This is a genomic window from Nocardiopsis prasina DSM 43845, assembly GCF_000341265.1.
In the GTDB taxonomy this organism is placed as follows: domain Bacteria; phylum Actinomycetota; class Actinomycetes; order Streptosporangiales; family Streptosporangiaceae; genus Nocardiopsis; species Nocardiopsis prasina.
Window position 1 is genome coordinate 1 of sequence record NZ_ANAE01000206.1, and the last position, 55,423, is coordinate 55,423.

The following is a 55,423-nucleotide window of genomic DNA, read 5'->3' on the forward strand; positions in this document are numbered from 1 at the left end:
GTGCGCACGGTCATCGTGCCCGGCAGGTAGCGCTGGCCGAGGGGGAGTCCGCCGTGGGCGGGCGAGATCGCGAAGACACCCGCCTGACGGCCGCCCAGGACCTCGGCGAACAGGGCGTTGGAGTCCGGCTCGGGGTGGCAGAACCAGAGCAGGCGCGCGTCCGGGCCCAGCAGCGCCACGGAGGCCTGGTTGGAGAGCATCGACATGCGCTCGATGGGGGTGGGGCGCTCCCCGAAGACCCAGGAGCGGCGTTCGGTGGCCAGGAGGGTGAGCAGGGCCGCGGCGGTGGGGGTGTCCGGGACGCTGTGCGCGGCCACCGTGTGCTCCTCGCCGACCCGCACGCCCGCGTCGGCCCCGGCGTTCAGGTTCGCGAACACCGGCTCCTCGCCCTCGCCGCCGCCGATGTAGAGGATCGCGGTCGCCTCGACCTGCTCGCGCAGGAGTTCGAGGGCGGCGGACTTGTCGGCGGGCGGGGCGTCGGGTCCGGTGCCGGGGTGCCCGGGGTCGATCGTGAGGTCGGTGTCGAACTCGGTGCCGTAGGCGCCCACGAGGCGGACCTCCGAGGGCAGCCTGGAGAGGGTGGCCAGGTCACGCAGGGGCCGGGCGGAGATGACCGCGCACACGGTGCCGGGCAGGTCCGCGAGGTCGCGCAGGGCGCGGACGGCTTCGGGGAGGGGGCCCCGGTGGTCGGAGGCGACCGGGGCGAGCGCGCCGTCGTAGTCGCAGGCCACGAGCAGGCGCGAGGTGCGGGCCAGTGCGGAGACGCGCTGGCGGACGTCGAGGGGCATGGTCTCCAGGGTCGTGTCCGTTGGTCCCTGCGGGACCGCCGGAGTCGCCTTGACCACCTGGGTGAGCGTCACGTTGCCTCCTCCACTGGTCCATTACCGACCTGGGAAATAGGTGAGATGTAGGACTCCGCGCGCATGTGTCTGGATCACATGGATCTCGTAGGGAAAACGTAGACCCAGGGACGTATGGCGCGGGATGAACTTCGCGGGCCTTTGAGTAGACCTAAAGAACATTTGGCATTCAAGCGGATAAACCGGGCATCCGTGCTGTTCTGTAAAAGGTCCGGTTCCTCAGAAGTCAACGCGAGACTACCCGCGCCGCGCACGTGCGCGTGCACGAGAAGCAAGTGATGCAGATCACTCATACGGATCGGGTCCAAACGTGCCAGACCCCGCCCGCGGGCCGAGGAAGGGAGTCCACGGCCTGTGGACGGGGTGAGCGGAACCGGGGAGGTGTGGGGGTGCGCGCCGAAGCGCCGGGTCAGGAGCTCGACGACTCCCATTCCGGCTTGCGCAGGTGGTGCACCCACGCGGGCGGGAGGTTGGCGAACACCTTCTCCGAGCCGATCCCGTAACGGTCCAGCCAGTCCTGCACCACCCAACTGGTCCGCGCCTGGCGCAGGTAGTCCTCGCGGCGGGCGATCACCGCCTTGACCTCCTTCGTGTACAGGTAGCCGTAGAAGGAGAGCGTTCCGCCCGGGCGGAGCACGGTGAAGTAGTAGTCGAGGATGCCGCGCACGGTGTCGGCGGTGAAGTTGGCGAACGGCAGACCGGAGACGATCACGTCGTAGGTGCGGTCGGTGCCCATCTCGTCCACCAGACAGGCGTGCACCTCCGCGCTGTCCGCGATCGGCGACATCTGCGGGTCGGTCTTCAACAGGTGCTCGACGTAGGACGCGAACTCCGGATTGGCCTCCACGAGGTCCACGGTGTCACCCGGGCGCATCGCGTCGGCGATCCCGCGGCTGATGGCGCCGGTCCCGGCGCCCGCCTCCAGGATGCGCAGCGGTTCGTCGGGGTCGGGTCGGTGGCGGATGTGCTCGGCCATGGCGTGCGCCAGGGCACTGCTGCTGGGCACGATGGAACCCGTCGCATGGAAGGTGCGCAGCGCCTGGCTGAAGAAGAGTCTGGTGTCACGCAGACGTTCCTCCAGCCTGAGGGCGGCCAGGGGTCCGGTGGGGCTCTGGGTCTCGGACATGACTGAACGCTAACGCGTCGGTGTGTCCCTGGGGAGACCGCGCGACCCTTTGTCCCGGAAACACCGCGTGGCCATGAACACCGCCGAGACGGGAACCCCCGGCGCCGGGCCCGCGACCGGAGGGGCGCTCCCGCCTCCGGACGGCCACGGCGCCACGCCCTACGCTGAGGGGCATGAGCGACGCCGACGCCACCCCCGAGACCCCCGCCCACACCCGGACCGCGCTGGTCACCGGGGCCTCCGGCGGGATCGGGGAGGAGTACGCCCGGCGCCTCGCCCAGCGCGGGTACGCCCTCGTCGTGGTCGCGCGCCGCCACGACCTCCTGGCCGCACTCGCCGACGACGTCCGTGAGCGGTACGGGACCGCGGTCGAGGTCCTGCGCGCGGACCTCGGCACCTCCGAGGGCGTCGCCGCCGTCGCCGCGCGGCTGGCCGAGGACGGCACCGGCGCGCTCGCGCCCGTGGACCTGCTCGTCAACAACGCCGGGCGCGGCGACGGGGGCACCTTCGCCGAACAGGACCCCGCCGAGATCGACGCGATGATCGACCTCAACGTCCGCGCCGTCCTCAAGCTGACCCGCGCCGTCCTGCCGGTGCAGATCGCCCGCCGCGCGAACGGGTACCAGGAGGGGCTGGGCGTGGTCAACGTCGCCTCGATGGCCGGGGAGATCCCCGTCAACCCGGGGGGCTCCGTGTACGGCGCGGGCAAGAAGTTCGTGACCCTGTGGAGCGAGAGCGTCGCCGCCGAGGTGCGCGGACGCGGCGTCCACGTCACCGTGGTCCTGCCCGGGTTCGTGCGCACCGACATGACTCGCGGCGTCCAGGAACAGGGGATGCCCGCCTTCGCGTTCGTGCCCAAGGAGCACATCGTCCGCGACTCCCTCGTCGCCTGGTCCGCCGGGCGTTCGGCGGTCGTCTCCGGGCCCCAGTACAGAGCCGCCGACGGCCTCCTGCGCCTCCTGCCCCGCCCGCTGATCCGCGCCGTCGCCCGCCGCATGGCCTGACCTGGCCCTCTCACATACTGGGACATTCGGTCCCCGGTTGGTCACCGGGCGTCTGTTGCGCCTACCCTGGTAGCGCACTGTCGGTCGAGGAAAGAGACCATGAAGACCTTCGAAGAGCTGTTCGCCGAGCTGTCCGAGAAGGCACGCTCCCGCCCCGAGGGGTCCGGGACCGTCGCCCAACTCGACGCCGGCGTCCATGCCATCGGCAAGAAGGTCGTCGAGGAGGCCGCTGAGGTCTGGATGGCCGCCGAGTACGAGTCGGACGAAGACGCCGCCGAAGAGATCTCGCAGCTCCTCTACCACCTCCAGGTCCTGATGCTGGCCCGTGGCCTGCGGCTCGAGGACGTCTACAAGCATCTGTAGGCCGGTACCGCGCGCCCCTCGCCGGGCGCGTGCGCGGACCGGCCCACCGACGTCCCCGAACCACGCCAGAGCTGACAAGGAACCCCAAATGCCCGACATGCTCCGCATCGCCGTGCCCAACAAGGGCCAGCTGTCCGAACCCGCCGTCCAGATGCTGCGCGAGGCCGGGTACCGGCAGCGCAAGAGCAGCCGCGACCTCGTGCTGGTCGACCCGGACAACAACACCGAGTTCTTCTTCCTCCGCCCCAAGGACATCGCCGTCTACGTCGGCGAGGGCATCCTCCAGGCCGGGATCACCGGCCGCGACATGCTCCTGGACTCCGGCGCCCCGGTGGACGAGGTCCTCGCACTGGGCTTCGGCGGCTCCACCTTCCGCTTCGCCGCGCCCGGCGGCGCCGGAATGGACGTCACCGACCTCAACGGCAAGCGCGTCGCCACGTCCTTCGACGAGTTGCTCCGCGCCTACCTGGAGGAGCGCGGCATCGACGCGCGCGTCATCCACCTCGACGGCGCCGTGGAGAGCTCGGTGCAGCTCGGCGTGGCCGACGCCGTGGCCGACGTCGTCTCCACCGGCACCACACTGCGCAACGCGGGGATGGAGACCTTCGGCGACCCGATCCTGATCTCGGAGGCCGTGGTCATCCGGCCCACGGACGCCCCCGAGGACCGGCAGATCGACCAGCTGCTGCGCCGACTGCGCGGCGTCCTCGTGGCCCGCGACTACGTGATGATGGACTACGACGTGCACGCCGAGAATCTGGAGGCGGCTGTCGCCCTCACTCCCGGCATGGAGGGGCCCACGGTCTCCCCGCTGCACCGTGAGGGCTGGGTCGCGGTCCGCTCGATGGTGCCCCGCAAGGAGGCCCAGCGGATCATGGACGACCTCTGGCAGCTCGGCGCCCGCGCCATCCTGGTCACCGACATCTACGCCTGCCGCCTCTGACCGGGACCCCGGTCAGGTGGGGGCGACGGTGAGGACGGTCTCGTCGCCGTCGGCGGCGCCTGTGACGGTGACGTGCAGGACCCGTCTCCCGCCGTCCCAGCGCGACGTCCAGCCGTCGTCCCCGGCGGGGGTGTCCACGGTGAGGTCGAACTCCTCCCCGAAGACGTCCTCGGGCAGGTACAGCTCGGTCGCCCCGGACGCTCCGTTCTCCGCGTAGCGCACCGACAGCGCGCCGCTGGCGTCGTCGGGCCCCAGCTCCAGGGGCTGGCCCGCCACGGCGCGCGGGTAGGCCCGGTTCATCACGTGGGCGAGCGGGCCGGGGGTGAGTTCGTCGCCCTCGGCCCGCGCGTCCCAGGGGCCCCAGGTGCCCATGGCGTCGTACTCGGCCTGGACGTCGTCCTCGGTGATCCACGGCAGCCGGTCGGGGTCGCCCTTGGCGGAGCCGGAGGTGTTGAGGCCGTGGAGGAAGAGCGCCCTGCCCTGGTCGTCGGTGAGGTACCGGGTGGGCCCCGGTTCGTGCCGGGTGAGCGCGGCGACGAGGCCGGTCACCAGAACGAGCACTGTCAGTGCGGCCGTGACGAGCCCGCGCTTGCCGGTGCGCTGCAATCTCGCTCCTGGGGTGAGAGCTGGATCACTATCATGCAGAAGGTGAATGTTGTTCGCAATGCCCCCACTGCCCTCGTACCCTCCGTCGCCGGGATCGCGACCCTCCTCCCCTGCCTGCTCTTCGGGAGCGCCGCGTTCCTCACCTGGCTGGGGTCACGCGCCGCCTGGCTGACCCTGCCCACGGCACTCGGCGTCCCCTTCGCCTTCCCCAGGCTCAGCCTCACCACCGTCGTCGGGCAGCCCGACTGGCACCTGGCGACCGAGATCGTCGCCGCCGCGGTACTGGCCGCCGTCACCGGCTGGTGGGTCCGACGGGCACACCGGGTGCGCCCCGAGGCGAACGCCTGGCGGGTCCTGCTGTCCGCCTGGGCCGGTGTGCTCCTGGGGTTGGCGCTGGCCAACGCCCTGCGCGCGGTCGCCGCCGTGCTCGCCGTGGGCGCCGGACCGGTGGCTCTGTTCGCCTACGCCCTCGCCGGGGCCCTGACGGGCCTGCTCTGGGCGGTCTGCCTGGGTTGGGTCTGTGCGGTTCCGGCGGCCCTGGCTCACCGGCTCACCGTGCGAACCAGGGCCGCCTCGACGTAGATCCCTCAGTCACCGTCGCGCGGGGCGCGACGAGCCTGGAGGGCGGCCCAGATCAGGGGGACCTGGAGCGGGACGCGGCCCCAGGCGACCGCCCTGTTGTCGGCCACCGACGGCAGCCGTCCCGACCCGGAGTCCAGCGCCATCTGGACGTTGGCGGGCCACACTGCCAGCAGCAGCGCGGCGCTGGCCGGTCCGGCCCACCTCCGGCGGGTCAGCAGGCCCACGCCGCAGGCCAGTTCGGCCGCGCCGCTCCCGTAGACGAACGCGCGGTGCGCGGGCAGTCGGCGCGGCATGATCGACTCGAACGGCCTCGGGGCCGCGAAGTGCAGCACCCCCGAACCCACGAACATCGCTCCCAGCGCGAGCGGGGCCGCTCCGCGCAGCCTGTCCAGGCGTTTTCCCATGGTCATGCACTCCTCTCGTGACGCGCCGGAACCCAACCTACTGACGGGTCAACGAGTGGTACTTCACCGGCCCGCCACGCGGGGAACATGATCGGGGGCACAATGTGGTGCATGAACCAGCCAACGCGAGACCCCGAAGTCGAGGGTGAATCCGTCACCCTCGCCAGAGTGACGGGTGAGACCGGCGGTGACCTGGTGCTTCGCCAGGTGGGTGCCCACTACGAGATCTATTCCAACGGCCTGTTCCTCATGGACACCCGCGACGGCACCTCCGAGCGCGAGATGGTGCGCCTGAGCCTGGCCGCGCTCCCCCCGGGGCGCTCACACGCCCGCGTGCTGGTCGGCGGGCTCGGCGTGGGATTCTCCGCCCGCGAGGCGCTCGACAACCCCCGGGTGTCCCGCGTGGACGTCGTGGAGCTCGAACCCCAGGTGATCGCCTGGCACGAGGACGAACTCGGTGAGGCCGCCGAGTACGTCCACCGCGACCCCCGCTGCCGGGTGCACAACGCCGACATCGTCGCCTGGATCGCGCAGGCCTCGGCCGCCGACCAGCCCGGCCGCTTCGACGTCATCTGCCTGGACACCGACAACGGCCCGGACTGGACCGTGGTCGAGAACAACAACCGTCTGTACGAGGCGGCCGGGCTCGAACAGCTGACCCGGCTGCTCACCCCCGGCGGGGTGCTCTCCTTCTGGAGCGCCAACAGCGTGGACAGCTTCGAGGCCCTGCTGCGGACCCGCTTCGGCACGGTGGAGGTCGCGGAGGTGGTGGTGGCCCGGGGGGTCCCGGACGTGGTCTACCTGGCCTCGAACCCCCTCTGACCTCAGCCCTGGTTGCGGGACATGTAGCGGGCGAACTCCTCCAGGGAGATCCGCTCGTCGCCGTCGCCGTCCATCGCGCGCACGACCTCGGCGGCCTGCTCGTCGGTGGTCTGGTCGCCGAGGTTGCGCATCAGCGAGGCCAGCTCCTGGGCGGAGATGAGGCCGTCGTTGTCGGTGTCCACGAGGGTGAAGGTGGCGGCGTACTCGGTGGTGTCGGCCATCGGGGGCTCTCCGGATCTGCTGGGGAACGAACTCGCGCCAGGCTACCGAGGCACGCCCCGCGGAGCCACCGGGAGGCCCCGGCCGCCGGACGGGTCGGCCGTCCCACGCCTTCCGGGCGACGGTGGCGACGTGTTCCGGGCGACGCTGCGGACGTGCGGGTTCGGGGTCGGTCGGGTGTCGGAGACGGCTCGAAGAGAGCCCGGGGCGCGCGGAGCCGGGCCGTGACCGCGCACCGCGGCCGGAACACGCGAGAGGGGCCGTGCCCCGCCCGGTGGGGACGGTGGCGGCGGCCCCTCGGGGGAGACGTGCCCTGACAGCGGGTCAGTGGGGGTCAGTGCGTGTTCGTGGAGGCCTTCGAGCCGACCCAGCGGGCGACCACCGTGAAGGCCAGCACCAGGACGAACAGGCACAGCGCGGCGCCCCAAGCGCGGTCGATACCGGACTCGAAGGGCTGCGTGGCGCCCCGGTACAGCTGCATCGGGACCGCGCCCTGCGGGCTGCCCTGGAAGCTCGTCACGATCAGACCCGTACCGAAGGCCGTCAGCAGCAGCGGCGCGGTCTCACCGATCCCGCGCGCGATCGCCAGCATCGAACCCGTGGTCAGACCGGGCGCGGCGGCGGGCAGCACCGTGTGCACGATGGTCTGCCACTTGCGCGCCCCCAGGCCGTAGCTGGCGTTGCGCATCTCGTTCGGAACCAGCCGCAGCATCTCCTCGGAGGACCGCGTCACGATCGGCAGCATCATCACCGCGATGGCCACCGCGCCGACGAAGGTACCGAACCCCATGCCGCCCCAGCCGATCACCAGCAGGCCGTACACGAACAGACCCACGAAGATCGACGGGATACCGGTCATCACGTCGGTGAAGAAGCGGATCGCGGAGGTGAGGCGGTTGGGCCCGTACTCCACGATGTACACGGCTGTGGCGATACCGAACGGGATCGACATCAGGACCGCCAGGGCCATGATGTACAGCGTTCCGAAGAACCCGGCCGCGTAGCCGCCGCCGTCGCGCCGGGGCGGCGGCTCGGTCTGGGTGATGAAGTCCAGGTTGACCACGCCGATGCCGCGACGGGTCACCTCGAAGACGATGAGAACCAGCGGGATCATCGCGATGACCATCGCTGCGGTCAGCACCACGGTGGCGCTGCGGTCCTTCAGGCGCCGGAACGACGAACCGGGGGGCCGCTGGCTCAGGGGCGCGTGCCTGCTGGGGGGAGTCTCGGTCATGGTGCTCATACGGCGGCGTCTCCCGTCATGCGTCCCAGACGCCAGACGATGACGCGGGCGAGGATGTTGACGATCATCGTGACCAGGAAGAGGGCCACACCGATGGCCATCAGCGCGGTCCTGGACTCGGGGGTGGCCTCACCGAAGGTCGCGGCGATGTGCGAGGCCATGCTGCTGCCGGTCCCGAACAGGCTGGCGCCCCAGGACTGGGAGCCGCCGATCAGCATCAGGACCGCGATGGTCTCGCCCAGCGCGCGGCCCAGGCCGAGCATGGCGGCCGCGACGATCCCGGAGAAGCTGGCGGGCAGGACCACGTTGCGCAGGACCTCCCAGCGGGTGGAGCCCAGCGCGTAGGCGGCCATCCGCTGTTCGACCGGGTGCACCGCGATGACCTCGCGGATGATGGCGGTCATGATCGGCAGGATCATGATGGCCAGCACGATCCCGGCGGACAGGTAGCCGACCCCGCGGATCGGGCCCTCGAAGAGGAAGAACCAGCCGAGGACGCCCTCCAGGAACTCGAAGAACGGCCGCAGCACGTTCGGCAGGAACCAGTGCAGGCCCCACAGGCCGAAGATGACGCTGGGGACCGCCGCGAGCAGCTCCACCGTGTAGGAGAGCGGCTTCGCGATCCGTCGGGGCGCCAGGTGGGTGAGGTAGAAGGAGACCATGATCGCCAGCGGCAGCGCGATGACGATGGCGATGGTCGCGGTCACCAGGGTGCCGTAGATGAACGGCCAGGCGCCGTAGGTGCCGGTGATCTCGGTGCGGGAGTTGCCCGACTGCCACTGCTCGCCGGTGAGGAAGCCGAAGAAGCCCTCCTTGGCGAAGACGGGCCAGGCCTCGGTGGTGGTGCGCAGGACCATCAGGGCCAGGATGACCAGGACGACGGTGCCGCAGGATGCCACCGCCCACTTGAAGAGGGGGTCGGCCATCCTCCCCTTGCTCGACCTCAGCGTCGTGCCCCGCCGGGGTTCCTCCGGGGCCGGGGCGGCCTCTGGGGCCTCAGTGGACATGGAGCTTCTCCTCTTGATGGCTTTCGTGGGAGTGGGAGACGCGGTGACGCCCCGGTCGGGGCAGGGAGCGGGGCCGGGGCGCTCCGGCCCCGGCCCCGGTGAGGGTTAGCCCTCGGAGTCGTCCTCGGTGCCGGCGTCGGTGTCAGCGTCGGCGTCCGCGTCGTCACCGCCGTCGTTCTCGGAGTTGGTGCGCTCGATCTCGGCGAGCACGCGCTCCTTCAGCTCCTCGCCCAGGGGGGCGTAGCCCAGCTCGGCGACGATCTCGTTGGCGCCCTCGTCGGTCAGGGCCCAGGTCCAGAAGTCGATGATCGCGTCGGCCTCGGCCTGCTCGTAGCCGCAGGTGTAGGTGAAGATCCAGTTGGTACCGGCGATCGGGTAGCCCTCGCCGCCGATGTTGTCGATGCTGAAGCGGAAGTCCTCGGGGATCTCCGCCTCCTCGGAGGCGGCCGTGGTGGACTCCAGGGTCGGCGCGATGGGCTCGCCGTCCGCGTTGATCACCTGGGCGGAGGCCAGACCGGCCTCCTGCGCGAAGGCCTGGTTCACGTAGCCCACGCCGCCCGGGTTCTGGCTGATGCCCTGGGCGACACCGTCGTTGCCCTGGCCGCCGACCAGGCCGGGGGCCCAGTCGATCTCGCCGCCGGAGCCGTACTCGTCGGCCCACGACTCCACCTCGGTGGAGAGGTAGTGGGTGAAGACCTCGGTGGTGCCGGAGCTGTCGGAACGGTGGACCGGGATGATCTCGTCGTCCGGCAGGTCCACGTCCGGGTTGAGGTCGGCGATGGCCGGGTCCGTGTACGAGGTGATGTCACCGGAGTAGATGCCGGCGATGGTCTCGGCGTCCAGGACCAGACCGTCGAGGTCGGGGTTGTCGAAGGCGATGACGACCGATCCGAACACGACCGGGAACTGGATGGCCTCGCAGCCGCGGCCGTCGGCGGCGGTGGCCAGGTCCTCGTCGGTCAGGTACCGCTCGGAGGAACCGAAGTTGACCGTCTGCTCAAGGAACTGCTCGATACCGGCGCCGGAGCCCACGCTCTGGTAGTTGATGCTGACGCCGGGCTGCACGTCCTGACTGTAGGTGTGCATCCAGTCCTGGAAGAGCGGGTCGGGGAAGCTGGCCCCGGCACCGGTCAGCGAGGCGCTGAGCTCGGCACCGTCCGCGGAGCCGTTGTCCGCGCCGTCGGAGCCGCTGCCGCACGCCGTGGCGAGCAGGGGGATGGCCGCCAGGACGGCGAGCTTGGAACGCCCGTTGCGCATGTCGTGGTTCTCCTCGTTGAATGACCGCTGTCGGGGCTGACGTAAAACGACACTAGGCGCGTAGAAAGTCGCGGTGTCATCGAAATAGAGGCGGTTGGGTAGAAGAACAGTGAATGGCAGGTGAATGGGGGTCACTTTTCGATAACGGCCACTGTGTGCGAGGGTGTGTATCCGGGTGGGGGTGTGCGGTCGCGCCCCAGGAGAGTGCGCTCTGACCTGCTGTGATGATCACGTGTCCGAGCGTGCTGTCGGGGTGTGCGGTTCAGCGTGATGACGACTTCGCATTTCCGGGCCGTCACCCTTCCGTGGGAATCAGAAAAAGGTGACGCGTACATGAACGACGGGCCGGTCCGGTGTCGGCCGGACGGCCCTCGAAAATGTGCGCGCGGTTTCCCTTGTCCGCCTACCCGCCGTTCGCCGTGTCCAGCCGGTAGCCGATGCCACGGACCGTGTGGATGAACCGGGGCTGGGCCTCGGAGTCACCCAGCTTGTGCCGCAGGCGCCGTATGTGCACGGCGATCGTGTTGTTCACCGGCGGGAGCGGCTTGCGCCAGACCTCGGTCCACAGCTCCTCCCGGCTCACCACCCGGCCACTGTGCCGGAGCAGGAAGTCCATGATCCCGAACTCCCGCAGGGCCAGGTTGACCGGCTGCCCGTCCACGAACAGCCGGTGCCCCAGGGCGTCCAGCTCCAGGTCGCCCGAGCGCAGCGCCACCGGCCCGCCCGGGTTCGGCGGCGGGGCGATCTCGTTCCCGGGAAGCGAACCGCGCAGCAGCGCCGCGAGCTCCGGGATGCGGTAGGGGCGGTTCACGCAGGCGGTGGCCCCCGCGGAGAGGGCCCGCATCGCCCTCTGCGAGTCGCCCGCGCCCACCCCGATCAGGATCGGGATGTCCATGGCCCGGCGCGTCACCCGCACCAGCGTCTCCAGGTCCACCTCGGGCGGAGCAGCGTTGGTCAGCAGGGTGTCCGGCCGCACCATCCCCACCCGGAGCAGGGCCTCGGCGCCGTCCACGCACACCGTGATGTCCACGTCGTGTCCGCTCAGCGAGAGCACCAGCTGGTGCGACTGCTCGGACTCGGGCTCCACCAGCAGGACCCTCAGCGGACCCTCCGTGCGCTGCGTTCTCCCCTCGTCGTCCGGCGCGCCGGTGGGCGGGGGGACCGGGGCGGAGGAGGCGAGCGCGGGCATGGGCGGGTCCACTTCGTCGAGAACGGCGGGGGCGGGTGGAGCTCGACCTGGTCGGGTTACCCGAAGCGGCCCGAGATGTAGTCCTCGGTGCGCTGGTCGGAGGGCTTGCTGAAGATCGTCGCGGTCTCGTCGTACTCCACGAGGCTGCCGTAGCGGTCGCCCTCGCCGTCCACGCTCGCGGTGAAGAAGGCCGTGCGGTCCGAGACGCGCGCCGCCTGCTGCATGTTGTGGGTGACGATGACGATCGTGTACTCGGCCGCCAGCTCGTACATGAGGTCCTCGATCTTGAGCGTGGCGATCGGGTCGAGCGCCGAACAGGGCTCGTCCATGAGGATGACCTCGGGGTTCACCGCGATGGTGCGGGCGATGCACAGGCGCTGCTGCTGGCCGCCGGAGAGGGCGAAGGCGCTCTCCTTCAGCTTGTCCTTGACCTCGTCCCACAGGGCGGCCTTGGTCAGGGTCTCCTCGACCAGGTCGTCCATGTTGCCGCGCGTCCCGTTGATCCGGGGGCCGTAGGCGACGTTGTCGTAGATGGACTTGGGGAACGGGTTGGGCTTTTGGAAGACCATCCCGATCCGGCGGCGGACCTCGATCGGGTCCACGTCGGAGGCGTACAGGTCCTCGCCGTGATAGGTCACCCGGCCCTCGATCCGCGCGCCCGGGATGAGGTCGTTCATCCGGTTGAGCGTGCGCAGGACCGTGCTCTTGCCGCAGCCGGACGGGCCGATCATCGCGGTGATCTGGCGCGGGCCCACCTGCATGTTCACGTCACGCACGGCCTTGTTGGACCCGTAGTGGATCGACAGGTCGCTGATGTCGAAGACGGGGTCGCCCAGGCCGGGAACCTCGCGGTTGTACCGGACGGTGTCGGGGGCGATGCCGCGGCCGGGCTCGGTGCCTCGCGGGGTCGCGGTGTTGCTGACAGACATGGGGCCACTTCCGGGTCGGACGGAGCTCGGTGTGCACGAGGGGATGAAACCCGCGGAGTGCGGTCGACTCCCATGCAAATATGTCCGCGTGAAGCCCGGGTGAACGAACCCCGTGGCCAAGATGAACGTGGGCGGTGGAGTGGGAAGCCCCCGGTGACCTTCCGGTGTCCTCCCCGGTCAGGGTGGTGGCGGTCAGCGATGAGCGGGCGTCCTCCGCCGTGCGGCACACGACCGCCCCGACGGTTCCGTGCCGGTCGTGGCACGGTCGTCGGGGCGGTCGGTGAACGGGGGCGTCGGGGCGCCCTACTCCTTGGCGTCCGCGCCCTGCTCGGAGATCTTCTGCTTGACCTCGTCCATGTCCAGTTCCCGGGCCTGGGTGATCAGGCTCTCCAGGGCCTCGGAGGGGAGGGCACCCGGCTCGTTGTAGATCACCGTCTGGTCGCGCACGATCATCAGGGTCGGAATGGACTGGATCTTGAACTCGAAGGCGAGCTCTCGCTGGGCCTCGGTGTCGACCTTGGCGTGCACGATGTCCGTGTGCTTCTCCGAGGACTTGTCGAACACGGGGGCGAACTGGCGGCAGGGACCGCACCAGTCAGCCCAGAAGTCGATCAGGACGAAGCTGTTGTCCTTCAGCGTTTCCGCGAAGTTGTCTTTGGTGAGTTCGACGGTGGACACGTGGTCTCCTGCTCTTCGTTCGTTGTTGGTGTCGACCGGTGGCCAACTGCCATCCTCTTGGGTGCTACAGCGGTAGTGCCCACTCGTTTGTTCCACATGCCTCGGAGGTGGTCCACGCACGTCTGCTGGACCGGTGGTTTCCGACACAACACGTGTTGCATACCTGTTTGGGAGGAAAGAGCGAACACGGTTACTGTCGGCCTGCGGGGCACGGGTTCATTGTCGTGACCGGAGCTTCCGTTGTGGGCCGAACGCCGAAAACCGGGGGGACCGATGAGCTCCGAGGCGCCGGAGGACGAGCAGGGCGTGGACTACCGCTTCACCCTCGCCAACGAACGTACCTTCCTTGCGTGGATCCGGACCGCCCTGGCACTGCTCGCGGGCGCGGTCGCCGTCCTCCACCTGCTCCCGCTGGGCTGGGACGAGACGCCGCGCACCCTGGTGGGGCTGCTGCTGGCCGTGCTCGCCGGTGTCGTCACCGTGTACGCGCCGTTGCGCTGGTACAGCGTGCAGCGCGTGATGCGCCTGGGCCAGCCCCTCCCGATGAGTCTGCTGCCGCTGATCACCACGTTCGCGGTGGGCGTGGTGTGCCTCATGGTGCTGTTGGGGAACCTGCTGTGAATCCGGGGGAGGTGCGCCGCGACCCGGGCCTCCAGCCCGAACGCACACTGCTCTCCTGGCAGCGCGTGCTCATCCTGCTCACCGTGGTGGGCCTGGTCTACCTGCGGGGGCCGCTCGACCCCGGCTCCACCGTCGTGCCCGAGGTGTCGCCCGCGCTCCGGGCGGGGGTCATGGCCTTCACCCTGCTGCTGGGCGCCGGACTCGGGCTGCACCTGTGGCTGCGGTGGCGCCACACCCGGCACGGACTCCGTGAGCCGGGCACGGGGCGGCCACCGCTGAGCGTGGCCCGGCCCTGGGCGATGGTCCTGCTCAGCACTGGCGTGCTCGCCCTGACCCTGTTCGTGGTGGCGACGGTGCTGCTGCCGTGAGGCGGGGGCCGGGCCTCGTGACGTTCCCGTGCCACGGCCGGAGCCGTCGCCACCACGGGGGCGGACGACGGGCGGGAGGGTGGTCCGGGGCGGCGGGCACCCCGGGGGACGTCCTCCTCGTGGCTGTCGCGACCGTCATGGGACGGCCGCTGTGGCAGGTCGTCCCCAGGGCCTGTTCTTCTGGATGCTTTCGCTCGTGTCGGCGGAGCCGACATCGATGCGAGCGGCCGCCCAGGCAATCTCTCGCCAGACGATGAGCGAGGTCAGCCTGGGGTTGGCTGTCCGAGTGGTGACGGCGCAGCGAGAGGCCGCCTGGTGGTCGCGAGCGAGGAATGATCCAAAGAACAGGGGCCTAGGCGGGTGCCGGGACCGAGCGGGCCGAGCGGCGGTGCTCGACGATCGACCCGATGATGGCGTTGAGGTCGAGTGTCGGCTCGTAGCCGATCAGGCGCCCGGCCAGCGAGGTGTCCGGGTAGCGGCGCTGCATGTCCTCGTACCCCTCACCGTAGGCCTCCTCGTAGTCCATGAAGGTGAGCGAGCTGCCCGAACCCGTCAGCTCAAGGATCCTGTCCGCCAGGCCCCTGATCGACACCTCCTCGTGCCCGCCCAGGTTGACCGCCTGGTTGTACGCCTCGGGGGTGTCCATCAGCCGGGTCATCGCGGGCACCACGTCGAACACCGAACCGAAGCAGCGGCGCTGGGTGCCCGTGCCGTAGACGGTGATGGGCTCGTCGGACAGGGCCTGGTCGACGAACCGGGGCACCACCATCCCGTATCTTCCGGTCTGCCGGGGCCCCACCACGTTGAAGAAGCGGGTGATGACGCAGGGCACACCGGACTCCACGCCGTGGACGTAGGCGACCAGCTCGTCCAGCCCCTTCGCGGCGGCGTAGGACCAGCGGCTCTTGGTGGCCGATCCGTAGATCCGGTCGTCACCCTCCTTGAGGCCGTCCGCGTCGTTCTTGCCATAGACCTCGCTGGTCGAGGCGACCATGTACGGGACACGGTGCCGCACCGCGGCCTCCACGACGTTCTCCGTGCCGTGCAGGTTGATCCGCAGCGAACGGAGCGGGTTGTCGACGATGTTGTAGACCCCCACGGCGGCGGCGAGGTGGAACACGGTGTCCGCCTCCGCGACGAGTCGGTCCACCAGTTCCCGGTCCAGGATGTCCCCCTGGACGAACCGGAACGCGGGAGAACCCTTCAACTGGGACAGGTTGGACAGTGAACCTGTCGAGAGGTCGTCCAGGACGGTGACCTCGTGTCCCCGCGCGACCAGGTGGTCGCACAGGTGGGAGCCGATGAACCCGGCTCCACCGGTGATGACGGCCTTCATGGTTTTCCCTCCACTACGGGTGATGTAGGTGATCCGTACTTCACGGGGGGTGGGTTTCGTGTGACAGGTGAGGGAGCAGATGGAGGAGTCGGCGAGTCGCCGCTCCGGTCAGGCCAGGTGGCGCAGGACGTGGTAGCCCTCGCCGAGGGCCACCCCGGCCTGCATGCCCCTGAGGACGGCGAGGCTGCGCAGGGTGAGTTCCGAACGGGTGTGGGGGTGTTCGTGACTCTGGGAGCCGTACAGCTCCATGGCCTGGAGCTTGGCCTCCAGGTCCGCCTCACTGAGCTCGACGATGAGGTTGGGGGAGTCCACGGGTTCGAACCGCCACTGGTCGGCGGCCTCCTCGTAGGACAGCACCATGCGGGGGTGGTGGCGCAGACCGTTGTTCGAGGGCCGCAGCGCGGTGTGCACGGCCTCAGCCACGGCCTGGTGGTCCTGGTTGTAGCTCGTGTGGTGCGGCACGAGCACCACGGTGGGCCGCAGGGCCGCGACGGAGAGCGGGCTGTCCCGCTCGATCAGCCGCGTCAGGTCCACCCGGGGGACCGAGTCCAGCCTCAGGTGGTGCTCGTCGCCCGGGAGCGCCATGTGCCAGTCGTCCCAGCGGAAGTGCTCCGAGACCTTCTTGATCTCCGTGTGGCGCTCCTCGGCCGTGGAGAAGCCCTTCGCGGACTGGTCGGCGGTGTCGCCGACCGTCAGGAACTGGACGAAGACCTCCGCGCCCGCGCGCTTGGCCTTGTGCATCAGGCCGCCGCAGCCGAGGGTCTCGTCGTCGGGGTGGGGGGAGTAGACCAGGAGGCGCTCCTGTGACCAGTCCGTCGTCATGCCTGTTTCCCGTTCTTTGCCGAAGTGGGGCGATCGGTCGTCACCCGGGCCGCGGAGGTCGCCGTGCCCGTTGGCTCGGGCGTCCGGTGCCCGCTCGCTGATCGGTGTCAGCCGCGCGCTCTCGCCTGACGGAGCACGCGCGGCGCGTCCGGTCCGGCGTTGAGCAGGAGGTCGATCGCCGACAGGCGGGGCACGAAGTCGTCGGCGGGTCCACGCGTGTGCTGGCGGTACACCGGGTGGCGGAAGTCCTGCCACTCGATGGCCACCCCGTAGCGGTTCAGCGCCTCGGGGTCGAGGTAGTCCCTCGCGCCGTCGCCCGAGAGCATCGTGTCCGCTCCCGCCTTGGCACAGATCTGGGCCAACAGCTCACTCTTGTGCCCGGGGAAGTCCCCGAGCTCGCTCGCGCGCAGGACGGGTGTGTCGACACCGAACGCGCGTGTCAGCAGGCGGGTGGTGGCGATGGCCAGGTCCGCGAGGCCCTCCCACTCCGTTTCGTACAGTTGGGCGATTTCTTCCCGGTAAACGTCCCAGTAAGGTGCTTTGCGGTAACAGTGTTCAGAGAGTGCCCTGAAGTGCTTGTTGCGCCATTTCTGCGTGTTGTCAATCTTCTTGTCCAGGATGCGTTCATCGCGACTCGCCTGGGTGACGGGCACGGTGAGAAGGACCGGATCGCCCGGTCCGGCGACGTAGTTTCGGTTCTGCCAACCCCGACGTTCGAACTGAACCGTGTCAAGCATGATGAATCGGTCAGAACGGTCGATCTTGTCGATCAGTCCCAGCCAGGGCCAATAGTGCGGCTGATGGACGGCCACGCGCAGGCGCGCGGTGTCATCGCTGTTCGGGGCGGGGCTCCCGAGGTCAGGACCCGGGCCGCCGTGCGCGGGATCTGGCGCGGGGGATCGTGGCTCGCCGATCACGCCGGGCGTTCTCCTTAACTCGTCGGTCGGCCGCGAGGGGATTTATCGGGACCCCATGGGGCCTCGTATAAACCGGGGGTGGTGGCCCTCCGGCGCCTCGCCGCAAATATCTTCTAATGGGTACCACCTCACGCAAGCCCGTGTATACGATTTGCGTGGCCTACATAGGACGCGAACCCGGGTGAACCCACCAGTCGTGTAGGACGTCAACCTATCGCCGACTTTGCGGGTTAATGTCGGTCCGAAACCGATAACATTCGGAGGGTCGCAGGGCTGTGCGTATCGCGCGTTTCATCGGTGGGCTGCTGACCGGGCTGATCGCCCTGGTGCTGGCCGTCGCACTCTTCGTCTACTGGTTCGACTTCGCGTCGACCATGGCCGCCGCCGCGGGGATCGGCGCCCTCGGGTACGTCTTCCTGTGGATGGCCTTCGGCCTCAACCTGCTGCTGTGGACCGTGGTCGGCCTGATCAGACTGGCCGAGGGCGGGGCGCGTGCCGCCCTGCGCCGACGCCCCGAGGACCGGAGGCGGAGCGTCACCGGGGGCCGCGAACGGCAGCGGCTGCTCGTGGGGGCGGGCGCGGCCGGGGGTGCCGCGCCGATGGCCGAAGGGGGAACGGGGTCCGCCGAGACGGGCGCCGTCGACACCGTGACCCCGGGAGGGGCGCTGGTGGCGGAGGCCCCCGAGGACATCACCCTCGCCGTCATCATCCCGGCCCACAACGAGGAGCCGGTGATCGACGCCGCGATCTCCTCAGCCCTCGGCCTGTTCGACCGCTGGGACGTCTACGTCGTCTCGGACTCGTCCAGGGACGCGACGGCCGACATCGCGGCCAGGACCGGTGTGAACGTCCTCGAACTCCTCACCAACCGGGGCAAGGCGGGGGCCATCGAGGCGGTCATCGAGGAATTCTCACTGACCGAAAACTACGACGGTGTCCTGATTCTGGACGCCGACACGGAACTCGACGCAGGGTACGTGGAGGGCGCCAAACGTCAACTCCAGGACCCCGGTGTGGCCGCCGTCGCGGGCTTCGTCGTCTCGGAGTGGAAGCCCGGGGAGCGCGGCCTGGTCGGGCGGATCATCTCGGCCTACCGGGACCGCCTCTACTTCATGCTCCAGTACTTCATGCGCTTCGGGCAGACCTGGAAGCGGGCCAACGTCGCCTTCATCGTGCCGGGGTTCGCGAGCGTGTACCGCAGCCGCGCCCTGAGGGAGATCACCGTCAACCCCCCGGGGCTGGTGATCGAGGACTTCAACATGACCTTCGAGGTGCACCACAAGCGCCTCGGCCGGATCTCGATGCGGCCGGACACCAAGGCCTACAGCCAGGACCCGTTCACGTTCGGGGACTACCGCAAGCAGGTGGGCCGCTGGACCCTCGGCTTCTGGCAGACGGTGCGCAGGCACAAGGTGTGGCCGAGTCTGTTCTGGGCGGCCCTGGCCCTGTACATCGTGGAGGTCGTGCTGGTCTCGGTGCTGTTCCTGGTGACCGTGGCGATCGCCCTGTTCGTGCTGCTGGGCACGTTCGGCGGCGAGGTGCTGGCGGGGGTGCCGTTCCTGTCCGACGGGTTCACGGCGGTGACGGCGTTCCTGCCGCTGACGGCCCTGGCCATCGGCCTGCTCGTCCCTGACTACGTGCTCACCTGCGTCATGACCATGGTCCGGCGGCGGCCCTCGTACCTCTTCTACGGCCTGTTCTTCTTCCCGATCCGGATCGTGGACTCCTACCTGGCCCTGCGGATGATCCCCAAGGCCTGGACCGCCGAGTCCGACGGACGGTGGAGCAGCCCCACCCGGGTCTCCCAAAGGGATCCCAGGTAGCCGTCGCGACCTGCGGGTATGTGAGATTCTCCGAGCATGTCCACCCCAGGGGCCCACCGTCCCGGACACCGCTTAGCCTCGATGGAGGGGCCCCGACCCTCCTCGGGGCGCAGTCGTTGAATGGGTGAAGTCGCAGTGGACAAGAGGCGTGTGTCGTTCGCGTTGTACCGGGTGCTCGCGTACATCACGGGAGTCTTCCTGTTGGGTCTGACCTTCCTGGCCATGCCGGCGAAGTACCTGGTGGGCGAGGACTCCATGTTCCACCTGGTCGGCGCTCCCCGGGGCTGGGAGCACTGGTTCGGCCCCGAGTCGCCGCTGATGCTCTACATCGTCATGCCGCACGGCTACATCTACATGGCGTACGTGCTGGTCGTCCTGTGGGTGGCCCTCGACCGCCGCTGGGGCGCGGGCCGCACCCTGGGCGTCGTGCTCGCGGGCACCGTCCCGGTCCTCGGCTTCGTGGTCGAGCACCGGGTGGTCAGGTCCGAGCAGGCCGGGGACCTGGCCGCCGGAAGGGAGACCGGGCAGGCTCAGGAGCCCGCGACCACGGGCTGATCCCCGGTCTTCCGGGTGCGTCCCTCCGCCAGTTCGCGGCGCATGAGGATGATCCAGAAGACCACGGCGGAGACGCCGAACATGGCCCACTGCACGGCGTAGCTGAGGCTGCGCCAGTTGACCGTGAACTCCGTGGGCGGTTCGGGCGGAGGCACCGGGGTGAGCCCGTCGACGGCGGGCTCGCTCTCGGGCAGGGTGACGTAGGCCGCGTAGAGGCGCTGGTCCCACTCTCCGACCAGCACGGACGGGGCGATCCGCTCGACCGTCCCCACCTCGGGTGAGCCCATGGGGACGACCCCCTCCGCCGCGTCCTGCGGAGGCTGGAGCCAACCGGTGACGGTGACGTCCCCCTCGGGAACGGGCGGCAGCCCGGTGCCGTCCTCCGTCCAGCCACGGCTGACGGTCATGGCCACCCCTTCCTCGGTGACGAGGGGAAGGACCAGCACGTAGCCCTCGACCCCGTCCAGGCGCCGGGGCACGAGGAGCTGGGACTCCGCGTCGAAGTGTCCGGATACCTCGACCGCCGTGTTGGTCGTGAGGTTCGGGTGCAGGAACTCGCCGGGTTCACCCAGGTCGGAGACGGGGATGGCGTCGGCCAGGTCCTCGACCGGGTTGGTGATGACGTCGCGGTCGGGTTCGAAGGCGCGGGTGCCCTGCCAGTAGGTGCCCGCGACGCACACGACGACCACGAGGACGGCCAGCAGGTGCAGGCCGACCCAGCGCGGGCTGAAGAGCGGAGATCTCACCCGACCAGGCTATGTCCGCCCTCCGAGCGGCCGCTCATGACCCCGTGTTGACGATGCCCACACCCCGCTTGGTCGGGCCACGCCCCAGGAATGACGATCACTTTAAGTAGTTTCTCGTGACACAGGGTTGTTATTCGTGGGTGTGGTGGGTAGTGTCTCTAACAACGCGGAACGACAAGATCGCTTCCACGTGGCAGACCTTTAAGGCCGCGACTCCAGGGGGGAGGAGTCGCAGGCCGCTTCCCAGAGCGAGGGTTGCCTCCGTACTTTGAGGGGGGATGCGGAGGCGACCCTCGCCACCTCGTAGACGGGGACGTTTCCACTGTTCAGTGGGAACGTCCCCGTTCTCGTTCGCCGGAGATCAGGGTTTGAGCTCCGAACCGACGAGTTCGACATCGGCCCTGCTGAAGCGATCGAGTCGGCCCGGCAGCAACCCCATGCGCTCGGCGGTCACTTCGAACATCCCCCTGGATCAGGCCGTGCTCCACGGCCCGGGGTACCTGCCAGGACTCCAGCCCCAGCCAGCGGGCGAGCTGGACGGGGCCGAAGTCCATGACCCTGCCCGGCTTGGAACGACCGGCCGTCGCGGGAGCGGAGACGGTCGCCGAGGCGTCCGAAGCGGCCAGGTCCGCGAGAATACTGGCCACTCTGTCCGGAAGGGTCTTCGCGAGGGACTCGGACCATCTGGTGTCGTTGATGTCGGGCGGAGGGACGAGACCGCGATTGCGCGCCCGACGCAGTTGGTCGTGGGTCATGCCCAGCCACTGGGCGAGTTGGATCGGGCCGAAGTTCCGGGTACCGCTCACCGTGGAGCGCCTCCGTTCCGTGGGGGGTGGACCCTTCGACGATAGCCACGAGGGGTGACTGTCCACAGGGGTGGGCGCTCCGGGCTCCGGGGAGTCCCGGTGGGGAGCGAAGGAGGGCGGATCCCCACCGATCGGTGACCCGCCCCTCCGCTCGTCAGGCCTGCTTCCCCCGGCGGGCCCCGGGCGTGGGCTCACTCCGCTTGCGTTCCCCCGAGGCCTCCGTGCGGCTCCGGTGCCGTGCCGCGTACACCCGCAACGCCAGGTTGACCGCGTCGTCCCGGGTGCGGGCGCCGGAGAAACGCATGGCCTCCCGGAGTGCCTCGTCGTCGATGTCGATCCAGGTCGGGCTCACTCCGCGCTCCTCGCCGCTCGGGGATGGGGTCAGCCCATCGTCCCGCACGCGGAGCGTGACACGTGCACTACCGGACGTGTCGTGTTGCTCGTCAGCCCATGGTCTTCTGTCCGTCCAGGGACTCCCGGATGACGTCGGCGTGGCCGCAGTGCTGCGCGGTCTCACGGATGAGGTGGATCAGCACGTCACGGGCGGTCCAGGAGGCGTCCTCGGGGAACCACGGCGCGGGCGGGAGCTTCTGGCTGACCTCCAGGTGGGGAAGGGATCGGAAGTAGGTGTCGGTCTCCTCGGAGCCCCTTTCGTAGGCGGCGAGGGTGCCCTCCAGGGTCTCCTCGCCGATCAGGCGGAAGCTGTTCTCGTGGAACTCCTGTGTCTCCTGGGACTCGTAGTCGACCCCCTGCGGGCCCTCCTTGACGAAGGTCCGCCACCCGTTCTCCACCGAGGTCAGGTGTTTCACGATCCCCGCGAGGGTGAGCTCGCTCGCGGTGGTGCGCCGGGTGGCCTGCTCCTCGGCCAGCCCCTGGAGGGTGGTGAGCAGGAAGGCCCGCTGCTGGGCCAGGAAGGCCAGCAGCGCCTCCCGCTCGACCTCGACCTGGTTCTTCTTCTCGATGACCTCGACCATGGGAACTCCTCCGCGTCCGTCTCGTCGCCTCGACCCTAGGAAGCATGGCGGTCAGCTACTGGCCTCCATTGGCTGGCCATGACCGGGTTTTCTGGTCTCATTGAAAGCACTGTGGATAACCTGGCGGTCTGGCGACCCGGAGGTTCCATGGCCCTGATTCCGCTCCAGTACCGGCTCGACGGCCCCAGGCACGCGCCCGTCGTGCTGCTCGTGCCGCCGTTCGGAACGAAGATGTCGGTCTGGGAACCCCAGATGCCCGAGCTGACCCGAAGCCGCCAGGTGCTGCGGATCAACCACAGAGGTCACGGGTTCTCCCCGGCGCCCGAGGGGCCCTACACGGTGGAGGACCTGGCGCTGGACGTCCTCGGGATCCTGGAGGACCGGGGGTTCACGCGGGTCTCGGCGGTCGGCGGCGGCATGGGTGGTTCCCTGCTGCTGTGGATCGCCGCCAACTCACCGCGCACCCTGGAGCGGCTCGCCCTGCTGGCCGGAACCTCCCGCACACCGCCCACACACCGCTGGGACCGCGTCGCCGCCCAGGTGCGTGAGAGCGGGATGGACTCGGTCACCGCCGAGGTGGTCCTGCCCTGGTTCACCCCCGACCTCACCGAGGACCGCCCGGAGGTGGCGGGCCGGTTCACGGAGGACTTCGGCACCGTCGACCCGGGCGCCTACGCGTCGATCTGCGACGCCCTCGCCGGGATGGACCAGCGCAACCTGGTCTCCGGTGTGCGCGTGCCGACCCTGGTCGCCTCCGCCGCGCACGACCCCCTGCTGCCTCCCGGACACGGGCGCCGCCTGGCCGACGGCATCTCCGACGCGCGGTTCGAGGTGGTCTCCGGCGCCGCGCACCTGCTGGGGGTGGAACGCGCCGACCGGGTCAACGAACTGCTCATGGAGCACGTCGCGGCCTGAGTCAGGCCCCTTCGGGCAACGGGATCAGGGGGCTGTTGACCTCCAGGAGGTAGCCGTCCGGGTCGCGGAAGTGCGCGGCGCGGATGCCCCACGCCGTCCAGTCGCGGGGCTCCATCACCTGGCGGGCGCCGTCCGCGACCAGCCCCGCGGCGGTCTCGTCCACGTCGTCCACCTCGAAGATCACCGCGAGTCGGTCCTGGTGGGGCAGGGCCGGATCCGCGGTGTCGGTCTCCAGCGCCTCGGCCATCACCTCGCGTTGGTTGAGGGCCAGCCGCGTGCCCGACCGCACGTCGAACTCGGCGTAGCGGCTCTGTTCGTCGCCCCACAGGACGGGGAGTTTGAGGGTGTCGGCGTAGAAGCGGAAGCAGGCCTCGTAGTCGTTCACGAGGAGCCTGATGAAGCTACAGCGCATGGGGGCCTCCTGCCGTGCGGGTTGGGTAGTCGGCACCATTCTCAGGTTCGAGCATGCCGTATGCCTGAGTATCCGTACCCGGATGACACATGGCCGGATGCGGTCACCCCGTTTTCGTCCCCGGCGTTGACCTGCGTCGCCACGGGCCGAACCCACCCCTGTCTCCTCCTCGCGGACCTGTCGCCCGGTGATACTTACTGTGCTCTCTTATGTGGTACATGTACTATCAAAAATCTAAGGAAGGCAACGAAAAGGAGGAGCTCCATGACAAGCCACATGGCGCCGGGGCTGGCCAGGGCCGAGGCCCTGGCCTCCGGAGGCCAGGGCGAAGCCGTGGTACGGGTCAGCGGGCTGCGCATGGACTACGGCGACAGCCGGGTCCTGCGCGGGGTCGACCTCACGGCCCGGCGCGGCGAGATCCTCGTGCTCCTCGGGCCGAACGGGGCGGGTAAGACCACCACCGTCGAGATCCTGGAGGGCTTCCGCCGCCGCTCCGCAGGGGAGGTCGACGTCCTCGGATCGGACCCCGACCACGGCGACGAGGAGTGGCGTGCGCGGATCGGCGTGGTCCTCCAGTCCTGGCGCGACCACGGTTCCTGGAGGGTGCGCGACCTCCTCCACCACTTCGGCCGGTACTACGCCCCCCACTCCTCGGCCCAACGGGTCCGCCCCCACGACACCGACGCCCTCCTGGAGCTCGTCGGCCTCAGCGAACACGCCGCCAAGCGTGTTCGGACCCTCTCGGGAGGGCAGCGCCGCCGCCTCGACGTCGCCATCGGCATCGTCGGCCGCCCCGAACTCCTCTTCCTCGACGAACCCACCGCCGGTTTCGACCCCCGGGCCCGCCGCGACTTCCACGACCTCGTGTTCCGGCTAGCCGACGAGGAGGACACCACCATCGTGCTCACCACCCATGACCTCGACGAGGCCGCCAAGATCGCGGACCGCATCCTGCTCCTCGCCGGGGGCCGGATCGTCGCGGACGGCAGTCCCGACCAGCTGGCCTCCCTCGTCGAACAGGACAGTGAGGTCACCTGGACGGTCGACGGACAGCGCCACCTGCACAGCACCGACAGCCCCGCCAGGCACATAGCGGAGCTGTACGCCGTCCACGGGGACGGGATCACAGAACTGAGAGTGACCCGACCGTCCCTGGAGGACGTCTACCTGGCCATGGTCCAACGGCACGAGGACGGGGAAGCCGAGCTCGCCGCCGAGTTTTCGAAGGAGACCCGATGAACGCCCGGTTCAACGCGGTCCGCGCCGGTGTCTCCCGGGGTTGGATCGAGTTCAGGCAGTCCTTCCGCAGCGGCCAGGAGATGTTCAGCTACCTGTACGTGCCGGTCCTGTTCGTGGGCATGGCCGTCGTCTTCGACTCCTTGGGGGTGGAGGGCGGGGACGCCGCACCGATCGGAGCGGTGGTACTCAGCGGAGCCGTCGCCTTCACCCTGGTCATGCTCGGTGTCACCGCCGTCCTCCAGGTCCTGGCCACCGAACGCGAGGACGGCACACTGCTGCGGGCCAAGGCGGTCCCCCACGGCCTGGTGGGATACACGGTCGCCAAGGTCGTGCACATGACGGCGATGTCGGTCACGGCCATCGCCCTCATGGTCGTTCCGGGGGTCCTGTTCGTCGAGGGCTTCGGGTTCCAGGGCAGGGCCGACGCGGTCACCCTGCTCTGGGTGTGCGTGCTGGGCATGTTCGCGCTGGCGCCGGTCGGGGCGATCCTCGGGTCGCTCATCGACAACCCGCGTCTTGGGGCCTCCCTCGCGATCCTCCCCTCGATCGCCGTCGTCATGGTCTCCGGAGTGATGTTCCCCTTCGGGATCCTGCCTGACTGGGTCCAGGCCGTCGGCCTGCTGCTGCCCGTGTACTGGCTCGGCCTGGGGGTGCGTTCCGCGGTGCTTCCGGATTCCCACGCCGCCTACGAACTCGCCGGTTCCTGGCAGCTGCCCCAGGTTGCCGGGGTTCTGGCAGTCTGGGCGCTGGTCGGGTTCGCGGTGGCGCTGTGGTTGCTGCCGCGGATGGCCCGGCGTACGTCGGGGTCGCGGGTCCAGGCGGCCCGAGAGGAAGCGATGAAGCGTGCCCACTGAGAAGACCAACGGACGCTCCGCCAGGGCGGCAGGCTCCGAGACGATCCACAACCGGATCGCGATGCTGCGAGCCGAGCGCGGCGTCTCCCGTCGGGAGCTGGCCGAGGCCCTCGGGGTCCACTACCAGACCGTCGGCTACCTGGAGCGGGGCGAGTACAGCCCCAGCCTCCACCTGGCACTGCGCATCGCGCGGTACTTCGAGGTCCCGGTCGAGGTCGTCTTCTCCACCGAACCCTTCCCCCGCATCGGACAGTGACGGGCTGACGGACCGGGGCCGTGCCCCGTCGGCCTACAGGAACGGGTCCGGGCCCGCCCAGCCGTAGGTGTCGCGCTGGCGGGCCTCGGCGAGTTCGTCCTCGCTGAGGACCCGGGGCTGGCCGAGCTGGCGGGCGCGCAGGTAGGTGGCGCAGAGCCAGTCGAGAAGCCGGAGGTTGTCCAGGGCGTGCTCCAGGCCGCGCCCCAGGGCCACCCCGCCGTGATTGGCGAGCAGAGCGGCGTCGCGGCCCTTGAGGGCCTTGACCGTCTGGTCGGCGATGTCGCCGGTGCCGTAGGGCGTGTACGGGGTCACGCTCACGGCGCCGCCCAGTCCGGCGGCGCGGTGGTGGATCGGGGGCAGCTCGGGGAGCACCGAGGACACCGCGGCGGTGTCGGTGGTGAACGCGTTGACCACCGCGAGGGCCTCGCGCCCCTGCTCGGCGGCGTGGCGGTGCACGGCCATGTGGAGTGTGGTCTCGGCGGCGGGGTCGCGCCGCCCCTCCAGCATCCGGTCGTCCAGGGACATCACCGGGCAGTCGATCGGCTGGAGCTGGTCCAGGGGCACACCGTGGGGGGTGACGACCACCAGGTCGCCGCTGCGGACGCTGACGGTCCCGGCCTCGCCGGGGGCCGCCCCCGGATGCTGGGCGATGGCGCGTGCGGTCAGGCAGACGTCGCGGCGTTCCTGTTCAAGCAGCATGAAATCCTCGGTTGGTGCGCGGGCGGCGGTCCCTCGGGGGAGCCGGAGCAGCCGACTTAGGTACACCTAATGTACGTCACGTCGTCCGATTTGTATGCCCCCCGTCAGGCGACCAGACCGTGCCGGTAGGCGTACACCACCGCCTGGACGCGGTCGCGCAGGTCGAGTTTGGTCAGGATGCGCGAGACGAAGGTCTTCACGGTCTCCTGGCTGATGAACAGGCTCGTGGCGATCTCGCCGTTGGAGAGCCCGTTGGCGATCAGCCCCAGCACCTCCCGTTCACGGGGGGTGAGGGGGAGGTCCGCCTCGGGGGCGTGGGTCGGTCGGATGCGGGCCGCGAACCGGCCCACCAGCTGGCGGGTGACCTCGGGGGCCAGCAGGGCCGCGCCGGAGGCGACGGTACGGATGCCGTTCAGCAGCTGGTCCGGGGGAGCGTCCTTGAGCAGGAATCCGCTGGCACCCGCACGCAGCGCCTCGTAGACGTACTCGTCGAGGTTGAACGTGGTGACCACCAGGACCTTCACGGGGTGCTCCACCCCCGAGCCGGCCAGCAGCCGGGTGGCCTCGATCCCGTCGAGTTCGGGCATCCGAACGTCCATCACCACGACGTCGGGGCGCAGCCGTCCGGCGAGCTCGACGGCGGTCCGGCCGTCACCGCACTCACCGACGACCTCCATGTCCGGTTGGACGCCGATGATGGTCACCAGCCCGGTACGGATCAGCATCTGGTCGTCGCAGACCAGCACCCTGGTGCTCATCGCCGCGCGGGGATGCGGGCGTGCACGGTGAAACCCTCACCGTGCGGTCCGGCGGTGAAGTCACCGCCCATGACCTCGACCCGTTCGCGCAGGCCGACCAGGCCCCGCCCGCTGCTGCCTGGAGAGACACCCTCGGGGCCGGGGCGCTCGGTGTTGACGTTCACTGTGATCTCCTCGGGGCGGTGGCGCACGCGCACCGTGGTGGGGCTGCCGTGCGCGTACTTGAGTGCGTTGGTCAGCGCCTCCCGCACGACGCGCTGCGCGACGAGGTCGGCGCCGTCGCGGGTCCCGGACGGAGTTCCCTCCTCGCTGAACCGCACCGGCTGTCCGGCCCGACGGGTCCGCTCCACCACGTCGAGCATCCCCTCGCCGTTCGTGGGGGCGGGGTTGGCGGGGTCGAGCACGTCGAGGAGCTGACGCAGGTCGCTGATGGCCTGGCGGCCGGTGTCGGAGACCGTGCCCAGGGTCTGGTCGAGGCGTTCGGGCGCGGCGGTCAGGTAGCGCGCGGCCTCGGTCTGCACGACCATCGCGGTCACGTGGTGGGTGACGACGTCGTGGAGTTCCCGGGCGATGCGGGCGCGTTCGGCGGCCAGAGTGTCCGCGGCCAGCCGGCGGCGACGTTCGGCCTCGGCCACGCGGGTGGAGCGCAGCCACGATCCGATCCCCCAGGCCAGACCGTGTGCGAAGTAGAAGAGCACCCACTCGGCCGGTGTCTCGCCCTCGCCCACACGGGTGAGCGCCAGGGCCAGGGCCACGAACGCCACCGTGCCGACCAGCAGGGTGGTGCGCCGGTACCGGTCGAGGTGGACGCCCGCGCTCATGAGCGCGATGGGCATCGCGGTCCCGGCGATCAGGTGGTACCCGTTCAGCTGGTCGAGGGCGAAGCCCGCCGCCACCAGGGCCAGGGTCAGCGCGGGCCACCGCCGCCGACCGGCCAGGGGCAGGCACTGGAGGGCGAGCGCGAGCACGCCCAGGGCGTCGAGGGGACGGTCCGGTACCCCGCCGACCTGGGTGCCGTATCCGTGCAGCGCAGGAACACAGGAGACGGACAGGAGGATCAGGGCCAGGGGCAGGTCTCGGACGGTGACGTCGAGCCGCCGCCACAGAAGGGGAGGACGTCGGAGCCAGGTCACGGACGAATTGTAGGGGCGGAGAGCTACGGCCACGCTCCCTTTGTCCCCCATGCGAGCTACGTGCAGGTGTCCACTCAACGGTGACGACTCCGGGCTCCGGTTTCCGTAGCGTTCCGTACGTACCGACTTCCCCTTCCGGCCGCCCCGCGCGGCCGGCCCCGCCGCCTGGAGGCACCCCATGTTCCGCACCATCCGGACGACCGCCCTGACCGCCCTGTGCTGCGCCGCGGCGGTTCCCGGGCTGGTCGGGTGCGGCGTGCTCTCCGAGGTGGGCACCGACCTGGGGTCGGCCGCCGAGGAGGTGCAGTCGGACCTGGAGGACGCCGCCAACGAGGTGCTGACCGAGGGGCAGCTGTTCACCGGGACCAAGACGCTCGACGTCGACGGTGCCTCCGTCCACGTCTCCTGCTCCGGGACGCCCGCGGACGGTCGACCGGTCATCGTGCTGATGGCGGGGATGGGCGACGGCCTGGACACCCTGGCCGGGGTGCAGGAGACCCTGGCCGAGGACGAACGGGTCTGCTCCTACGACCGCCTCGGTGAGGGCGAGAGCGACCAGCCGGAGGGCCTACAGAGCATCGACGACGTCGGGGCGACGCTGACCGCCGTCCTGGAGGACGTCGCCGGTGACGGTCCCGTGGTCCTGGCCGGTCACTCGCTGGGCGGATTGATCGCCGCCCGCTACGCCCCGGACCACCAGGACAGGGTCAGCGGGCTGGTGCTGTTGGACGCCACGTCTCCGACGATGATCGACGACATCACCGGAGTGATCCCCGAGTCGGCCACCGGGGAGGGCGCCGAGGTGCGGGCGCAGAACCTGGCCATCTTCCAGGGCGAGAACCCGGAGGGGATCCTGATCGACAGCGACCCGGAGGTCCGACCGGCCGGTGACATCCCGGTGGAGGTCATCCAGCACGGGGTCCGCTACCTCGCCGAGATCGCGGAGTACGGCGACGACCTGGAGCAGGTGTGGACCGAGGGCCAGGAGCAGTGGCTGGCGCTCTCCGACCGCAGCCAGCTCAGCACCGCAGAGGAGAGCGGCCACTACATCCACGTGGACCAGCCCGACGTCGCCGTCGAGGCCATTCGCCGCGTCACCGACGAGGCCGCCGCCTGACCCTTTCGGCGGGGGTCGTGCCGAAAGACGGAACCGTCGGAGTTCCGCACAAACACACGTCAAAGAGTCGTCCCGGTCTTGCCCAGGGTGGTGTGTCCACTCACCCGAGGGGAGGGCCGGGGCGTAGGTCTGTCCAGACGGGCTGGTGATATGAGCCACGGCCGAGACGTACCCTGACGCGCTGTTCCGGCTGGCCAGCGAGGGTTATGGGAACGTTGTGGCGTATGTGACCTACGAGACGAGGCTGTTTGTGACTAGCGATCCTGGGCAGAGAGGGTCCGTGAACCAGACCCACGTAACCCTGCCGACCGTGCCGTACCTGTCCGAACCGGGAGCGGCGACCGCCACCAGCCTGTACGTCGACGGTGAGTGGCGGGCCGCGCAGAACGGACGAGTTCGGGAGATCCTGGACCCGGCCGACGCCTCGGTCCTGACCATCGTCAGCGAGGGCGGCAGGGCCGACACCGAGGCCGCCATCGCCGCCGCGCGCCGCGCCTTCGACCATGGCGAGTGGCGCCGCACCTCCGCCGACGAGCGCGGCCGCGTCCTCGAAAGGATCGCCGACCTGCTCCAGCGCGACCGCGAGGAGATCGCGGTCATGGAGTCGCTGGACACCGGCAAGACCATCGAGGAGGGCGGGATCGACGTCGACGACGTCACCAACGTCTTCCGCTACTACGCCGGGCTGGCCGACAAGGACGCGGGCCGCCTCGTGTCCGCGCCCGAGGGCGTGCACAGCAAGGTCGTCTACGAGCCCGTCGGCGTCTGCGGCATGATCACCCCCTGGAACTACCCGCTGCTCCAGCTGGCCTGGAAGATGGCCCCGGCCATCGCGGCGGGCAACACCATGGTGATCAAGCCGAGTGAGATCACCCCGGTGACCACCGCCAAGCTCGTCGAGCTCACCACCGAGGCGGGCGTCCCCGCCGGAGTGGTCAACCTCGTCCTGGGCAGCGGCCCCGACGCGGGCGCGCCCCTGTCCGAGCACCCCGACGTCGACCTCGTCTCCTTCACCGGCGGGCTGGTCACCGGGCGCCGGATCATGGCGTCGGCCGCCGAGACGGTCAAGAAGGTCGCCCTGGAACTGGGCGGCAAGAACCCCAACATCATCTTCCCCGACGTCGACCTGGACACGGCCGTGGACTACGCGCTCAGCGCCGCGTTCTTCCACTCCGGCCAGGTGTGCTCGGCGGGTGCGCGCCTCATCGTGCACAACGACATCCACGACGCCTTCACCACCGAACTCGCCCGCCGGGCCGAGGCCATCCGCATCGGCCGGGGCCAGGAGGAGGGCGTGCGCTGCGGTCCCCTGGTCTCCGCCGAGCACCGCGCCAAGGTCGAGAAGGCCGTCGCGCGCGGCGTCGAGGAGGGCGCCCGGATCATCGCGGGCGGCAGGCGCCCCGACGAGGCCGACCTCCAGGACGGCTACTTCTACCGGCCCACCGTGTTCGTGGACTGCGACCGCTCCATGGACATCGTGCAGACCGAGGTGTTCGGCCCGGTCGTGACCGTCGAGCGCTTCGAGACCGAGGCCCAGGCCGTCGAGCTGGGCAACGACACCGACTACGGGCTCTCCGGCGGCGTGTGGACCGACGACACCGCCCGGGGCGAACGCGTGGCCGCGGGCCTGCGCCACGGCACGGTGTGGATCAACGACTACGGCCCCTACTTCCCCGGCGCCGAGTGGGGCGGCTTCGGCCGCAGCGGTGTCGGCCGCGAGCTCGGCCTGGCCGGTCTGGACGAGTACCGCGAGGCCAAGCACGTCTACCGGAACCTGTCTCCCGAGCCGCAGCGGTGGTTCGGCTAGCGCCTCTCTCCGGGTTCCGGGCGTAGGGGGCGCCCGGGACCCGCAGGCCACCCGTCGGCGCGGGTCCGTCCTCCGCGTCGGCGGGTGCCCTCCCTCACCTCGTGTGCCACGAAGGCCGTGGCACCCCGACGCACATGCCAGCCGAGAACACACAGGTCGGCTCCCCCCGGCATCCCCCAGAGCCACACGAACGAGAGGATTCGGCCCGTGTCCACGAACGAAACCACCTACGACTACGTCATCGTCGGCGGCGGTACGGCGGGGTCGGTGATCGCCAACCGGCTCACCGAGGACCCCGGCACCACCGTCTGCGTCATCGAGGGCGGGCCGGACGACCGGGACCTGGAGCACGTGCTCCGGCTCCGCGACTGGCTGAGCGTCCTCGACAGCGACCTCGACTACGGGTACACCACCACCGAGCAGCCCAACGGCAACTCGCACATCCTGCACTCGCGCGCCCGGGTGCTGGGCGGCTGCTCCTCGCACAACACGCTCATCAGCTTCCGGCCGTTCGCCGAGGACCTGGACGACTGGGTGGCCGCGGGCGCCGAGGGCTGGGACAACGCCACCGTGCAGTCCTACGCCGACCGCATCAAATGCAACATCATCCCCATCGCGGAGAAGGACCGGAACGCGATGGTCAAGGACTGGGTGTCCTCGGCCTCCGAGGCGGCGAACGTCCCGGTCATCGAGGACTTCAACGCCCTGACCTCCCACGGCGGCGGCTTCTCCGAGGGCGCCGGCTTCCTGTCCATCGCCTACGACCCCTACACCGGCTACCGCTCCTCGGCCTCGGTGGCGTACCTGCACCCCGTCATGGACGTGCGGAGCAACCTCACCGTGCTGCTGGAGACCTGGGTCGGCCGGGTCCTGTTCGACGGGGACCGCGCCACCGGCGTCAGCGCCACCACGAAGGACGGCGAACGGATCACGGTCAACGCCCGCCAGGAGGTCATCGTCGCGGCGGGCGCCGTGGACAGCCCCCGCCTGCTGATGCTGTCCGGCGTCGGCAACGCCGAGGAACTGGGCGCCGTCGGCATCGAGAGCCACCACCACCTGCCGGGTGTGGGCGAGAACCTCCAGGACCACCCCGAGTCGATCATCATGTGGGAGACCAGCCAGCGGGTCCCCGAGAACACCGTGATGGACTCCGACGCGGCCCTGTTCGTGCGGCGCGAGGACGGTGACGACCCCCGCCCGGACCTGATGTTCCACATCTACCAGATCCCCTTCGACGACAACACGAAGCGGCTGGGCTACGACTCGCCCAGGGACGGCTGGGCGGTCTGCATGACCCCGAACATCCCGCGCTCGCGCTCGCGCGGAAAGCTCTACCTCACCAGCAGCGACCCGGCAGCCAAGCCCGCCCTGGACTTCCGGTACTTCACCGACCCCGACGGCTACGACGAGAGGACCATCGTGGACGGGCTCAGGATCGCTCGCGACGTCGCCGCCACCGAGCCGTTCCGCTCCTGGATCAGGCGCGAGGTCGCGCCCGGTCCGCAGGTCCGGACCGACGAGGAGCTGTCCGAGTACGGCCGCCGCGCCGCGCACACCGTGTACCACCCGGCGGGCACGTGCAGGATGGGCGCCGCCGACGACGAGACCGCCGTGGTCGACCCCCGCCTGCGGGTGCGCGGGCTGCGCGGCCTCAGGGTCGCCGACGCCTCCGTGTTCCCGACCCTGCCCACCCCCAACCCCATGGTGATGGTGCTCGCCCTGGGCGAACGCGCCGCCGACCTCATCCGCGAGGATCGGTCCGCCGCCGAGGGGGAGGCCCGATGAGCGCCCCGGCCGCAGAGGCGGTCCCCACCCCGGGCTCCACCGACGTCACCTTCTCCGTCCGCAACCTGTGGAAGATCTTCGGCAGGAACGCCGACAACATCATCGGCACCGAACTCGAACGGGCCGACCGGGACCGCATCAAGGACGAGACCGGCTGCACCGTCGCGGTCCGCGACGTCTCCTTCGACGTGCGTCCCGGTGAGACCTTCGTGGTCATGGGGCTGTCCGGGTCCGGGAAGTCCACGCTCATCCGCTGCCTCACCCGCCTGATCGAGCCCACCTCGGGTTCGGTCACGCTCGACGGCGAGGACATCGGGGACGCCACGGAACAGCGCCTGCGCGAACTGCGCCGCCACAAGATGGCGATGGTCTTCCAGCACTTCGGACTGCTGCCCCACCGCAGGATCATCGACAACGTCGCCTACGGGCTGGAGGTGCGCGGGATGCCGCGCGCCGAACGCTACGAACGGGCCCAGGAGATGATCGAGATGGTGGGCCTGGCCGGGTACGAGCGGTCCCGCCCCGGTGAGCTGTCCGGCGGCATGCAGCAGCGCGTGGGCCTGGCCCGCGCCCTGGCCGTCGACCCGCAGGTGCTGCTGTTCGACGAACCGTTCAGCGCCCTGGACCCGCTCATCCGCCGCGACATGCAGAACGAGGTCATCCGGCTCCAGCAGGAGCTGAACAAGACCTCGGTCTTCATCACCCACGACCTCCAGGAGGCCCTCAAGCTGGGCGACCGCATCGCGATCATGCGCGACGGCGAGCTCGTCCAGGTGGGCACCCCGGAGGAGGTCGTCGGTCGGCCGGTCAACTCCTACGTCGCGGACTTCACCTCCGACGTCGCCCGCACCACCGTGCTCACCGCCCGGTGGCTGGTCCGCGACGCCTACCCGGACGAGCGCACCGACGGCCCGACCACCGAGCCCGGCACCGTCCTCGCGGAGGTCCTGCCGATGCTCGCCGCGAGCACCGCGCCGGTCCGGGTCGTGGAGGGCGACACCCTCCTCGGCTACGTGGGCCGCGACGACGTGCTGCGCGCCATCGCCGAGGACCAGCTGGAGGGCGCCGAACAGGTCGACGCGATGGTCGAGGAGGCGGTGGAGGAGATCTCCGACGACGCCGTCGACCACGGCGGCGCCGACGCGACGGGGAACGGTGGGTGACATGGCCACGGTGACCGAACCCGCCGGAGCCACGGACTCCGGCACGCGTGGCGCGGGGGGTGACGAAGGCCTCCTGCGCAGGAGCTGGTTCCAGGCCCTGCTGGTGGTCGTGGTCCTCGTCGTCGGCTACCAGCTGACCCGTCTGGCGGGCTCGCCCCCCTGGGCCAGCGGCTTCCCCGGTGCCATCGGCAACGGTTTCATGGCCTGGCTCGACGGGGTCTACGCCTGGATCGTCGCGAACCGCAACGACAGCCCGCTGTTCCTCTACTTCTTCAACTACATCTCGGTGGGGCTGGGGTCGGCCGTCGTGCTGATCAACCAGTTCCTGAACGGGCTCACCTGGCTCGGCGTGACCGTCATCGGGGTGGTCGCGTCCTGGCGGGTCGCCGGGTGGCGGGTGGCCCTGCTGGTCCTGGCGACCTTCGCGGTGTTCGCGCTGACGGGGCTGTGGAACGAGTCGATGACGACGCTGTCGCTCATCATCACCTCGGTGTTCATCGCCCTGCTGTTCGGCATCCCGCTCGGCATCCTCGCCGGGCGGAGCGAGGGCTTCTACCGGGCCATCCGCCCGGTGCTGGACTTCATGCAGATCATGCCGGCCTTCGCCTACCTGCTGCCGTTCGTGCTGCTCTTCGGCATCGGGAACGCGTCGGCCGCCGTCGTGACGGCCGTCTACGCGCTCCCGCCGGTCGTGCGGATCACCGCGCTGGGCATCCGCGAGGTGAACAAGGGCGCGATCGAGGCGGCCGCCTCGCTGGGCTCCACCCCGGGCCAGATCCTCACCAAGGTGCAGCTGCCGCTGGCCAAGCGCACCATCCTGCTGGGCGTCAACCAGACCATCATGCTCGCGGTCTCCATGGTCGTGATCGCGTCGGTGATCGGCGCGGGCGGCCTCGGTGACGCCATCTACCAGGCCCTGTCCAAGATCAACGTGGGCCAGGCGTTCCAGGCGGGCCTGGCGATCGTCATGCTGGCGATCGCGATGGACCGCGTCACCGGCGCGGTCGGCCACGGAGCGCACACCCCGAGGATCGAGCCACGGTACCGGATGCCCCTCCTCGGCGGGATGCTCGCGGTCGCGGTCGCGGCCGCCGCCGTGGGGCGCCTCTTCGGACTGGGCGGCTGGCCGCGCGACCTGTCGATCCGGCTCGACATCCCGGTCAACGCCGCCGACAAGGCGATCGAGTCCGCGATCGGTCCGGCCGCCGCCGCACTGGGATCCTGGACGCAGAGCTGGATCCTGGGCCCGCTCGACAACCTGCTGAGCGGATCGCCGTGGTGGCTGGTGACGCTCGCCGCCGCCGCGTTCGGGCTGATCTTCGCCGGGAAGCGGGTCGCGCTGGTCTCCGCCCTGTGCTTCCTGGCGATCGGGCTGCTGGGCGTGTGGGACAACGCCATGGACACGCTCTCCCAGGTGCTGGTGGCCACGGTGGTCACCATCGCGCTGGGCGTGGTCGTCGGCGTCCTGATGTCACGCAGCGACGTGTTCGCCCTGGTGCTCCGGCCGGTGCTCGACTTCATGCAGACCCTGCCACCGTTCGTGTACCTGATCCCGGCGGTGGCGCTGCTCGGGCTGGGGCCCGTCCCCGCCCTGGCGGCCGCGGTCATCTTCGCCCTGCCGCCGGTGATCCGGCTGGTGAACGACGGCATCCGGGGGGTGCCAGCGGGCACCGTCGAGGCAGCGACGTCGCAGGGTTCGACGAAGTGGCAGCTGCTCACGAAGGTGGAGCTGCCCATGGCGCGCGGCTCCCTTCTGCTGGCGGTCAACCAGGGCATCATCCTGGTGCTGTCCATGGTGGTCATGGGCGCACTGGTCGGCGCGGGCGCGCTCGGCAACGACGTGGTGCTCGGCCTGGCCCAGAACGAACTGGGGCTGGGTATCGCCTCGGGTCTGGCGATCGTGTCCCTGGGTCTGTTCCTGGACCGGGTGACGCAGGGAAGGAGGGCACCCCGTGCCTAGGTTTCTGAGGAGGAGTGCCCTGCTCCGGCTGTTCGCGGCGGGGCTGGCCCTGGTGATGGTGAGCTCCTGCGCGGTGCGCACCGACCAGATCGCCCGCGACCCGAACACCGTGCGGATCGCCGTGAACGGCTGGGTGGGCTACGAGGCGAGCGCCGAGGTGCTGGCCAACATCCTGCGCGAGGAGATGGGCTACGAGGTCCAGCTCGTCCGCGTGGACGAGCAGCCCTCGTGGCAGGCCCTCGACCAGGGCGTCATGGACGTGATCGTGGAGAACTGGGGTCACGAGGACCTGTTCGAGCTCTATGGTCCCGACGGCAACGGCACGGCCGTGGACGGCGGCCCCAACGGCAACGAGGGCGTGATCGGCTGGTACGTCCCCGCCTACCTGGCGGAGGAGATCCCGGAGATCACCACCCTGGAGGGACTGAAGGCCAACACCGACCTGTTCCGGACGGCGCAGACGGGCGAGCGGGGCGAGTTCCTGGCGGGGGCTCCCGGGTTCGTCAGCCAGGACCAGGGGATGATCAACGCCTTCGACCTGGACCTGGAGATCGTCTACGCCGGGTCGGAGGCGGCGCAGATCACCGAGGTGCGGCGCAGGTACGCCAACCAGGAGCCGGTGCTCTTCTACTTCTACGACCCGCAGTGGTTCCAGGAGGAGGTGGACCTGGTCAAGGTCGACTTCCCCGACTACCACGAGGGTTGTGACGCCAACCTGGACGACGTTCCCTGCGACTACCCGGTCTACGACCTGAACAAGATCTTCAGGACCGGTTTCGTGGAGGAGGACGACTACGCGTACCGCTTCCTCCACAACTGGAAGTGGACCAACTCCCAGCAGAACGAGGTCGCGCAGATGATCGCCGACCAGGGGATCTCCCCGCCCGAGGCGGCCGAGATCTGGGTCAACGCGAACCGTGACGTGTGGGAGAAGTGGCTGCCCGAGGGTTACGAGAACCGCGGGTGACCGGAGGGGGCGGGGTCCGGGAGGGCCCCGCTCCTTCGCGTTCACCGCGCGCTCAGTGGCCGGGCCGCTCGTAGCGGAGTCGGCGGCTCACCCAGTAGACGTTCACGCACGCGGCGACGAACCCGACCCCGAGGACGACCACGAGCCAGGCCTGGTGGGTCAGCACGATGGCCGCCGCCGTTCCGAGGAGCAGGACCAGCGCCCCGAACACCGCCAGGACCAGCCGGAAGCCCAGCGCGCTCGCCGGGCGGTCGTGGGTCCCCAGGGCCCCCTTCAACCTGCCGCGTCTGGCACGTTCCATGTCGTTGACACCTCCCTGTGAACAGTCCTACCCCAGTGGAGCCGGACGCACGTTTCGGGGTGCCGTCCCGACGGGTCCCGAGACCGGGAGAATGGGCGGAGGACTCCGCCCCGTCGTCCGAAGGAGAAGGTTGTCCCACCGTGAGGGCCGCGTGCCCGCCTTCCTGGTCGTCGCCCTGCCGCTGGTCCTGCTCCTGACCGGCTGTTCCACCCCCGACACCGAAGCCGAAGCGGAGCCCGAGGAGACCGCGTCCCACATCCCGGTGTTCTGGGTGGAACGTGAGGTGCGGGTGCGCACCCTGGATCGCATGTTCACCGAGGGCGACTCCCACGAGGTCATCGCGAACACGGGTCCCACCAGGGACGTGCTGTTCGACGCCGGGGTCGTCCACGAAGAGGGCGACGGGTACGCCGTCGAACTCGACAAGGACACGTGGGACACCTCGCTCAACCTGAACCGGATCGACGGTGCCCTGGGGGGCACCATGCGCCAGAACGAGGTCACCTGGTGCGGCGAGGCCGTCGAGGCCGAGGAGTTCGTCGAGGACTACATGGACGAGTTCGCGGGGACCCTCGACAGCCACGAGGCCTACGAGGAGAGCGTCGTCGACTACGTCGACTGCGGGACCGGGAGGCTCTGAGGACTCCCGGGCTCGCGCGCCTTCCGGAACGCGGAAGGGGCACCCCCGTGCGGGAGTGCCCCCTCGTCGTCTCGGGTGCCTACACGCCGTTCATCAGGGCGTGAACGCCGTGATGCCGCCGGTGGCGGGGTTGAGGGCGACGATCGCGCCAGGGACCTGTCGTAGGAAGGGCGTGGGCTCGGCTGACCACCCGATGGACGGCCCCAGGGCCTCCTGGTCGCCTGGAACCCAGCCGGCGTCGAGGGTCGCCTGTCTGGTGCCGGATGCCCAGTCGTCGACGGTGAGCACCCCTCGGTCGGGATCGTCGGGGTCGGGACCCAGAGCGATGAAGGCTTCCGTGGTCGGCAGGACCAGGGTCCGGTCGAGGTCCTCGCTGACTCCGTTCGGCTCCAGTTGGTGTTCGACCTCCCCGTCGCGCCCGAAGTAGAGCACGCCCCGATCGTCACCGGTCCGGTTCACCGAGACGTATCCTTCGCCCGTCAGGGCGATCAGGTCCCCCTCTTCCGGCCAGAGGCCGGAGACGATCTCCTCACCACTCTCCAGGTCAAGGAGCAGACCCTCTTCCTCGGGATACAGGCGCAGCGCCAAGGAGTCCGGTCCGAGGGTGAAGGTGGGATCGGGGTGGCCCCGACCGTCACCTATGGACCACCCCCCCTCCCAGCGCACCTCGCCGGTCCGTGCGTCGAGAGCGACGACTTCGTAGGTCCAGTCGTGGCGGCTTTCGCTGTTCACCGTCAATCGGCTGGAGACAACGGTGTCCCCCGAGACCGCGGTCTGGCCTGTGTAGGAGTCCGAGATCGCATCGTCCTCGGAGACCCGGGGGAAGGCGGTCCCGTTCTCCCACAGTTCGGAGTCCTCGGTCAGGGAGTACGCGACGAATCCCCGGGCCCCGAGTTCGATTCGGGCGTCGTTCGTGACCTGGTGGATCCCCGAGGCGGGCAGGTGCTGGGTCGCACCCCTCGGCCCTGGGACCGGGCTGTTGACGATCCGGTGGGGGCGGGCCTCCCCGATCTCCTGTTGCCCGACGATCTCCCCGGTCGAGGTGTCCAGCACCAGAAGGTCCTCCAGCGCGGGGTCCGATCGGTCCTGTTCCTCCTGTTGCTCCTTCTCGAAGGCCAGGGCCAGCAGTCTCGTGTCCGGGGTCGTGGAGGCGGCCGACAGGCTCGCGTCCGCGCGGCGGTACCGCCAGGTGGGCTCCCCGGTGACGCCGTCCAGAGCGACGACCCCGTCATCGAGTTGGACGGCCACACCCGAAGGGATCGGACGGACGGTGAAGACCTCGGCACCCTCGGGCGGGTCCCACTCCCAAGCGGTGTCGGACGCGGTCTGAGCGATGGCGTGTTTGCTGAGCGGCTCGGTGGTCAGATGTTCGGGCCCCTGAGCCTTCCACCACACCAGGCCGCCAGCGGCGATCATGCTCAATGCCGCTCCGGACGCACCGACGATCAGCCACGGGCGTCTCCTCGAAGGAGAAGCGTCGCCGTTGCTCTGTGTCTTGGACATACTGCCTCTTCTGTCCCGTTCCAACGACCGAACCCCGCGCGGTCCGTGTCTGGCGTCCCCACCGTCCACGGTCCCGGTCCAGTCAGTTCATCGCGTACAGGTCGAACTCCGTGACGTAGTCGTGGGCTCGGCTCCGAGGCGTGTCGAAGGCCTGGTCTCTCTCCTGGGCTGCCTCTGGCAACTCCGGCTTCTCCTCCGGGAGTCGGTCGTCCGGCCATTCCAAGTTGCGGACGTTGTCCCACGAATTCACCAACGGATTTTCGCGTGGGTCCATGCGACTCTCTTGTTCGAAAACATCCTCGCGGTCCTCGCTGAGCTTGACCCAGCTGTCCTCATTGAGGCTGACACGGCCGTTGTTGGGTGTCATGCGCGGATCAACGAGGTCCTCATAACCCTCCCCCCGTTCTGCGAGTCCGTTGATCGCATGGACCTGAGCTCGTTCGTACAACCAGACGTTGGACGGAAGTTCCTCGTCACGCTGTGTGTTCTCTTGGTCGATGTGATCCTGGTTGAGGAGTTCCTGGCCGAGGAAGCCGACGGCTGCGTTGGCCTGGGGGTGTGGGTTATAGGAGTTGGCCAGGCTCAGAATGAACTCGTTCCGCTTGTTTTCCTCGTCGACCTGGCCATCGTGGTTCGCTACTCGAGTCTCGGCCTCATTGATCACGGCATTGTCGACCAAGTTCCACAGGTTCCCTGCCTGTTGAGGAATATTCGAATTCGATTTTCCATCGAACTTCGACATATACTCCTCCAAGCTGGCTTCGTTGTACTCGACCGTGGAGTTGAACATCTGGCCCGCTGCGTCTTCGGAGCCCGCGATGATTTGAGTGAACGCCTCCCGAGCATCTCGACTCAACATGACCTGCCCATCCTCGTACACGTTCTCGAAGCCCGGGATGGGTTCTCCCTTGTCCATACCGTCTAGACTGGCGAATACATCGATATGCGAGTCAAAGATGTCAGCGAAACCCCCAGCCAGCTCTGGGTTGAGATGGCCAATGGAAACGTCCTTCCAGCTGAACTCTTCGGTGCTGGTCTCGCCTTCAGCGTCCATGACGGTCATCGTGTCGTCGACCTCTTGGCCAGTCTGCTCCAGCTTCTCCTGCATGATCTCGCTACTCACGATGTCCATCAGGCCGACCAAGGCTTCGCGGGAGCGATCGGGTTCTTGGGGGTCGGCGCTGGTCTCACCGTTGGCGATCCAGTCGGTGAGACCGGACACTGCGCGACCATCGTCGTTCCAGTCGAACGTGTACAGGTCGGTGAGGATCTGTTCGGCGTCTCGCCCATTGGGTTCCGAAGCATTGGTGAGAAGGGTGTGATTCGCGTCCTCGTTGGCTGTGGAAAACCCAAGGAGCCGTGACATCGTGGTCTGTTCGCCCTCGTCAGGACGATAGGTGATTGAGGTGTCATAGCGGTTGTGCTCACTGGGAATGGCACCCGCCACCTCGCTCACTGCGGCGGTGAGTTTGAGTGACGTCTCCTCGCCCAGTTGCATCGGTGTGCCATTGGGGTGGCGTGCCTGATCGAGTAGATAGGTGAGACCCTCCGCGTCCTCCAGCCACTTGCCATAGCCAGCGTTGGAGTTTCCGGGGCCACCGAGAAAGTACCCGGTGCCCTCCCTGACCCCATTGGACACGGTTCGTATGCTTTCCGGAAGCCGGTCGTGCCCTCCGCCAGCTGAGGTATGGGACAAGGCCACGATCGACATGCCGAGCATGGCTGCGATCTCCTGCTGCTGGGGAGTGCTGGGGTCGCCCCGCAATCCGTCGTTGTGCAGGTCCAACAAGACGTCGTCGGTTCCGTGAAGCAGGGCCTCAAGGAAATCGAGCTCGCTCTCGGAGAGTCTCTGACCGTTCGCCGCAGCGCCTGCGGCTCTCTCAGAGAGCGCGAGTGCGGCCTCATGCAGGTCGTCGTAGTTTCCGCCGAAGTCGCCGGTCCTGATTCGCTCGGCGAGGTCTTCGGCGGAAGACTCGTCATAGGGGTAGTAGACGTAGTCGCCCGTTACCGCGAAGGGGGCCATGCCCAAGTGGCCCGCCTCGATCAGTTGGCGCACGGTCTCGGGAGTCGGACCGGCAGCGAGCATGTCCGAACAGGAGTCGGATTTGATCTCCAGCTGCTCGTAGGCGTTCTGGGCCTGACTGATGTGCGAGGACTCGATCGCGCTGTACTCGGTGAAGTCGTCGACTCCGGTGACTGAGGAGCTGAAATCAGCCTGAATCTCGTCGATCCGGTCCCGATACCAGCGAATATCAGAAATCCATTGATCGATCACCCCGTGCGCACAAATACAGGCCATCATCGCGCTCTGCCAGGAATCTTGGTTCTCCGTCGCGACGGTGCGAATCGAATCGCTGACGAGATCGGAGAACTCGGTGGCGGTGGTGTCGACGATGTCATTGTATTGCACGGTATCTCCGCGCAGTTTTGTGAAGATGCGGTCCAGATCCAACTTGGCGGATATGAGCCCGGATAGGTCGGCGTCGTCCTCGGTGTAGTGAAAACTCATTCTTGATCCTGCGAATCAGTAGAGCTCGACATTGACCGGACGAGGGAGTTCGACGTTGCTGGTGGAGAACTCCCCTCCGGACTCCCGATCTGTGAGTGAGATCTCTTCAGCTCCCGATTGTGTGTTCCCTGCGATCGTGATGCACTGATCTTCGACATCGCGGATACTGTCGGCATGCTGCTCCGAGTACCCGTTCCAGCCGGTAACGCCGGGAATCTTGCCCGCAGCCTTTTTCGCTGCTGCGATGGCATCTTCGAAGTCGACCGAGGTTCCAAGAATGCGCTGGGCCGCGAGTTCGGCCTGACGGCCTCCGGAATACGCTTCCTCGGTGTTGGCTCCGGTTCCCTGTCCCATATGATCGCCTTTCGATGGGGGTTGCGAGCATGCGGATCTTGCTAGCGGACTGGGATATGGGCCTCCCGCCGGGGCTGCGAGCACCGAATAGGGGTGCCCGGGGCACAGTAGCAGAAGGGCGGAACGCGAGCAGAAAGGGCTGCTTGGAGCTCTAGATACGAATGGGGCACTCCCACACGGGAGTGCCCCCTCGTCGTCTCGGGTGCCTACACGCCGTTCATCAGGGCGGGCAGGGTCTCCTCGTAGGTGGCGCGGAGCTCGTCCAGGCCGATCTCCACCACGCCGCCCGGGTGGCTCACCGACAGGCTCTCGCCGCCGACGGTGCCGATCTGCGTGACGGGAACGCCGTGCTGGGCGGCCAAGGCCACGAAGGCCTCCTCCCGGCCCGGCTTCACGGCGACGATCGCGCGGGCGGCGGACTCGCTGAACAGCGACGTGAAGGCGTCGCCGTCCACCTCGACCCGCAGACCCCTGCGGCCGCGCAGGGCGGCCTCCGCGAGGGCGACGGCCAGACCGCCGTCCGAGAGGTCGTGCGCCGCCGCGGCCAGGCCCTGCTCGGCGGAGGAGGCCAGCACCTCACCGAGGGCCGCCTCGGCGGGCAGGTCCACCTGCGGCGGCAGCCCGCCCAGGTGATCGTGGACGACGTCGGCCCAGGCGGACCCGCCGAACTCGGCGCGGGTCTCACCCAGCAGGAACACGCGGGCGCCGTCGGTGTCGAACCCGGAGCGCAGCCGGGCGTTGACGTCGTCGATCACCCCGAGCACACCGATCACCGGGGTCGGGTTGATCGCCACGTCACCGGTCTGGTTGTAGAAACTGACGTTGCCGCCGGTCACCGGGGTGCCCAGCTGCTGGCAGGCGTCCGCCAGGCCGCGCGTGGTCTCCGCGAACTGCCACATGACCCCGGAGTCCTCCGGCGAACCGAAGTTGAGGCAGTTGGTCACCGCCAGCGGGCGCGCGCCCGTGGCGGAGACGTTCCGGTAGGCCTCGGCGTAGGCCAGCTGGGTGCCGACGTAGGGGTCCAGGAGGGTGTACCGGCCGTTGCCGTCGGTGGCCAGAGCCACGCCGCGGTCGGAGTCGTCGGAGATCCGGATCATGCCGGAGTCGTGCGGGGTGGACACCACGGTGTCGCCGCGCACGTAGCTGTCGTACTGCTGGGTGACCCAGGTCGGGTCGCACACGCCCGGCGCGCCCAGCACCCGCAGGAGCTGCTCGCGGAGTTCGGTGTCGCCCTCGGGGCGGGGCAGCTTCGCGGCGTCGTCGGCCTGGAGGGCGTCCTGGCTCTCCGGGCGGGCGAAGGGGCGCTGGTAGACCGGGCCCTCGTCGGAGGCGGTCCTGGGCGGCATGTCCACGACGGTCTCGCCGTGCCAGGTCATCACCAGGCGGCCGCCGCGCTCGGCCTCCTCGGGGGTGACCTCGGTGACCTCGCCGATCTCGGCGGCGAGGATGCCCCACTTGTCGCAGACCGCGAGGAAGTCGGGCATCTTGGCGGGCTCGACGATCGCCATCATGCGCTCCTGCGACTCGCTCATGAGGATCTCCTCAGGCGTGAGCCGGTGGTCGCGCAGCGGTACCCGGTCCAGCTGGATGTTCATGCCGCCGGTGCCGCCAGCGGCGAGCTCGGTGGTGGCACAGGAGACACCCGCGGCGCCGAGGTCCTGGATGCCGACGACCATGTCCTGGGCGTACAGCTCCAGGCTGCACTCGATGAGGAGCTTCTCCATGAACGGGTCGCCGACCTGGACGCTGGGCCGCTTGGACTCCAGTTCCTCGTCGAAGGAGGCGCTGGCCAGCACCGAGGCGCCGCCGATGCCGTCGGGGCCGGTGGTGGAACCGAACAGGACCACCTTGTTGCCCGGGCCGGGCGCCTGGGCGAGCTTGATGTCCTCGTGTTTGAGTACGCCCACGCACAGGGCGTTCACCAGCGGGTTGCCGAGGTAGCTGCGGTCGAAGCCGATCTCGCCGCCGATGTTGGGCAGACCGAGGCAGTTGCCGTAGAAGGAGATGCCGGAGGTCACGCCGGGCAGCATCCGCTTGGTGTCGTCGGCGTCGGCGGGGCCGAAGCGCAGGGCGTCCATCACGGCCACGGGGCGGGCGCCCATGGTGAGGATGTCGCGGACGATGCCGCCCACACCGGTGGCCGCGCCCTGGTGGGGCTCGACGAAGGAGGGGCTGTTGTGCGACTCGATCTTGAACGTGACCGCGTTGCCGTCGCCGACGTCCACGACCCCCGCGTTCTCGCCCATGCCCACGAGCAGGGCGTCGTTCTCCGGGGCCTTCTCACCGAACTGGCGCAGGTGCACCTTGGAGGACTTGTAGGAGCAGTGCTCGCTCCACATCACCGAGTAGATGGCCAGCTCGGCGGCGGTGGGGCGGCGGCCCAGGATCTCGCGGACCCGCTCGTACTCGTCCCTGGGCATGCCCAGTTCGGCGTACGGCTGCGGAGTGTCCGGACTGGCTGTCGCGGTGGCGACGGTGTCGAGACCGGGTGCTTCAGACATGCGGTGCTTCCGTTCGGGTGTCGCGGGGTTGCGCGGAGGGTGGAGGCCGAGCCTTGGCTGTGTCCGCCGCCCGGCACCGGATCAGTCTGCGGGCGTGCCCGCGTTGCCGAGCATCAGCAGCGGCTGGGCGTCGGGGTCGGCGCCGGTGGAGTTCGCGACCAGGGTCGTGTCGTCGGAGAGCACGGTGTCCACGAGGTCGACGTCGTCCTCGGACTCGACGCCCTGCGGGAGCTCCTGGCGCCAGCCGTTGGCGAGCAGGTGCTCGTACACCGCACGGACCGCCTCCTGGGACTCGCCGTCGAACTCCTCGCCCTCCTCACCCGCGATCACGATGAGGCGGAAGCACTGCCCCTGGGAGCAGTGGGCCTCGTCCTGGTCGACGTAGGTGAACCCGGACGGCGGGCTGCCCAGCGCACCGACCTCCGGCGGGGGAGAGCCCTGCTCGCCCTGCTGCCCGGGGGCCTGCTGCTCCTGGCCGGCACCCGGGGAGACCACCGGGGGCGAGTTGAACGACTGGAAGAGGCCGATGGCCCCGGAGACCACGAGGCCGACCACGACCAGCCCCACGAGTACGTACAGCAGTCTCCGGGAGCGCAGCAGCGCCATCATCGCGAGGATCGTCTCCCTGTCGGGGTGCGTCGGTTCGGTGGTGGGTCAGGCCTGGGCCGGGGCGGCCAGGTGGCCGAGGATCGAGGTGAAGAAGCCCAGCCCCTCGGTGGAGGGTCCGGTCAGCGCCTCGACCGCGTGCTCGGGGTGCGGCATCAGCCCGACCACATTGCCGTGTGCGTTGGTGACGCCCGCGATGTCGCGCCGCGAACCGTTGGGGTTGCCCCCGACGTAGCGGGCGACGACCCGGCCCTCGGACTCCAGCTGGTCCAGGGTCTCCTCGTCGGCGACGTAGCTTCCCTCGCCGCTCTTGAGGACGACGAGGATCTCCTGGCCCTCGTCGTAGCCGTTGGTCCACGCGGTCCGGGTGTTCTCCATCCGCAGGACCTGGTCGCGGTTGACGAACCGCAGCGAGGAGTTGCGGGTGAGGGCACCGGGGAGAAGGTGGCTCTCGCAGAGGATCTGGAAGCCGTTGCAGATGCCCAGGACCGGCAGGGCGCCCGAACGCGCCGCCGGGACCAGCTCGGACATCAGCGGGGCGAACCGGGCGATGGCGCCGCAGCGGAGGTAGTCCCCGTAGGAGAAGCCGCCGGGCAGGACCACCGCGTCGACCCCCTTGAGGTCGGGGTCCGCGTGCCAGAGCGCGACGGGTTCGGCACCCGCCAGGGAGACCGCGCGAGCGGCGTCCTTGTCGTCAAGGGAGCCTGGGAAGGTGACGACGCCCACACGGGCTGTCATGAGCACACTCCGGGTTGGTTGTTCGACGGGGAGGAGTCGGCGGCTGGCCCGTCGCCGGGACGGCGGTAGGAGGCAGCCTGGCGACGCGAGCGCGGAGGATTCCACGGAACACGCCCCACATCCGCAGCGTACCCGCTCACCTGTGCTCGGGTACGACCGTCACCCCCATCGAGGGGGTTCGGACTGTGTGATCCTCCCAAGGAAGGCCCGTCTGGAAGGGGTGCGGGTGTGTGACCCGACAGTTCACGAGGCGTACGTCACTGGCGGAGGCGGCCGGATTCGCGCACGCCGCACCCCGCGCGGACGGTGCGCGGGGCGCGCGGACCCTGGGGTCCGGGCGGTCGGTCTACAGGAGCGCGAACCGCGTCGACGGCTGGCCCCGTTCGGAGGCCCCCCGGTGGGCGGGGTCGCAGGTCGTCACCCGTTTGCGCAGGATGACGGTGGTGCGGGGTTCGGGATGCAGGTCGACCTCGTCCATGAGGTGGCGCATCAAAGAGATGCCCCTGCCCGATTCTGACGTCAGACCCGGGAGGGGCGTGTGTTCCGAGGCGAATCGCTGCACGAGTGCCCCGGTGTCGGGCGCCTTGCCCGGCTGTGAGATCTGGAGCTCGCACCAGTTGGCGGCGAGCTCGACCCCCACCTCGTAGTCGGGGTACCTCTCCCCGTGTTCGACGGCGTTGGAACAGGCCTCGGAGGCCGCCAGGAGTATGTCGTCGACACATCCGGCGCACAGGCCCGAACGGCGAAGCAGCGCGCCGAGGACGTCGCGTACGACGGCGACCGTGTACGCCTGCCTGGGGAGGGAGATCGAGAAAACGGTGTCCATCCGTGCACCTCTCGTGCTCCGTGTCGGTTACCAGCTCGGCACGCTAGGAACCCTTCCCGAGGCCGCTGCGGGTAAAACGAACAGCCGCGCCCCCAAGGGGACGCGGCTGAACATTCGGGACACTTGCGACACTCAGGAGGCCTGGTGGCGCGGTTGGCGCCGACCGTTTCCCGGACGAGTGCCGTTCCCCACTCGTAACCTCCGGTGCCGGTGGGGACCGGGGATCAGGCGGGGCGAACCTCGAAGTCCTCGATCACGGTGTTGGCGAGCAGGGTCTCGGCCAGACGGCGGACGTCGGCGAGCTTGGCCTCGTCCACCTCGCCCTCGACCTCGACCTCGAAGCGCTTGCCCTGGCGGACCTGTTCGATCCCCTCGAAGCCGAGGCGGGGGCAGGCACCGGCGATGGCCTGGCCCTGCGGGTCCAGGATCTCGGGCTTGAGCATGACGTCAACCACGACGCGGGCCACAGGTCCTCCACAGGAAAAATGGGTATGCCACTGGTCCGCCGTTCTGTAGGGCGCCTCGTCCGGACGCGCCTGGCGGGCGTCGCCAGCGTATGACACTCGGAGGCGCGCACGGGTCCTGGCCAGGTGCCACGCGGGGTCTTTGCCGCGTCGTTGCCGGGACAGGTGGCGGGCTCGACGCGTTCGTGACCCGTATCACCACAATTGATGTCATCATTGGGAGCGTGTGGCTGCGTCTTACAGGGTGGAAGTGATCATTCGGTCGTCCCGAGGGGGAATCTTGACGACTCTCGAAAAGGATCAGATCTCCACGACCGGTGGAGCCCGTGACGAGGCGCAGACACTGGACTTCGCCACCGCGGTCACACCGTTCGCCGACCAGCTGTACCCGACGGCCCTGCGGATGACCCGCAATCCGGCCGACGCCGAGGACCTGGTCCAGGAGACGTTCGCCAAGGCCTTCGCGAATTTCCACCAGTTCCGTGCCGGAACCAATCTGCGGGCCTGGCTTTACCGGATCCTCACCAACACGTTTATCAACAGCTATCGGAAGAAGCAGCGGGAACCGCGTCAGGAGACCACTGACGAGATCAAGGACTGGCAGCTGGCCGCGGCCGAGACCCACACCTCGTCCGGGATGCGCTCGGCCGAGACCGAGGTCCTCGACCACCTGCCCGACTCCGACATCAAGCAGGCCCTGGCCCGTCTCCCCGAGGAGTTCCAGGAGGTCATCTACCTCGTGGACATCGAGGGGTACGCCTACAAGGAGGTCGCCGAGCGCATGGGCACGCCCCTGGGCACGGTGATGTCGCGCCTGCACCGGGCACGCCGTCAGCTCCGCGCGATGCTCGCCGACTACGGCCGTGAACGCGGAATGCGGGTCCCCGCACAGGAGGCGCGGACCGCGCCCGAGTAACCGCCCGATGACCGGTCGCGACCGTGGCCGGAACGGGGACCCGAAAGCGCCCGGAGGTCATGCCGCCGGGGCGTTCGGCGGGCCGCCAATGACGGCCGAGAACGCGCCGAGAAGCGCTCCCGGTGAGATTGGAAGAGCCCCGGGCCAAGCGCGGGAACGGGTGGGACCGTCCGCCCTCGGCCACTCACCGGACTTCTGACGGAAAACGCACCGGAAGCGACCCGGAGTCGGTACCGGTGCATTCTCCGTGTTCGGAACCAGCGACGGTTCAGGGCCCCCAGGGGCCGTTTTCCTCCGCCCGCCCGGATTTCCCGTCCCCCGCCGTTCCTGAGGTATCCGCCGCCGGGCCAGCCGTGACGCGGGGGCGCTCCGTCGGGGTCAGTTCCGGCCCCGTCCGCCTGGTGCGGAACCAGACCACGGCCGTGATCGCCACCAGCAGCACGCACGGAACCAGCATCGCCGCCGACCCGGCCCCCGTGGAGCGGTCGAAACCCTCGGCGAAGTCGCTGCGCAGGACGACTGACAACAGGAAGGCGACCGTGTTGTTCACCGCGTGGATGACCACCGCGATCTCCAGGCCGCCCGTGCGCCACGTGATCAGGCTCAGGGCCACGCCCATCGTGAAGTAGTACAGGTTGAGCCACGGGTCGAGCGCCAGGTGCGCCGACGTGAACAGCAGGCTCGACACCACGACGCCCAGCGTCAGCGCCGTGCGCGGCCCCCGGCCCCAGCTCGCGGCCACCCGGAAGGCCAGACCGCGGAACCCGTACTCCTCACCGGCCGACTGGAGCGGCGCCAGCAGCAGGGTGAGGGCGAAGATCGCGACGATGTCCCGGAACGCCCAGTCCGCCTCGGGGACGGACGGACCCACCACGGTGAAGACGGCCATGTAGAGCGTCCAGAGCGGCAGGATCACCAGGAGCGCCCGGCCGAAGACCTCCATGCGGAAGGCCGACAGCACGGAGTGCAGCGAGGCGCCGCGAACGCCGTAGAGCCACCGCTGGATCAGCATGCTCCACGGGAGGAGCAGGGCGAGGCCGAGCAGGGTCGCGCCGTGGAGCACCGGCGTGTACTCGTCGCCGCCGGTCATCAGGCTGTCCCGGCCGAGCAGCAGGTCGACGACCATGCCCAGGATCGCGAACCCGAAGCTGAAGACCAGCATGCCGCCCATGAGGAGCGCGAGAGCGGCGATCCCCCGCCAGACCTGACGCTTCTCGGTGGCCAGGACCCGGTGGTAGGGCGTGCCCGGCGGTACCGGACGCGGACCGCGGCGCTTCCTCCGGCCTGCCTGTGGGGCCACGGCTGCCTGGGGCCCGGGCGGGATCGGGGCCGGCGCGGGGTGCGGGGGTGTGTGGTCGTCTTCGCGGTGCATACTCCGAACCTAGGTCCGCGGTCCCCCTCGCGGGCAGTCTCCGGAATCACGCGTTTTCGCTGCGGATCACACTGCCCGCCGTATGACAGGTGTCATCCCGCGCGCCGGATCGGGGCTGGGCCTGGGGCGAAACCCCCCGTTGTGGGACAAGTTGCCACAAAGTAGTTGGAAGGCCTTGTAAAAGCTAGGAAGCCCTGGTAGTTGCGCTGTGGCCAGGGTTCGGGATCATGGGTCGGGCAGGGGAAAAGGTGTCGCTGGGGGCTTGCGCTCTCCATAGTGAGTTCTGTCACGATATGGGGAGGGCTGTCCGCACCCGCCCAACACCCCGGGTGGACGGACCGTGATCCGGCCGATCAGCGTTCACCCACGCGAAGTCGGCCCCGAGAACCCGAGGAGCGACGTGTCGCACATCGCCGCGCACGAGGAACCGGAGCTCATTCAGCTCCTGACACCGGAAGGGGAGCTGACCCAGCACCCCGACTACCCCCTGGACATCAGCGCGGAGGAGATCCGCGCGCTCTACCGTGACCTGGTCCTGGTCCGCCGGGTCGACAGCGAGGCGATCACCCTCCAGCGCCAGGGCGAACTGGGCCTGTGGGTCTCGCTCCTGGGTCAGGAGGCCGCGCAGATCGGCTCCGGGCGCGCACTCCGCGAGGGCGACATGGCCTTCCCCTCCTACCGTGAGCACGGCGTCGCCTGGTGCCGCGGGATCCAGCCCAGGGAACTGCTCAGCATGTTCCGCGGAGCCAGCAACGGAGGCTGGGACCCGCACGAGCACGGCTTCCACCTGTACACGATCGTCATCGGCAGCCAGGCGCTGCACGCCACCGGCTACGCCATGGGCGTCCAGCGCGACGGCGCCGTCGGTGAGGACGGCACCGCCGTCATCTCCTACTTCGGGGACGGGGCCACCAGCCAGGGCGACACCAACGAGGCGTTCAACTTCGCCTCGGTGAACAACGCCCCCGTGGTCTTCTTCTGCCAGAACAACCAGTGGGCCATCTCCGAGCCGCTGGAGCGCCAGTCCCGCGTGCCGATCTACCGGCGCGCCGCGGGCTTCGGCTTCCCGGGCATGCGCGTGGACGGCAACGACGTCCTCGCCTGCCTCGCGGTCACCCGCGCCGCCCTGGACAACGCGCGGACCGGGAACGGACCCACGCTGGTCGAGGCGTTCACCTACCGGATGGGCGCCCACACGACCAACGACGACCCCAACCGCTACCGGGACAAGGCCGAGCTCGACGAGTGGAAGGCCAAGGACCCGATCCTGCGCGTCCGCCGCTACCTGGAGCTCAACGGCCTCGCCGACGACGCCTTCTTCGCCTCGATCGACGAGGAGTCCGACAGCGTGGGCGAGACGGTGCGCGCCCAGTGCCGCACCATGCCCGACCCCGAGCCGCTGGACATCTTCCACGAGGTCTACGCCGAGCCCAACGTCCACATCGACCAGCAGCGGTCCGAGTTCGCCGACTACCTGTCCTCCTTCGAGGGTGCGGGCGCGGAAGGGGGCCGCTAGGCCATGGGAACCAACCTCACCATCGGCAAGGCCATCAACGCCGGCCTGCGCGCCGCCATGGAGCACGACCCCAAGGTCCTCATGATGGGCGAGGACGTCGGCAAGCTCGGCGGCGTCTTCCGGGTCACCGACGGCCTCCACAAGGACTTCGGCGCCGACCGGGTCATCGACACCCCGCTGGCCGAGTCCGGCATCGTCGGCACCGCCATCGGCATGGCCATGCGCGGCTACCGGCCCGTGGTGGAGATCCAGTTCGACGGGTTCTTCTTCCCCGCCGCGAACCAGACCTTCACCCAGCTCGCCAAGATGCGCCGCCGCTCGGCGGGCAAGCTCGCCATGCCCGTCGTCATGCGCATCCCCTACGGCGGCGGCATCGGCGCGGTGGAGCACCACAGCGAGTCCCCCGAGGCCTACTTCCAGCACACCGCCGGTCTGCGCGTGGTCACGGTCGCCAACCCGGAGGACGCCTACTGGATGATCCAGCAGGCCATCCGCTCCGACGACCCGGTCATCTTCCTGGAGCCCAAGCGGCGCTACTACGAGAAGACCGAGGTCGACACCGAGGCCTCCATCGAGGAGGTCACGCCGATGGGCGCGGCCCGGATCGCGCGCTCCGGCACCGACTGCACGCTGCTGGCGTACGGCCCCATGGTCAAGACCGCCCTCCAGGCGGCCGAGGCCGACACCGAGCACTCCATCGAGGTCGTCGACCTGCGCTCGCTGGCGCCGGTCGACTACGCGACCATCACCGAGTCGGTCAAGCGCACCGGCCGTCTGGTCGTGGCCCACGAGGCCACGCTCACCGGCGGCCCCGGCGCGGAGATCGCCGCCCGGGTCACGGAGGAGTGCTTCTACCACCTGGAGTCGCCGGTCATCCGCGTGGCCGCGTTCGACACCCCCTACCCGCAGTCCAGGCTGGAGGAGCACTACCTGCCGGACCTGGACCGGGTCCTGGACGGCGTCGACCGGGCGTTCGCGTACTAGATCGGGGATACCGCAAGACATGGCGATTCAGAAGAGCACGCCCGCGGTTGACGGCGTGCACGCGTTCAAACTGCCCGACGTCGGTGAGGGCCTGGTCGAGGCCGAGCTCCTGACCTGGTACGTCAAGCCGGGCGACACCGTCGCCGACGGTCAGATGGTCTGTGAGATCGAGACGGCCAAGGCCGTCGTGGAGCTGCCCTGCCCGTTCTCCGGCACGGTCCGGGAACTGATGGCAGCCGAGGGCGAGACGGTGGAAGTCGGCTCGGTGATCATCACCGTGGACGACGGCACCGGCGGCCCCGGCTCCGGCGAGGGCTCCGCCCCGGGGTCCGGCGACGCCACAGACACGGCGGAGGCGGCCGCCCCCGAGGAGACCGAGACCCGGGAGAAGCCCCTGGTGGGCTACGGCGAGAAGGCCGCCGCCACGCAGCGCAGGGCCCGCCGCCGTCCGACCCCCTCGGGTCCGGTGTCGCCGCCCCTGCCCAGGCCTACCGAGTCGGCACCGCCCACCGAACCGGAACCGGCCGCCGAGCCCGCACCGGCCGCCGTGCCCGCGGCGGGGCGGCCGTTGGCCAAGCCCCCGGTCCGCAAGCTGGCCAAGGACCTCGGGGTGGACCTCGGCGCGGTCGCGCCCACCGGCAGAGGCGGGATCGTGACCCGTGAGGACGTGCGCGCCGCCGCTGGCGGCGAGGCCACGGCCACTCCGGTCTCCTCCGAAGAGACGGCCGTCGTGCCGGAGACCGCGTCCGCGACGGACCGGTCCGCCCGCGAGCGGCGCGTCCCGATCAAGGGCGTGCGTAAGCACACCGCCGCGGCCATGGTGAACAGCGCGTTCACCGCGCCGCACGTCACCGAGTTCCTCCAGGTGGACGTCACCAAGACGATGAGGGCGGTGGCACGGCTGCGCGAGCGCCGCGACTTCGCCGACGTCCGGGTGTCGCCGCTCCTGCTGGTGGCCAAGGCCCTGCTCATGGCGGTCCGCCGCCACCCGGAGGTCAACTCCTCCTGGGACGAGGAGGCCCAGGAGATCGTGGTCAAGGACTACGTGAACCTGGGGATCGCGGCTGCCACCGAGCGCGGTCTGGTGGTGCCCAACATCAAGGACGCCGACGCCCAGACCCTCCCGGAGCTGGCGGCGTCGCTGAAGGCGCTCACCGACACGGCGAGGTCGGGGAAGACGACCCCGGCCGACATGTCCGGCGGCACCATCACCATCACCAACGTCGGTGTGTTCGGGGTGGACGCCGGTACGCCGATCATCAACCCGGGTGAGGCCGCCATCCTCGCCTTCGGGCAGATCCGCGACATGCCGTGGGTCCACAAGGGCGAACTGAAAATCCGCAAGGTGACGACCCTGTCGCTCTCCTTCGACCACCGGCTGGTCGACGGGGAACTGGGCTCCAAGTTGCTGCGCGACGTCGGCACCGCGCTGGAGGACCCGGAGCTGACCGCCCTGGCCTGGGGATAGCCGAAGAGTGAGGGCCGGTGCCGCCGGGGGAGACTCCCCGGCCGCACCGGCCTTCGCGTGCGTGCCGTCGCCGCGTCCGTGGACGGGCCCGCCCCCAAGGGGGTGGGGGCGGGCCCTACGCAGAGGTGTTCCCGCTACGAGGGCGTGACCAACCCTTGACCCCCGCTTTTTCCGAAGCGGGGGGCGGGCCTCAGGCGAAGGGCCAGACCAGACCGTACTGCGCGCCCACCGCGACGACCGCCAGCGCGGCCACCGGCAGCAGCGAGTAGTGGACCCGGCGCACCGGGCCCCACCAGCCCCGAACCCAGGCGGTGACCGCGAACCCGGCGGTGACCAGGGTCAGCGGGACAGCCAGCCCCAGCGGGAGGGACAGCGCGGCCGAGCCGCTGAGCAGCCACTCCTGGAGCCGGTTCAGGTCCGTGACCGCGTAGACCACCAACCCGACCCCGGTCAGGCAGGCGAGGGCGGTGAGCCCGGCGGAGACGGCGGCGGCGGTCCGCACCGCCCCTCCCGGGCGGCGGAGCTGGACGGCCCCGCTGAGCAGGAGTAGCAGGGAGACGGCGACGGCGCCCAGGTGCACGCCAGCGCTGCCCCACACGGGGACGCGGTCGTAACCGCTGGTGGGGTTGGCCTCCAGGTACACGGCCACGGCCCGGCCGTCCTCCACCACGAACGCGAGCCGCTCCCCGCCGTCCGCTGTCTCGAACACGTCGTTCCCCACGGGAAGCCAGTGCTCCTCCGGCATGATGGCTCCCCGTACCCTCAGGGAGCCGTCGCCCGCGTCCCGCACCGTGACGTTGTCGAATAGCGTGACGATGCGCGCGCTCCCCGAGGTGGAGCGCCGCGTGGTCACGTAGCTGCCGGTGTAGGCGCCCGTGTCCGCCGCGTCCGTGCGCTCGCCGCCGGTCCCGTCGTCCCCGGCCGGGGCGAAGGTGTCGGCGAATGCGTTCAGGACGGCGAAGCGCAGGTCGTGGAAGGGGTTGTCCCCGGCGTCGGGGCCCGCGTCGTCACCGTTGACGGCCACGAACACCCCGGCGTCGATCTCGGGCACGACCAGGTAGCCGGTGTGGAGGCCGTCCAGGTCACCGCCGTGGCCCACGGTCCTGGGCGTTCCTCTCCGGTGCTCGTAGGTCCCGTAGCCCATGGCGGTGGTGTCCGGGTGGACCTCGAGCTGGCGGTCGAGCATGGCCCCGGTCCAGTCGGGGCCGAGCACGCGCTCACCGTCCAGCTCCCCGCCGCCGAGCAGCGCCAGCATGAACCGGGCCATGTCGTCGTCGGTGGTCACCGCCGCCCCGGCGGGGACCAGCGGGATGTGGGGGTAGGGCACGGGGGAGCCGTCGGGCCGGTGTCCGGTGACGAGGTCGGTCTCCTCGTGGAGCTGGCCGAACCGGGTGCCGTCCATGCCCAGCGGTGCGAACACGTTCCGTTCCACGTACTCCTCGAACGGAACGCCGCTGACC

56 protein-coding genes (1 of these 56 cut by a window edge) are annotated in these 55,423 nt (G+C 69.6%); 24 read left to right on the plus strand and 32 right to left on the minus strand.

Annotated features, from left to right (window positions below; all coding sequences use genetic code 11):
• Both D452_RS28965 and D452_RS0125115 read right to left on the minus strand, forming a co-directional pair.
• Positions 1-860: trehalase-like domain-containing protein (locus tag D452_RS28965; RefSeq protein WP_017546890.1), on the minus strand; the 860-nt coding region annotated here is incomplete at its 3' end.
• 409 nt (positions 861-1,269) lie between these two features.
• Positions 1,270-1,986: a class I SAM-dependent methyltransferase gene (locus D452_RS0125115; RefSeq protein ID WP_017546891.1), complete on the minus strand. Its 717-nt coding sequence runs from the start codon at positions 1,984-1,986 to the stop codon at positions 1,270-1,272.
• Between the two features lie 173 nt (positions 1,987-2,159).
• Here D452_RS0125115 and D452_RS0125120 point away from each other — a divergent pair, with 173 nt between their 5' ends.
• The 3 genes from D452_RS0125120 (at position 2,160) to hisG (ending at position 4,296) form a co-directional block, all read left to right on the plus strand.
• Positions 2,160-2,990 carry an SDR family NAD(P)-dependent oxidoreductase gene (locus D452_RS0125120; protein WP_017546892.1) on the plus strand — a complete coding sequence of 277 codons (831 nt, stop codon included), beginning with the start codon at positions 2,160-2,162 and terminating at the stop codon, positions 2,988-2,990.
• Positions 2,991-3,089: 99 nt separating this feature from the next.
• The gene (locus D452_RS0125125) at positions 3,090-3,353 is read left to right on the plus strand and encodes a phosphoribosyl-ATP diphosphatase (protein ID WP_017546893.1); all 264 of its coding nucleotides are present in this window, start codon (positions 3,090-3,092) and stop codon (positions 3,351-3,353) included.
• Positions 3,354-3,441: 88 nt separating this feature from the next.
• On the plus strand, positions 3,442-4,296 hold the full coding sequence (gene hisG / locus D452_RS0125130) for an ATP phosphoribosyltransferase (protein WP_017546894.1): 855 nt from the start codon (positions 3,442-3,444) through the stop codon (positions 4,294-4,296).
• 12 nt (positions 4,297-4,308) lie between these two features.
• Here the strand turns inward: hisG and D452_RS0125135 are convergent, their stop codons facing one another.
• Positions 4,309-4,902 carry a hypothetical protein gene (locus D452_RS0125135; RefSeq protein ID WP_017546895.1) on the minus strand — a complete coding sequence of 198 codons (594 nt, stop codon included), beginning with the start codon at positions 4,900-4,902 and terminating at the stop codon, positions 4,309-4,311.
• Positions 4,903-4,935: 33 nt separating this feature from the next.
• Between D452_RS0125135 and D452_RS0125140 the strand changes: the two genes are divergently transcribed.
• Positions 4,936-5,484, plus strand: coding sequence for a hypothetical protein (locus tag D452_RS0125140; RefSeq protein WP_017546896.1), 549 nt, complete (start codon positions 4,936-4,938; stop codon positions 5,482-5,484).
• Between the two features lie 5 nt (positions 5,485-5,489).
• Here the strand turns inward: D452_RS0125140 and D452_RS0125145 are convergent, their stop codons facing one another.
• On the minus strand, positions 5,490-5,894 hold the full coding sequence (locus D452_RS0125145) for a DoxX family protein (RefSeq protein ID WP_017546897.1): 405 nt from the start codon (positions 5,892-5,894) through the stop codon (positions 5,490-5,492).
• A 105-nt stretch (positions 5,895-5,999) separates the two neighbouring features.
• On the opposite strand from D452_RS0125145, the gene D452_RS0125150 reads away from it, so the two are divergent.
• Positions 6,000-6,710 carry a spermine/spermidine synthase domain-containing protein gene (locus tag D452_RS0125150; RefSeq protein ID WP_040694878.1) on the plus strand — a complete coding sequence of 237 codons (711 nt, stop codon included), beginning with the start codon at positions 6,000-6,002 and terminating at the stop codon, positions 6,708-6,710.
• A gap of 2 nt (positions 6,711-6,712) precedes the next feature.
• On the opposite strand, the gene D452_RS0125155 is transcribed toward D452_RS0125150, so the two are convergent.
• From D452_RS0125155 to trxA, 7 genes are all read right to left on the minus strand, one after another.
• Positions 6,713-6,931 (minus strand): EF-hand domain-containing protein, encoded by a 219-nt coding sequence (locus D452_RS0125155; protein ID WP_017546899.1) that lies wholly within the window; start codon positions 6,929-6,931, stop codon positions 6,713-6,715.
• A 332-nt stretch (positions 6,932-7,263) separates the two neighbouring features.
• Positions 7,264-8,172, minus strand: a complete 909-nt coding sequence (gene pstA, locus D452_RS0125160; protein WP_017546900.1) for a phosphate ABC transporter permease PstA — start codon at positions 8,170-8,172, stop codon at positions 7,264-7,266.
• Positions 8,169-9,179 (minus strand): phosphate ABC transporter permease subunit PstC, encoded by a 1,011-nt coding sequence (gene pstC / locus D452_RS0125165; protein WP_017546901.1) that lies wholly within the window; start codon positions 9,177-9,179, stop codon positions 8,169-8,171. Before pstC ends, pstA begins: the two co-directional genes overlap by 4 nt.
• 105 nt (positions 9,180-9,284) lie before the next feature.
• On the minus strand, positions 9,285-10,436 hold the full coding sequence (gene pstS, locus D452_RS0125170; protein WP_017546902.1) for a phosphate ABC transporter substrate-binding protein PstS: 1,152 nt from the start codon (positions 10,434-10,436) through the stop codon (positions 9,285-9,287).
• 403 nt (positions 10,437-10,839) lie between these two features.
• On the minus strand, positions 10,840-11,625 hold the full coding sequence (locus D452_RS0125175) for a response regulator transcription factor (protein WP_017546903.1): 786 nt from the start codon (positions 11,623-11,625) through the stop codon (positions 10,840-10,842).
• 56 nt (positions 11,626-11,681) lie between these two features.
• Complete coding sequence (pstB, locus tag D452_RS0125180; RefSeq protein WP_017546904.1) at positions 11,682-12,554, minus strand: phosphate ABC transporter ATP-binding protein PstB; 873 nt, start codon at positions 12,552-12,554, stop codon at positions 11,682-11,684.
• Between the two features lie 303 nt (positions 12,555-12,857).
• Positions 12,858-13,232, minus strand: a complete 375-nt coding sequence (gene trxA, locus D452_RS0125185) for a thioredoxin (RefSeq protein WP_017546905.1) — start codon at positions 13,230-13,232, stop codon at positions 12,858-12,860.
• 273 nt (positions 13,233-13,505) lie between these two features.
• On the opposite strand from trxA, the gene D452_RS0125190 reads away from it, so the two are divergent.
• Both D452_RS0125190 and D452_RS0125195 read left to right on the plus strand, forming a co-directional pair.
• The gene (locus D452_RS0125190) at positions 13,506-13,853 is read left to right on the plus strand and encodes a YidH family protein (RefSeq protein WP_017546906.1); all 348 of its coding nucleotides are present in this window, start codon (positions 13,506-13,508) and stop codon (positions 13,851-13,853) included.
• Positions 13,850-14,221 (plus strand): DUF202 domain-containing protein, encoded by a 372-nt coding sequence (locus tag D452_RS0125195; protein ID WP_017546907.1) that lies wholly within the window; start codon positions 13,850-13,852, stop codon positions 14,219-14,221. The genes D452_RS0125190 and D452_RS0125195 overlap by 4 nt, the downstream gene beginning before the upstream one ends.
• Before the next feature lie 352 nt (positions 14,222-14,573).
• Here the strand turns inward: D452_RS0125195 and D452_RS0125200 are convergent, their stop codons facing one another.
• From D452_RS0125200 to D452_RS0125210, 3 genes are all read right to left on the minus strand, one after another.
• Positions 14,574-15,557 (minus strand): NAD-dependent epimerase/dehydratase family protein, encoded by a 984-nt coding sequence (locus tag D452_RS0125200; RefSeq protein ID WP_017546908.1) that lies wholly within the window; start codon positions 15,555-15,557, stop codon positions 14,574-14,576.
• Positions 15,558-15,665: 108 nt separating this feature from the next.
• Entirely contained in the window at positions 15,666-16,379 is a 714-nt protein-coding gene (locus D452_RS0125205; protein ID WP_017546909.1) for a PIG-L deacetylase family protein, read from the minus strand.
• A 107-nt stretch (positions 16,380-16,486) separates the two neighbouring features.
• Entirely contained in the window at positions 16,487-17,197 is a 711-nt protein-coding gene (locus D452_RS0125210) for a WbqC family protein (RefSeq protein ID WP_026129670.1), read from the minus strand.
• 374 nt (positions 17,198-17,571) lie between these two features.
• Here D452_RS0125210 and D452_RS0125215 point away from each other — a divergent pair, with 374 nt between their 5' ends.
• Positions 17,572-19,119: a glycosyltransferase family 2 protein gene (locus D452_RS0125215; RefSeq protein WP_017546911.1), complete on the plus strand. Its 1,548-nt coding sequence runs from the start codon at positions 17,572-17,574 to the stop codon at positions 19,117-19,119.
• 120 nt (positions 19,120-19,239) lie between these two features.
• Positions 19,240-19,674 carry a DUF3817 domain-containing protein gene (locus tag D452_RS0125220; protein WP_017546912.1) on the plus strand — a complete coding sequence of 145 codons (435 nt, stop codon included), beginning with the start codon at positions 19,240-19,242 and terminating at the stop codon, positions 19,672-19,674.
• On the opposite strand, the gene D452_RS0125225 is transcribed toward D452_RS0125220, so the two are convergent.
• The 3 genes from D452_RS0125225 to D452_RS0125240 form a co-directional block, all read right to left on the minus strand.
• Complete coding sequence (locus D452_RS0125225) at positions 19,650-20,420, minus strand: SURF1 family protein (RefSeq protein WP_017546913.1); 771 nt, start codon at positions 20,418-20,420, stop codon at positions 19,650-19,652. The genes D452_RS0125220 and D452_RS0125225 overlap by 25 nt on opposite strands.
• 960 nt (positions 20,421-21,380) lie before the next feature.
• On the minus strand, positions 21,381-21,578 hold the full coding sequence (locus tag D452_RS0125235; RefSeq protein ID WP_017546915.1) for a type II toxin-antitoxin system VapB family antitoxin: 198 nt from the start codon (positions 21,576-21,578) through the stop codon (positions 21,381-21,383).
• A gap of 91 nt (positions 21,579-21,669) precedes the next feature.
• Positions 21,670-22,200 (minus strand): DinB family protein, encoded by a 531-nt coding sequence (locus tag D452_RS0125240; RefSeq protein ID WP_017546916.1) that lies wholly within the window; start codon positions 22,198-22,200, stop codon positions 21,670-21,672.
• Positions 22,201-22,347: 147 nt separating this feature from the next.
• On the opposite strand from D452_RS0125240, the gene D452_RS0125245 reads away from it, so the two are divergent.
• Complete coding sequence (locus D452_RS0125245; protein ID WP_017546917.1) at positions 22,348-23,115, plus strand: alpha/beta fold hydrolase; 768 nt, start codon at positions 22,348-22,350, stop codon at positions 23,113-23,115.
• Between the two features lies 1 nt (position 23,116).
• Here the strand turns inward: D452_RS0125245 and D452_RS0125250 are convergent, their stop codons facing one another.
• Complete coding sequence (locus D452_RS0125250; protein ID WP_017546918.1) at positions 23,117-23,527, minus strand: VOC family protein; 411 nt, start codon at positions 23,525-23,527, stop codon at positions 23,117-23,119.
• A gap of 264 nt (positions 23,528-23,791) precedes the next feature.
• On the opposite strand from D452_RS0125250, the gene D452_RS0125255 reads away from it, so the two are divergent.
• Genes D452_RS0125255 through D452_RS0125265 form a run of 3 tightly spaced genes read left to right on the plus strand, consistent with a single transcriptional unit; the run spans position 23,792 to position 25,876 of the window.
• Positions 23,792-24,766, plus strand: coding sequence for an ABC transporter ATP-binding protein (locus D452_RS0125255; protein ID WP_026129672.1), 975 nt, complete (start codon positions 23,792-23,794; stop codon positions 24,764-24,766).
• Entirely contained in the window at positions 24,763-25,620 is an 858-nt protein-coding gene (locus D452_RS0125260) for an ABC transporter permease (protein WP_017546920.1), read from the plus strand. Before D452_RS0125255 ends, D452_RS0125260 begins: the two co-directional genes overlap by 4 nt.
• On the plus strand, positions 25,610-25,876 hold the full coding sequence (locus D452_RS0125265) for a helix-turn-helix transcriptional regulator (protein ID WP_017546921.1): 267 nt from the start codon (positions 25,610-25,612) through the stop codon (positions 25,874-25,876). The genes D452_RS0125260 and D452_RS0125265 overlap by 11 nt, the downstream gene beginning before the upstream one ends.
• Before the next feature lie 33 nt (positions 25,877-25,909).
• On the opposite strand, the gene D452_RS0125270 is transcribed toward D452_RS0125265, so the two are convergent.
• The 3 genes from D452_RS0125270 to D452_RS0125280 form a co-directional block, all read right to left on the minus strand.
• Positions 25,910-26,575 carry a class II aldolase/adducin family protein gene (locus D452_RS0125270; RefSeq protein WP_017546922.1) on the minus strand — a complete coding sequence of 222 codons (666 nt, stop codon included), beginning with the start codon at positions 26,573-26,575 and terminating at the stop codon, positions 25,910-25,912.
• A 104-nt stretch (positions 26,576-26,679) separates the two neighbouring features.
• Positions 26,680-27,333, minus strand: coding sequence for a response regulator (locus D452_RS0125275; RefSeq protein WP_040694881.1), 654 nt, complete (start codon positions 27,331-27,333; stop codon positions 26,680-26,682).
• On the minus strand, positions 27,330-28,466 hold the full coding sequence (locus tag D452_RS0125280; protein ID WP_017546924.1) for a sensor histidine kinase: 1,137 nt from the start codon (positions 28,464-28,466) through the stop codon (positions 27,330-27,332). Before D452_RS0125280 ends, D452_RS0125275 begins: the two co-directional genes overlap by 4 nt.
• 178 nt (positions 28,467-28,644) lie before the next feature.
• Here D452_RS0125280 and D452_RS0125285 point away from each other — a divergent pair, with 178 nt between their 5' ends.
• The 6 genes from D452_RS0125285 (at position 28,645) to D452_RS0125310 (ending at position 37,265) form a co-directional block, all read left to right on the plus strand.
• Positions 28,645-29,583, plus strand: a complete 939-nt coding sequence (locus D452_RS0125285; RefSeq protein WP_017546925.1) for an alpha/beta fold hydrolase — start codon at positions 28,645-28,647, stop codon at positions 29,581-29,583.
• Between the two features lie 280 nt (positions 29,584-29,863).
• Entirely contained in the window at positions 29,864-31,390 is a 1,527-nt protein-coding gene (locus tag D452_RS0125290; protein WP_017546926.1) for an aldehyde dehydrogenase family protein, read from the plus strand.
• Between the two features lie 207 nt (positions 31,391-31,597).
• Positions 31,598-33,175 (plus strand): GMC family oxidoreductase, encoded by a 1,578-nt coding sequence (locus D452_RS0125295; RefSeq protein WP_017546927.1) that lies wholly within the window; start codon positions 31,598-31,600, stop codon positions 33,173-33,175.
• The gene (locus D452_RS0125300; protein ID WP_017546928.1) at positions 33,172-34,338 is read left to right on the plus strand and encodes a quaternary amine ABC transporter ATP-binding protein; all 1,167 of its coding nucleotides are present in this window, start codon (positions 33,172-33,174) and stop codon (positions 34,336-34,338) included. Before D452_RS0125295 ends, D452_RS0125300 begins: the two co-directional genes overlap by 4 nt.
• A 1-nt stretch (position 34,339) precedes the next feature.
• Entirely contained in the window at positions 34,340-36,298 is a 1,959-nt protein-coding gene (locus tag D452_RS0125305) for an ABC transporter permease (protein ID WP_040694883.1), read from the plus strand.
• Positions 36,291-37,265, plus strand: coding sequence for a glycine betaine ABC transporter substrate-binding protein (locus tag D452_RS0125310; RefSeq protein ID WP_017546930.1), 975 nt, complete (start codon positions 36,291-36,293; stop codon positions 37,263-37,265). Before D452_RS0125305 ends, D452_RS0125310 begins: the two co-directional genes overlap by 8 nt.
• A 52-nt stretch (positions 37,266-37,317) precedes the next feature.
• On the opposite strand, the gene D452_RS0125315 is transcribed toward D452_RS0125310, so the two are convergent.
• Entirely contained in the window at positions 37,318-37,566 is a 249-nt protein-coding gene (locus D452_RS0125315; protein ID WP_026129673.1) for a hypothetical protein, read from the minus strand.
• 130 nt (positions 37,567-37,696) lie between these two features.
• Between D452_RS0125315 and D452_RS0125320 the strand changes: the two genes are divergently transcribed.
• The gene (locus D452_RS0125320) at positions 37,697-38,206 is read left to right on the plus strand and encodes a hypothetical protein (protein ID WP_017546932.1); all 510 of its coding nucleotides are present in this window, start codon (positions 37,697-37,699) and stop codon (positions 38,204-38,206) included.
• Between the two features lie 93 nt (positions 38,207-38,299).
• Here the strand turns inward: D452_RS0125320 and D452_RS0125325 are convergent, their stop codons facing one another.
• The 8 genes from D452_RS0125325 to purS form a co-directional block, all read right to left on the minus strand.
• Complete coding sequence (locus D452_RS0125325; protein ID WP_152498641.1) at positions 38,300-39,709, minus strand: PQQ-binding-like beta-propeller repeat protein; 1,410 nt, start codon at positions 39,707-39,709, stop codon at positions 38,300-38,302.
• An 82-nt stretch (positions 39,710-39,791) separates the two neighbouring features.
• Complete coding sequence (locus tag D452_RS0125330) at positions 39,792-42,218, minus strand: TPR repeat region-containing protein (protein WP_017546934.1); 2,427 nt, start codon at positions 42,216-42,218, stop codon at positions 39,792-39,794.
• Between the two features lie 15 nt (positions 42,219-42,233).
• Positions 42,234-42,572, minus strand: a complete 339-nt coding sequence (locus D452_RS30530) for a hypothetical protein (RefSeq protein ID WP_152498642.1) — start codon at positions 42,570-42,572, stop codon at positions 42,234-42,236.
• Between the two features lie 206 nt (positions 42,573-42,778).
• Positions 42,779-45,073 carry a phosphoribosylformylglycinamidine synthase subunit PurL gene (gene purL, locus D452_RS0125335; protein WP_017546935.1) on the minus strand — a complete coding sequence of 765 codons (2,295 nt, stop codon included), beginning with the start codon at positions 45,071-45,073 and terminating at the stop codon, positions 42,779-42,781.
• Positions 45,074-45,154: 81 nt separating this feature from the next.
• Positions 45,155-45,682: a hypothetical protein gene (locus D452_RS0125340; protein WP_017546936.1), complete on the minus strand. Its 528-nt coding sequence runs from the start codon at positions 45,680-45,682 to the stop codon at positions 45,155-45,157.
• Between the two features lie 45 nt (positions 45,683-45,727).
• Positions 45,728-46,417: a phosphoribosylformylglycinamidine synthase subunit PurQ gene (gene purQ, locus D452_RS0125345; RefSeq protein ID WP_017546937.1), complete on the minus strand. Its 690-nt coding sequence runs from the start codon at positions 46,415-46,417 to the stop codon at positions 45,728-45,730.
• A gap of 346 nt (positions 46,418-46,763) precedes the next feature.
• Positions 46,764-47,243, minus strand: a complete 480-nt coding sequence (locus D452_RS0125350; RefSeq protein ID WP_017546938.1) for an ATP-binding protein — start codon at positions 47,241-47,243, stop codon at positions 46,764-46,766.
• 224 nt (positions 47,244-47,467) lie between these two features.
• Complete coding sequence (purS, locus tag D452_RS0125355; protein ID WP_017546939.1) at positions 47,468-47,710, minus strand: phosphoribosylformylglycinamidine synthase subunit PurS; 243 nt, start codon at positions 47,708-47,710, stop codon at positions 47,468-47,470.
• A gap of 277 nt (positions 47,711-47,987) precedes the next feature.
• Here purS and D452_RS0125360 point away from each other — a divergent pair, with 277 nt between their 5' ends.
• Positions 47,988-48,623: a sigma-70 family RNA polymerase sigma factor gene (locus tag D452_RS0125360; protein ID WP_017546940.1), complete on the plus strand. Its 636-nt coding sequence runs from the start codon at positions 47,988-47,990 to the stop codon at positions 48,621-48,623.
• 268 nt (positions 48,624-48,891) lie between these two features.
• Here the strand turns inward: D452_RS0125360 and D452_RS0125365 are convergent, their stop codons facing one another.
• Positions 48,892-49,995 carry a CPBP family intramembrane glutamic endopeptidase gene (locus tag D452_RS0125365; RefSeq protein ID WP_017546941.1) on the minus strand — a complete coding sequence of 368 codons (1,104 nt, stop codon included), beginning with the start codon at positions 49,993-49,995 and terminating at the stop codon, positions 48,892-48,894.
• Positions 49,996-50,395: 400 nt separating this feature from the next.
• Between D452_RS0125365 and pdhA the strand changes: the two genes are divergently transcribed.
• The 3 genes from pdhA to D452_RS0125380 are packed head-to-tail and all read left to right on the plus strand — an operon-like array spanning position 50,396 to position 53,963.
• Positions 50,396-51,511 carry a pyruvate dehydrogenase (acetyl-transferring) E1 component subunit alpha gene (pdhA, locus tag D452_RS0125370; RefSeq protein ID WP_017546942.1) on the plus strand — a complete coding sequence of 372 codons (1,116 nt, stop codon included), beginning with the start codon at positions 50,396-50,398 and terminating at the stop codon, positions 51,509-51,511.
• Positions 51,512-51,514: 3 nt separating this feature from the next.
• On the plus strand, positions 51,515-52,495 hold the full coding sequence (locus D452_RS0125375) for an alpha-ketoacid dehydrogenase subunit beta (protein ID WP_017546943.1): 981 nt from the start codon (positions 51,515-51,517) through the stop codon (positions 52,493-52,495).
• A gap of 19 nt (positions 52,496-52,514) precedes the next feature.
• Positions 52,515-53,963: a dihydrolipoamide acetyltransferase family protein gene (locus tag D452_RS0125380; protein ID WP_017546944.1), complete on the plus strand. Its 1,449-nt coding sequence runs from the start codon at positions 52,515-52,517 to the stop codon at positions 53,961-53,963.
• A gap of 190 nt (positions 53,964-54,153) precedes the next feature.
• Here D452_RS0125380 and D452_RS0125385 read toward each other — a convergent pair whose 3' ends face one another.
• Positions 54,154-55,423, minus strand: partial view of a serine hydrolase domain-containing protein gene (locus D452_RS0125385; RefSeq protein ID WP_239646447.1) — the 3' portion only. It continues 635 nt past the right edge of the window; the window shows 1,270 of its 1,905 coding nt (coding positions 636-1,905); the start codon falls outside the window, past its right edge; its stop codon occupies positions 54,154-54,156.

What these genes read in the sequence shown, in the direction of transcription:
- D452_RS0125115 (WP_017546891.1), bottom strand. Translation starts at nt 1,986, where the DNA reads ATGTCCGAGACCCAGAGCCCCACCGGACCCCTGGCCGCCCTCAGGCTG.
- D452_RS0125120 (WP_017546892.1), top strand. Translation starts at nt 2,160, where the DNA reads ATGAGCGACGCCGACGCCACCCCCGAGACCCCCGCCCACACCCGGACC.
- D452_RS0125125 (WP_017546893.1), top strand. Translation starts at nt 3,090, where the DNA reads ATGAAGACCTTCGAAGAGCTGTTCGCCGAGCTGTCCGAGAAGGCACGC.
- hisG (WP_017546894.1), top strand. Translation starts at nt 3,442, where the DNA reads ATGCCCGACATGCTCCGCATCGCCGTGCCCAACAAGGGCCAGCTGTCC.
- D452_RS0125140 (WP_017546896.1), top strand. Translation starts at nt 4,936, where the DNA reads ATGCAGAAGGTGAATGTTGTTCGCAATGCCCCCACTGCCCTCGTACCC.
- D452_RS0125145 (WP_017546897.1), bottom strand. Translation starts at nt 5,894, where the DNA reads ATGACCATGGGAAAACGCCTGGACAGGCTGCGCGGAGCGGCCCCGCTC.
- D452_RS0125150 (WP_040694878.1), top strand. Translation starts at nt 6,000, where the DNA reads ATGAACCAGCCAACGCGAGACCCCGAAGTCGAGGGTGAATCCGTCACC.
- D452_RS0125155 (WP_017546899.1), bottom strand. Translation starts at nt 6,931, where the DNA reads ATGGCCGACACCACCGAGTACGCCGCCACCTTCACCCTCGTGGACACC.
- pstA (WP_017546900.1), bottom strand. Translation starts at nt 8,172, where the DNA reads ATGAGCACCATGACCGAGACTCCCCCCAGCAGGCACGCGCCCCTGAGC.
- pstC (WP_017546901.1), bottom strand. Translation starts at nt 9,179, where the DNA reads ATGTCCACTGAGGCCCCAGAGGCCGCCCCGGCCCCGGAGGAACCCCGG.
- pstS (WP_017546902.1), bottom strand. Translation starts at nt 10,436, where the DNA reads ATGCGCAACGGGCGTTCCAAGCTCGCCGTCCTGGCGGCCATCCCCCTG.
- D452_RS0125175 (WP_017546903.1), bottom strand. Translation starts at nt 11,625, where the DNA reads ATGCCCGCGCTCGCCTCCTCCGCCCCGGTCCCCCCGCCCACCGGCGCG.
- pstB (WP_017546904.1), bottom strand. Translation starts at nt 12,554, where the DNA reads ATGTCTGTCAGCAACACCGCGACCCCGCGAGGCACCGAGCCCGGCCGC.
- D452_RS0125190 (WP_017546906.1), top strand. Translation starts at nt 13,506, where the DNA reads ATGAGCTCCGAGGCGCCGGAGGACGAGCAGGGCGTGGACTACCGCTTC.
- D452_RS0125200 (WP_017546908.1), bottom strand. Translation starts at nt 15,557, where the DNA reads ATGAAGGCCGTCATCACCGGTGGAGCCGGGTTCATCGGCTCCCACCTG.
- D452_RS0125205 (WP_017546909.1), bottom strand. Translation starts at nt 16,379, where the DNA reads ATGACGACGGACTGGTCACAGGAGCGCCTCCTGGTCTACTCCCCCCAC.
- D452_RS0125220 (WP_017546912.1), top strand. Translation starts at nt 19,240, where the DNA reads ATGGGTGAAGTCGCAGTGGACAAGAGGCGTGTGTCGTTCGCGTTGTAC.
- D452_RS0125240 (WP_017546916.1), bottom strand. Translation starts at nt 22,200, where the DNA reads ATGGTCGAGGTCATCGAGAAGAAGAACCAGGTCGAGGTCGAGCGGGAG.
- D452_RS0125245 (WP_017546917.1), top strand. Translation starts at nt 22,348, where the DNA reads ATGGCCCTGATTCCGCTCCAGTACCGGCTCGACGGCCCCAGGCACGCG.
- D452_RS0125250 (WP_017546918.1), bottom strand. Translation starts at nt 23,527, where the DNA reads ATGCGCTGTAGCTTCATCAGGCTCCTCGTGAACGACTACGAGGCCTGC.
- D452_RS0125255 (WP_026129672.1), top strand. Translation starts at nt 23,792, where the DNA reads ATGACAAGCCACATGGCGCCGGGGCTGGCCAGGGCCGAGGCCCTGGCC.
- D452_RS0125260 (WP_017546920.1), top strand. Translation starts at nt 24,763, where the DNA reads ATGAACGCCCGGTTCAACGCGGTCCGCGCCGGTGTCTCCCGGGGTTGG.
- D452_RS0125270 (WP_017546922.1), bottom strand. Translation starts at nt 26,575, where the DNA reads ATGCTGCTTGAACAGGAACGCCGCGACGTCTGCCTGACCGCACGCGCC.
- D452_RS0125275 (WP_040694881.1), bottom strand. Translation starts at nt 27,333, where the DNA reads ATGAGCACCAGGGTGCTGGTCTGCGACGACCAGATGCTGATCCGTACC.
- D452_RS0125285 (WP_017546925.1), top strand. Translation starts at nt 28,645, where the DNA reads ATGTTCCGCACCATCCGGACGACCGCCCTGACCGCCCTGTGCTGCGCC.
- D452_RS0125300 (WP_017546928.1), top strand. Translation starts at nt 33,172, where the DNA reads ATGAGCGCCCCGGCCGCAGAGGCGGTCCCCACCCCGGGCTCCACCGAC.
- D452_RS0125305 (WP_040694883.1), top strand. Translation starts at nt 34,340, where the DNA reads ATGGCCACGGTGACCGAACCCGCCGGAGCCACGGACTCCGGCACGCGT.
- D452_RS0125315 (WP_026129673.1), bottom strand. Translation starts at nt 37,566, where the DNA reads ATGGAACGTGCCAGACGCGGCAGGTTGAAGGGGGCCCTGGGGACCCAC.
- D452_RS0125325 (WP_152498641.1), bottom strand. Translation starts at nt 39,709, where the DNA reads ATGTCCAAGACACAGAGCAACGGCGACGCTTCTCCTTCGAGGAGACGC.
- D452_RS0125330 (WP_017546934.1), bottom strand. Translation starts at nt 42,218, where the DNA reads ATGAGTTTTCACTACACCGAGGACGACGCCGACCTATCCGGGCTCATA.
- D452_RS30530 (WP_152498642.1), bottom strand. Translation starts at nt 42,572, where the DNA reads ATGGGACAGGGAACCGGAGCCAACACCGAGGAAGCGTATTCCGGAGGC.
- purL (WP_017546935.1), bottom strand. Translation starts at nt 45,073, where the DNA reads ATGTCTGAAGCACCCGGTCTCGACACCGTCGCCACCGCGACAGCCAGT.
- D452_RS0125340 (WP_017546936.1), bottom strand. Translation starts at nt 45,682, where the DNA reads ATGATGGCGCTGCTGCGCTCCCGGAGACTGCTGTACGTACTCGTGGGG.
- purQ (WP_017546937.1), bottom strand. Translation starts at nt 46,417, where the DNA reads ATGACAGCCCGTGTGGGCGTCGTCACCTTCCCAGGCTCCCTTGACGAC.
- D452_RS0125350 (WP_017546938.1), bottom strand. Translation starts at nt 47,243, where the DNA reads ATGGACACCGTTTTCTCGATCTCCCTCCCCAGGCAGGCGTACACGGTC.
- D452_RS0125365 (WP_017546941.1), bottom strand. Translation starts at nt 49,995, where the DNA reads ATGCACCGCGAAGACGACCACACACCCCCGCACCCCGCGCCGGCCCCG.
- D452_RS0125375 (WP_017546943.1), top strand. Translation starts at nt 51,515, where the DNA reads ATGGGAACCAACCTCACCATCGGCAAGGCCATCAACGCCGGCCTGCGC.
- D452_RS0125380 (WP_017546944.1), top strand. Translation starts at nt 52,515, where the DNA reads ATGGCGATTCAGAAGAGCACGCCCGCGGTTGACGGCGTGCACGCGTTC.